At 61.5% G+C, this 42795-nt stretch carries 37 protein-coding genes and 2 pseudogenes; 25 read left to right on the top strand and 14 right to left on the bottom strand.

Annotation, left to right across the window (positions count from 1 at the left end; all coding sequences use genetic code 11):
* A pseudogene (locus A9X01_RS19420) lies at positions 1 to 252 on the top strand (IS481 family transposase); the annotation flags it as partial.
* Positions 253 to 725: 473 nt separating this feature from the next.
* Here the strand turns inward: A9X01_RS19420 and A9X01_RS19410 are convergent.
* A complete protein-coding gene (locus A9X01_RS19410) occupies positions 726 to 1193 on the bottom strand; it encodes a 2,4'-dihydroxyacetophenone dioxygenase family protein (protein WP_065122313.1) in 468 nt (155 codons plus the stop codon).
* 272 nt (positions 1194 to 1465) lie between these two features.
* Here A9X01_RS19410 and A9X01_RS19405 point away from each other — a divergent pair, with 272 nt between their 5' ends.
* Entirely contained in the window at positions 1466 to 1645 is a 180-nt protein-coding gene (locus tag A9X01_RS19405; protein WP_065122304.1) for a hypothetical protein, read from the top strand.
* 33 nt (positions 1646 to 1678) lie between these two features.
* On the opposite strand, the gene A9X01_RS19400 is transcribed toward A9X01_RS19405, so the two are convergent.
* Positions 1679 to 2974 carry a PucR family transcriptional regulator gene (locus A9X01_RS19400; protein WP_065122303.1) on the bottom strand — a complete coding sequence of 432 codons (1296 nt, stop codon included), beginning with the start codon at positions 2972 to 2974 and terminating at the stop codon, positions 1679 to 1681.
* A gap of 102 nt (positions 2975 to 3076) precedes the next feature.
* On the opposite strand from A9X01_RS19400, the gene A9X01_RS19395 reads away from it, so the two are divergent.
* From A9X01_RS19395 to A9X01_RS19385, 3 genes are all read left to right on the top strand, one after another.
* A complete protein-coding gene (locus tag A9X01_RS19395; protein ID WP_253849215.1) occupies positions 3077 to 3916 on the top strand; it encodes an SDR family NAD(P)-dependent oxidoreductase in 840 nt (279 codons plus the stop codon).
* 1 nt (position 3917) lies between these two features.
* On the top strand, positions 3918 to 4703 hold the full coding sequence (locus A9X01_RS19390; RefSeq protein ID WP_065122302.1) for an SDR family NAD(P)-dependent oxidoreductase: 786 nt from the start codon (positions 3918 to 3920) through the stop codon (positions 4701 to 4703).
* Positions 4704 to 5220: 517 nt separating this feature from the next.
* Complete coding sequence (locus tag A9X01_RS19385; protein WP_065122301.1) at positions 5221 to 6567, top strand: WS/DGAT/MGAT family O-acyltransferase; 1347 nt, start codon at positions 5221 to 5223, stop codon at positions 6565 to 6567.
* A 483-nt stretch (positions 6568 to 7050) separates the two neighbouring features.
* Here the strand turns inward: A9X01_RS19385 and A9X01_RS19380 are convergent, their stop codons facing one another.
* A complete protein-coding gene (locus tag A9X01_RS19380) occupies positions 7051 to 7770 on the bottom strand; it encodes a hypothetical protein (RefSeq protein WP_065122300.1) in 720 nt (239 codons plus the stop codon).
* A gap of 92 nt (positions 7771 to 7862) precedes the next feature.
* On the bottom strand, positions 7863 to 8276 hold the full coding sequence (locus tag A9X01_RS19375; RefSeq protein WP_065122299.1) for a limonene-1,2-epoxide hydrolase family protein: 414 nt from the start codon (positions 8274 to 8276) through the stop codon (positions 7863 to 7865).
* A 112-nt stretch (positions 8277 to 8388) separates the two neighbouring features.
* Here A9X01_RS19375 and A9X01_RS19370 point away from each other — a divergent pair, with 112 nt between their 5' ends.
* Positions 8389 to 9015, top strand: a complete 627-nt coding sequence (locus A9X01_RS19370; RefSeq protein ID WP_065122298.1) for a TetR/AcrR family transcriptional regulator — start codon at positions 8389 to 8391, stop codon at positions 9013 to 9015.
* Between the two features lie 42 nt (positions 9016 to 9057).
* Here A9X01_RS19370 and A9X01_RS19365 read toward each other — a convergent pair whose 3' ends face one another.
* From A9X01_RS19365 to A9X01_RS19355, 3 genes are all read right to left on the bottom strand, one after another.
* The gene (locus A9X01_RS19365) at positions 9058 to 10563 is read right to left on the bottom strand and encodes an MFS transporter (RefSeq protein WP_081282479.1); all 1506 of its coding nucleotides are present in this window, start codon (positions 10561 to 10563) and stop codon (positions 9058 to 9060) included.
* 285 nt (positions 10564 to 10848) lie between these two features.
* The gene (locus A9X01_RS19360; protein ID WP_172832566.1) at positions 10849 to 12108 is read right to left on the bottom strand and encodes a TetR/AcrR family transcriptional regulator; all 1260 of its coding nucleotides are present in this window, start codon (positions 12106 to 12108) and stop codon (positions 10849 to 10851) included.
* Entirely contained in the window at positions 12105 to 12653 is a 549-nt protein-coding gene (locus tag A9X01_RS19355) for a nuclear transport factor 2 family protein (protein ID WP_065122296.1), read from the bottom strand. The genes A9X01_RS19360 and A9X01_RS19355 overlap by 4 nt, the downstream gene beginning before the upstream one ends.
* A 341-nt stretch (positions 12654 to 12994) precedes the next feature.
* Here A9X01_RS19355 and A9X01_RS19350 point away from each other — a divergent pair, with 341 nt between their 5' ends.
* From A9X01_RS19350 to A9X01_RS19320, 7 genes are all read left to right on the top strand, one after another.
* The gene (locus A9X01_RS19350) at positions 12995 to 14635 is read left to right on the top strand and encodes a nitric oxide reductase activation protein NorD (RefSeq protein ID WP_081282478.1); all 1641 of its coding nucleotides are present in this window, start codon (positions 12995 to 12997) and stop codon (positions 14633 to 14635) included.
* A gap of 175 nt (positions 14636 to 14810) precedes the next feature.
* On the top strand, positions 14811 to 15659 hold the full coding sequence (locus tag A9X01_RS19345) for a CbbQ/NirQ/NorQ/GpvN family protein (RefSeq protein ID WP_065122295.1): 849 nt from the start codon (positions 14811 to 14813) through the stop codon (positions 15657 to 15659).
* Positions 15660 to 15720: 61 nt separating this feature from the next.
* Complete coding sequence (locus A9X01_RS19340; RefSeq protein WP_065122294.1) at positions 15721 to 16833, top strand: ABC transporter substrate-binding protein; 1113 nt, start codon at positions 15721 to 15723, stop codon at positions 16831 to 16833.
* 3 nt (positions 16834 to 16836) lie between these two features.
* On the top strand, positions 16837 to 17979 hold the full coding sequence (locus tag A9X01_RS19335; protein ID WP_065122293.1) for a spirocyclase AveC family protein: 1143 nt from the start codon (positions 16837 to 16839) through the stop codon (positions 17977 to 17979).
* On the top strand, positions 17972 to 19000 hold the full coding sequence (locus A9X01_RS19330; protein ID WP_065122292.1) for an SDR family oxidoreductase: 1029 nt from the start codon (positions 17972 to 17974) through the stop codon (positions 18998 to 19000). Before A9X01_RS19335 ends, A9X01_RS19330 begins: the two co-directional genes overlap by 8 nt.
* 42 nt (positions 19001 to 19042) lie before the next feature.
* A complete protein-coding gene (locus A9X01_RS19325) occupies positions 19043 to 20257 on the top strand; it encodes a cytochrome P450 (RefSeq protein WP_065122291.1) in 1215 nt (404 codons plus the stop codon).
* A gap of 91 nt (positions 20258 to 20348) precedes the next feature.
* Positions 20349 to 21617, top strand: coding sequence for a cytochrome P450 (locus A9X01_RS19320; protein ID WP_065122310.1), 1269 nt, complete (start codon positions 20349 to 20351; stop codon positions 21615 to 21617).
* A 19-nt stretch (positions 21618 to 21636) separates the two neighbouring features.
* On the opposite strand, the gene A9X01_RS19315 is transcribed toward A9X01_RS19320, so the two are convergent.
* Positions 21637 to 22644 (bottom strand): oxidoreductase, encoded by a 1008-nt coding sequence (locus tag A9X01_RS19315; protein WP_065122290.1) that lies wholly within the window; start codon positions 22642 to 22644, stop codon positions 21637 to 21639.
* A 549-nt stretch (positions 22645 to 23193) separates the two neighbouring features.
* On the opposite strand from A9X01_RS19315, the gene A9X01_RS19310 reads away from it, so the two are divergent.
* Positions 23194 to 23910 (top strand): TetR/AcrR family transcriptional regulator, encoded by a 717-nt coding sequence (locus tag A9X01_RS19310; protein WP_081282477.1) that lies wholly within the window; start codon positions 23194 to 23196, stop codon positions 23908 to 23910.
* Positions 23911 to 23942: 32 nt separating this feature from the next.
* Here A9X01_RS19310 and A9X01_RS19305 read toward each other — a convergent pair whose 3' ends face one another.
* Positions 23943 to 25535 (bottom strand): class I adenylate-forming enzyme family protein, encoded by a 1593-nt coding sequence (locus A9X01_RS19305; RefSeq protein ID WP_081282475.1) that lies wholly within the window; start codon positions 25533 to 25535, stop codon positions 23943 to 23945.
* Between the two features lie 125 nt (positions 25536 to 25660).
* Positions 25661 to 26860: a MaoC family dehydratase gene (locus tag A9X01_RS19300; RefSeq protein ID WP_065122287.1), complete on the bottom strand. Its 1200-nt coding sequence runs from the start codon at positions 26858 to 26860 to the stop codon at positions 25661 to 25663.
* Positions 26861 to 27145: 285 nt separating this feature from the next.
* On the opposite strand from A9X01_RS19300, the gene A9X01_RS19295 reads away from it, so the two are divergent.
* The 7 genes from A9X01_RS19295 to A9X01_RS19265 are packed head-to-tail and all read left to right on the top strand — an operon-like array spanning position 27146 to position 35435.
* Positions 27146 to 28144 carry an acyl-CoA dehydrogenase family protein gene (locus A9X01_RS19295; protein WP_065122286.1) on the top strand — a complete coding sequence of 333 codons (999 nt, stop codon included), beginning with the start codon at positions 27146 to 27148 and terminating at the stop codon, positions 28142 to 28144.
* Positions 28128 to 29300 (top strand): acyl-CoA dehydrogenase family protein, encoded by a 1173-nt coding sequence (locus A9X01_RS19290; protein ID WP_065122285.1) that lies wholly within the window; start codon positions 28128 to 28130, stop codon positions 29298 to 29300. The genes A9X01_RS19295 and A9X01_RS19290 overlap by 17 nt, the downstream gene beginning before the upstream one ends.
* Before the next feature lie 47 nt (positions 29301 to 29347).
* Entirely contained in the window at positions 29348 to 30202 is an 855-nt protein-coding gene (locus A9X01_RS19285) for an enoyl-CoA hydratase/isomerase family protein (protein WP_155772173.1), read from the top strand.
* 45 nt (positions 30203 to 30247) lie between these two features.
* Entirely contained in the window at positions 30248 to 30616 is a 369-nt protein-coding gene (locus A9X01_RS19280; RefSeq protein ID WP_065122283.1) for a nuclear transport factor 2 family protein, read from the top strand.
* Between the two features lie 41 nt (positions 30617 to 30657).
* On the top strand, positions 30658 to 32238 hold the full coding sequence (locus A9X01_RS19275; RefSeq protein ID WP_155772172.1) for an AMP-binding protein: 1581 nt from the start codon (positions 30658 to 30660) through the stop codon (positions 32236 to 32238).
* Positions 32239 to 32257: 19 nt separating this feature from the next.
* Entirely contained in the window at positions 32258 to 33589 is a 1332-nt protein-coding gene (locus A9X01_RS19270; protein WP_172832565.1) for a cytochrome P450, read from the top strand.
* Positions 33579 to 35435 (top strand): flavin-containing monooxygenase, encoded by a 1857-nt coding sequence (locus tag A9X01_RS19265; RefSeq protein ID WP_065122281.1) that lies wholly within the window; start codon positions 33579 to 33581, stop codon positions 35433 to 35435. Before A9X01_RS19270 ends, A9X01_RS19265 begins: the two co-directional genes overlap by 11 nt.
* A gap of 165 nt (positions 35436 to 35600) precedes the next feature.
* On the opposite strand, the gene A9X01_RS19260 is transcribed toward A9X01_RS19265, so the two are convergent.
* A complete protein-coding gene (locus tag A9X01_RS19260) occupies positions 35601 to 36284 on the bottom strand; it encodes a TetR family transcriptional regulator (protein WP_065122280.1) in 684 nt (227 codons plus the stop codon).
* 297 nt (positions 36285 to 36581) lie between these two features.
* On the opposite strand from A9X01_RS19260, the gene A9X01_RS19255 reads away from it, so the two are divergent.
* Positions 36582 to 37781 carry a cytochrome P450 gene (locus A9X01_RS19255; RefSeq protein ID WP_065122279.1) on the top strand — a complete coding sequence of 400 codons (1200 nt, stop codon included), beginning with the start codon at positions 36582 to 36584 and terminating at the stop codon, positions 37779 to 37781.
* Positions 37782 to 37812: 31 nt separating this feature from the next.
* Here A9X01_RS19255 and A9X01_RS19250 read toward each other — a convergent pair whose 3' ends face one another.
* A complete protein-coding gene (locus tag A9X01_RS19250; RefSeq protein WP_065122308.1) occupies positions 37813 to 38199 on the bottom strand; it encodes a nitroreductase family deazaflavin-dependent oxidoreductase in 387 nt (128 codons plus the stop codon).
* A 69-nt stretch (positions 38200 to 38268) separates the two neighbouring features.
* A pseudogene (locus A9X01_RS19245) lies at positions 38269 to 38586 on the bottom strand (NAD-dependent epimerase/dehydratase family protein); the annotation flags it as partial.
* Positions 38587 to 38733: 147 nt separating this feature from the next.
* Between A9X01_RS19245 and A9X01_RS19240 the strand changes: the two are divergent.
* From A9X01_RS19240 to A9X01_RS19225, 3 genes are all read left to right on the top strand, one after another.
* The gene (locus A9X01_RS19240) at positions 38734 to 39930 is read left to right on the top strand and encodes a cytochrome P450 (RefSeq protein WP_065122307.1); all 1197 of its coding nucleotides are present in this window, start codon (positions 38734 to 38736) and stop codon (positions 39928 to 39930) included.
* A 260-nt stretch (positions 39931 to 40190) separates the two neighbouring features.
* Positions 40191 to 41075, top strand: coding sequence for an alpha/beta fold hydrolase (locus A9X01_RS19230; protein WP_065122276.1), 885 nt, complete (start codon positions 40191 to 40193; stop codon positions 41073 to 41075).
* A 148-nt stretch (positions 41076 to 41223) separates the two neighbouring features.
* Entirely contained in the window at positions 41224 to 41964 is a 741-nt protein-coding gene (locus A9X01_RS19225) for a TylF/MycF/NovP-related O-methyltransferase (RefSeq protein WP_081282472.1), read from the top strand.
* Between the two features lie 100 nt (positions 41965 to 42064).
* Here the strand turns inward: A9X01_RS19225 and A9X01_RS30900 are convergent.
* The coding region (locus A9X01_RS30900; protein ID WP_436405286.1) for a hypothetical protein at positions 42065 to 42795 on the bottom strand (731 nt) is incomplete at its 5' end.

The raw sequence follows: 42795 nt of genomic DNA, 5'->3' as shown, positions 1-42795 counted from the left end.
GCGGGTGGGCTGGGTGAAGATCGCACCGGCGATGACTGGGTCAGCCGGCGGGTGACCACCAACGGGGTGGTCAGTGTGGCCTGGCAGCAGGTGTGTGTGGGGGCCCACTACGCCGGATCACGCTGCGATGTCCACGTTGATGGGCAGCTGCTGCGGTTTTTCATCGGCGATGATCTGGTCAAGACCGTCGCGCGCACCCACCGCGGCGAGGTAAGAAACAAACGGGCCTTCCGCACCCGCGACCAGGCCTAACTAGTAACCCAGAGTGTCAAGGATCAACCGAAATAGATCCGTCAACCATCAACCGACGCTGAACAGCCCCACTTTTAGCCCCGGACCTCGCCGCAGCCCAGTTTGTTCAACCTTCCGGTGGCCGGCACCCGGATCGCCGATACGAGCTCGAAACGGTCCGGCAATTGCCGCTTCGCGAACTCCTCAGCGAGGTGTTCGGGCAGACCGTCGTTTGGGGCTTCGGCACGGGAGCGCGGTGCCACCACCGCGAGTGGGTGAACGCCCCGGCCGTGGCCGGACACAACGATCACAGGACCCTGCGGAGCAGCGGACGCGGAAGAACTGGCTTGCAAAGCCCTGCTGAATGCGGGTGGCCCTATCACTCGTCGGGCAGGCAGGCGGCAGACCGGCTCCCGACGAGTTTCCGTCACTCCCGCGGCGTGGATGACTGTGTCCCTTTCGCGGTCGACCCTTGCGAACGTTCGGCGGGGCGTTTAGACGTCCCAACTTGTCAGATCGCGGGCCGGAATGCCTTGGCTGACACAGTAGTTGGTGTAGCGCTCGATGGAGGTCTTGTGGTTTTCCTGCCACAGAATCGTGTTGTTCTCGTCAATGAAGAGCAACTCGCCGACGATGAAGAAGAACACCTCGGTGTCCTCCAGGCTCTCCGGGGTGTGCCTGGAGCCGGCCACCTCATAAACGGTGTCGCCAGCCCGCGAGATCCAGCTGTTTTCCTGATACCGCCACGCTCCGGTGACGGTGTGGCCGACAACGATGCCGGTGTGGTAGTGAGGCGGTAGCTCGAGCCCGCCGGGAAACTTCATGGAGACGATGATCTCACCGCGGACCGGGTCGATTTTCCAGTATTTCAAGAACACCTGATCAGTCAGTGGCGTGAACGGGATCCACGGGTTATCCGTGCCGCTCATGTAGTTGACATCAAGCTGTTGCAGCGTTTGCATCGGGGTCTCCTTGCTTCTGATTACTTCCGGCCGGTCGGCCAACTGCGTGAAACGGTATGGGCGCCCGCAGCGATTTCCTTGGGGCATGGCGCCAAGGTTGGTGGCCGCCTTTGTGCTTGCGTCACAGTGCGCGGGCGTGGCGGTGGGCGAAACGGCCGGGTGCCAAGAACTCGCCGCTTCAGAGCCGCTGGTTATAGGCGGACCCCTCTGCAGTCTCAGAGTTTGGAAAGCGTGCAAGGCGCCGCGCATGGGTGCTCGCCTAGGAGTTGGTTGTGGTGGCCACCAACACCGGTGTGGCGCTAGGCGACACTGACGGTACCCGCGACAAGGGCCCAGCGCTGGAGGGTCAGCAGGCGGCCGACTTCACGATGACGGCGCGGGTGGTCACTGCTCAATGGACAGCACTGTTCACTCTCGGTGAGGGTCAGGACGGAACAGTCAAGCAAGCTTGACGACTATCAGCGCCGTAGAGTCCAGTGTTTAGGTCACGTTTCGGCGGTGCGGTGATCACGGATGAGTCCCGGCAGCATGGGCAGCAGTAGCAGTGCCACCGCAAGGTCAAGGCTTTCGGTATCGATGCTGCGGCCGAGGATCGTTTCGGCTTGATCGACGCGGTAGCTCACGGTGTTGGGGTGCACGGTGAGTCGCTGCGCGGTTCGGGCGCGGCTGCGGTTCTCCTGGAGGTAAACCGACAAGGTCGTGGCGACGCGGTAGGTCCCTTCGTCATCGGCGGCCAGCGGGCCGAGTACCCGCTGGACAAACGATGCAGCGTGTTCGGCGTCGCTACTGGCCAGCGCGGCGACCGCAACGTCCCGATAGCGTGTCAGCGTGCCGGCGCGCGTCCCGGCCAGCGAAGCGGCCCGACGGGCATGTGATGCTTCGATATGACTGCAGCGGAAGCCTTTCAGGCCGCGCCCGGGCTGCCCGATACTGACCCGAACACCATCAGGAAGCGTCGGCCGTCGCGCATCATTGACGCCGCCCGGTGCGGCAAATTCGCTTTGCCGGCTGAACCAGCCGAACAGCACAAGCGAGCCGGCAGGATGAATAAGCGTTGTCTCACTGCCCATCTCGGCAGCAAGGATGGCGAGCGCGTCACTCAACGATGACTGAGCGTCGCGGTCCTCCTGCACCGAATCGACCCACGCGATGGCAGCCACATGGTGGCGATTGACGTCGTAGCGCAGCCGTTTGGACGCCCGCTGTTGATCACGCTCCCGCTGCGTCAGGATGTCATCGATCGCGTCGGTGCGTGCAGCGGCCGTGTTTCGCAGCCAGATTTCACGCTCGGCCTCATAAGCCTCCTCAGCGCGCTTCAGCGCCGCGTCGATGTAACCGAACAGCCAACTAGTTGTGAGGCGAAGCGCCGTTGCCTGTTCCTCCTGACCGGTCGCTTTCGCCGTGATGCGATCCCACATCCACTGCCACACCAGCCCCTGGGCCAATCGGTAAAACCGGCTAAGGGTGGCCAGCGGGATCTGACGCCGCACCCCGGCGCGAGCGATGGCCAGGGTCGGCACCGGTAATTCAATGCCGCGGGGGTCGTCGCCGATGTCGATGAGGTCGGCGAGTTGGCGGATACCTGCCTCGGTGCTGACCACGTTCTCCTTGACCGACTGCGGGTCGGGAAACAACTGTGGCGTCTCCGCTTGCATGCGTGCGACAGTCCGCTCGGCGAGTTCTCCTGCAAACGAACGCAATTCGGCAGCAATCGGTCGCAGCAGCTCTTCCCATACTCGTTGGGCGCCGGGCTCACGCAGTGGTTCGAACCTGAGCTCCATGCCAGCTCAACATACTCCGTTGTGACGGCGTCACAATCGACATCGGCAATGTTGGCCAGACGAAACGAGCCGGCGCAGTCGTAGCGCACCTAGCGTCACCGCGTGCTCAAAACAACCAACCTCACAGACCGCGTCGTGGTGATCACCGGGGCAGGCGGCGGCATCGGGCGGAAGATGGCGCTGTTGTGCGCGCGGCGCGGTGCCCGCTTGGCAATGTGCGACATCAATGAAGCCGCCGTCGTCGATACCGCCGCGGCGGTCCGAGAGGCCGGCGCCGAGGTGCTGGCTTCGCAGGTAGATGTGTCCGACCCCGAGTCCATGACATGGTTCGCCGAAGCCGCTCTCGCCCGGTTCGACCAGGTCGATCTCCTGGTCAACAACGCCGGGGTGGGACTGGTCGGCGGCTTCCTCGACACCAGCCGCAAGGATTGGGAGTGGCTGGTAGGCATCAATCTGATGGGTGTGGTGCACGGCTGCCACGCTTTCCTGCCCAACATGATCCAGTCCGCCCGCGGTGGTCACGTCGTCAATCTTTCTTCGGCGGCCGGGCTGCTAGCCAACCCACAGTTAAGCGCTTACAGCGCAACAAAGTTCGCGGTCTTCGGGTTGTCCGAGGCGCTGCGAATGGAACTGAAGCCGTATGGCATCGGCGTTACGGCGGTGTGCCCGGGCATCATCAACACCGGGATCGCGCAGACCAGCCCCATCCGGGGTAGCGGTGACGTCGCGGCACGCCGCAACCGCCTGGCGTCGACCTACGACAAGCGCGGGTACTCGGCCGAGCGTCGCGCACAACATCCTCCGGGCTGTCGACCGCAACCTCGCCGTTGCACCGATCGCGGCCGAGGCTCACCTGCTGTATGTGCTCTCCCGAATCGCCCCGCCGCTGGCCAGGTGGCTCGCCACCCAGCTAGCGGAACTGAGCAAATGATGGAGACCTGAGATGCGGCTGGAAGGTCGAACTGCGCTGGTAACCGGTGCCACCGGAGGTATCGGTCGCTCGATCGCGCACGAGCTAGCCGGACGGGGCTGTGTCGTGACGGTCACGGGCCGGCGAGAACCCGAGCTTCAACGCCTGGTCAGCGAGCTCGGTCCGGCCGCCCGCGGTGTCACCGCAGAGCTGGCCGACCTCGAGCAGGTGCGGGAACTGATGGCCAAAATCGATCCGGTCGATGTGCTCGTCGCCAACGCCGGCGTCGGAATCCCGGAGGACCTGGGCATGCTGAGCGATGCCGAGATCGAGCACGCGATACGGATCAACCTCTTGGCGCCGGCCGCGCTGGCGCGCGCAGCCATGGCACCGATGAAGGAGCGCGGGAAGGGCCATATCGTCTTCATCTCCTCAGGAGCCGGACTCATCGCCACGCCCGGCAACGGCACGGTTTACACGGCCACCAAATGGGGATTGCGCGGGCTCGGACTCGCCTTGCGGCAGGAGCTGCACGGCTCAGGCGTCGGGGTCTCCACGATCTTCCCCGGTCCGGTCCGCGACGCGGGAATGCTGTCTGACACTGGTGTCGCCTTACCGCGGGGCTTCACAACCAGTTCACCACACGACGTCGCGCGAGCGGTCGTTCACGCGATAGAACGTGACCGGCCGGAGGCCACCGTCGCTTCGGCCGGTGTCCGCGCCCTCATTGGGGTCGGCACGGTTGCGCCGGTACTCATCGGCCATCTCGCGCGCTTGGCAGGGGCGGGGCGGGTTCGGGCCGCAATGCTCGACCGTTAGGTGGCAACTACCAATAACCGGAAATGCGCACCGTCGCGGTGGACGGCGAGCGCGGCGCCAATCTCCCGACTCATGTTGCGGCGGAGGGGCATCGACCAGTTTGCCGTACCCCTCAGGCGAGTTACCACCGACCGCTCCAGCTGTGATTCCGACTCGCACGGGCCTTCCTCCCGTCTCAAGTGATGGTTCGAAGGCTGTTAACCGTGGACCGTCGAACTCGGCCATTTTCGTCGGGACGCACATGCGAACAATGTGTCGCGCAGACCCAACCCGAATGGGGCGTGACCCTCATGGGCTGGCGACGCCAAGGACCGCCATGCGGCGCCCGAGTCATCGCGCTAGCCGTAGCCGATACATCGTCCTTGTGGTGGGCTCACAATTGCGGCCGCTGACCTTGGCATGCCAAAACGAGCCGTTCTAGCCCTTGGACTTTAGCTTCATGAGCAACGGTTGAACGCCACGACACCGCACGGTCCCCAGCCTCATCGGGTCCGGCGGCCGAACGAAGGAAAAACTGATGAAGCTGATGTCGCCGATCGAGTCGATGATGTTCCTCGCTGAGTCTCCAAGACATCCGATGCATGTCGCCGGCTTGCAGTTATTCGAGCCGCCGTCGGGCGCCGGTCCAGAATTCGCCCGTGAGTATTACAAGGGAATTCGCGCATCTGAAGACATCCAACCACTGTTCACCAAGCATCCGGCGATCCTGCCTGGGGGACTGACGGCCGGATGGTCTTCGGCGACAGACGTCGACGTCGACTATCACGTTCGCCGCTCAGCGCTGCCTGGTCCCGGACGCGTCCGGGAACTGCTCGAATTGGTTTCGCGACTGCACTCGAGCATGCTCGACCGGCACCGCCCATTGTGGGAAACCCATGTTATCGAAGGGCTTAAGGACGGACGCTTCGCCGTGTACACCAAGATTCATCACGGCCTCGTCGACGGAATATCTACGATCGATCTCCTTCAGGGTTCGCTCAGTGTAGATCCACTCGACCCACAAATCCGGCCGCCTTGGGCGTTGACCAATGGCGCTGACGACAGCCCACCCACTGCGCGGCTACGCGCGCTCGCCAGCGCAATGAAATCGATTCCGCGACTTGGCCCGTCGATGTTCGGCCTGGCGCGCGCTGCGTTGCTCCAACAGCAGCTGACCCTGCCGTTCGAGGCGCCAAGCACCGTGCTCAATGGCCGCATCAGTGGTGCGCGCCGCTGCGCCGCACAATCGTGGTCGCTCGAGCGCATCAAGAACGTCAAGAACGCCGCCGGTGTCACCGTCAACGACGTCGTCCTGGCGATGTGCGCCGGCGCCCTCCGCGCCTACCTCGCCGACAACAACGCGCTGCCGCAAAAGCCCTTGGTCGCAATGGTTCCGGTCAGTCTGCGCACCGCAGCAGACTCGGCCGGCGGCAACGTGGTTGCGGCAGTCTTGGCCAACTTGGCCACCGACATCCATGACCCGGCTCGACGGCTAGAGACCATCAGCGCGTCGATGCGAAAGAATAAGGAGGTCTTGGCCCAGTTGCCCAGGGCGCAAGCGATGGCGTTAGGGATGTTGTTGCTCTCACCGGTCGTGCTCGGTGGGGCGCTGGGAATGTCCTCGACTCCGCCGCCGTTCAACCTCTGCATCTCCAACGTGCCCGGCGTGCGGCGTCCCCTGTACGCCAACGGTGCCCGCCTGCAGGGAACCTATCCGATGTCTATCGCCGCCAACGGGCAGGCGCTCAACATCACTTTGGTCGGCAGCGGCGACAGCCTCGACTTCGGCCTGGTCGGATGCCGCCGCGCGGTACCCCACCTGCAGCGGCTGCTCAACGATCTCGAAACCTCGCTCAAGGACCTCGAACGCGCCGTCGGGATCTAGCTGAACTACCCACCGAGAACTACCACGACCAACCTCAGCCTGAACCTTGTTGCCACAGCACGTAATCACTCAAGCCGTACGCACTGCGGTGTGACAATGTGTATTACGCCGGTTGATGCTTGACGGTTGTTTCGGTTGACCCTTGACACTCCCTAGACAAGGGAGGTGGGTTTTAGTTGCTCGTGCGGAACACCGCGAGTGATCGCCGCCACGACAACGAAAGTGCGTCGCACCGGTCCGGCGCCGTGGAAGCCGATCACTGAACTATCTGGCCTGACAACCTGTTCCATTGAGTTTGACTTCTTGCACTTACTTGATAGCCGGGCCCGGTTTCCCGGCGCCTTCAGCAGTTGACCAACCCGCGCTCGCGTGGCTCGACCTCAAACACGCCGACATCGTGGGCCACTGCAAGCGGAATCTCCCAGATGCCGGCCAGTGGCTGTGCGCCAACTTTACTGATGGTGAACCAAGAAGCGAGTCGGCTCACTCCGCGAAAGGCTCCTGCTCTATGGGGCGGTTTGAGCGCACAGCCGGCCGCGTGGAGCGCCGCCGCGGAATGCGGTCCGCGATGCCACTCAGCGAGTTGATCAACCTGTTGAGGGTATCGACGGCAGACTCGAGGGTGTCGGCGGTGGGCGTCAACCTCTCCACGGCGGGCTGGAGGCGACTCAGGATTTCAGCGGCTTCGGTGAGTTGTTCAAGCGGTCCGTTCTTCGCCAGCAGCTTGTCGATGATGCCGTCCTCAACAAATATCCGCTCGATGATGCCGTCCTCGGCGAACATCCGCTCCAACGGCCCGTCCTCTGCGAGCAGTCGGTCGACGAGCCCACCAGGTGCCAGGATCCGCTCGAGCGAGGAGCTACTTCCAGCTGTTACCCGATCGAGCAACCCGCCGGGCGCATCCAGCATATCGACGACTCCACCCGGACGCATCAGCTTGTCGGCCGGCCCGCCGCGGACCAGAGCGCGGCCCATCGCCCTGTCGTTCTCGGTTAATTCGGCAACCCGGTTCGCGCCAACGATTGCGCCGCGCAACGGAAATAGATCGGTAAGAGGGTCAACCGTCTTCGGGGCGTCCTCGCCCAATGATTGCTTCACCGCCCCGAGCGCCATGGACGCCGCGGCGAGTCCGGCGTCCGCCACCTTGACGCCGGCCCGGACAGGGGCTTTTGCTACGCCGACAATGAGCTCGGTGATGTTCACGCGGCAAGTGTATGGCTCAGTGTCGCTTCCGTACCGGCGAATCGTTCCGCGCCCAGTCAGATTTCAGTCCACACAGCCGACGAGGTCCCAACTCACGCGGTCGTGGGCACCAGGGCGCTGATGTCCTCACCTTGAAGGAGCTTGATCGTCAGATTCAGATCGAAATAGTCGGTCCAGCGAGTGATCCTCCCCTCGTCGTCGACGACGAAGGTACCCATTACCGGGATGGCCGGCTTGCCTCCGTCCGGAGTCTGGATGTAGTCAAGCCGTTCGGTGAGCACCACGGAACCGTCGCTGGCGAGGTTGACGATTTCGAAGGCGTAGGCATCCGGGAACATCGAGAACTGGGCGGCCATGTTCTCCACGATGGCGTCTGGTCCAGTGAAGGCGGGCATACCCACGTTCTGATAGACGGCCCCTTCGGCGAGGAACGGACGCAACGCTTCGGCGTCTCGCTGCTCCATCAAGGCGCAGAACTTGCGGACTACATCGGCTGGCGAAGACATGAGTGAATCCCTCCACGGCGTAGAGATGACCCCCGGCTTGAGCATCACCTACAGACTGTATGTGACCGTCGAGCCTAGGTGACCTACAGGATGTATGCAATAGGCTGTAGCGGTGCCGAACTGCGAGGAGGAGCTGGACACCAAGGCGCGGCGTGCCCAGCAAGCGGAGGCAACGCGTACCGCGTTGGTGTCCGCCGCCAGGCGTCTCTTTGTGGAGAAGGGCTATCACCGGACGGGCACCGAGGAAGTCGTCGCTGAGGCGCGAGTCGGCACACGGGGTGCGCTGTACCACCACTTCGCTGACAAGCAAGCGTTGTTCGAAGCCGTCTTTATCGCGGTGGAAGAGGACCTCGTCATGGCAGCTGCGCAGAGCCTCGCCGATCCTGCCGATGGCGCCTTAAATCAGTTGCACCAGGGCTTGATTGGCTTTCTCGACGCTTCACTCGCCCCACACGTTCAACAGATTCTTCTGATCGACGGGCCAGCCGTGTTGGGCTGGTCCAGGTGGCGCGAACTGGAAAGCGTCTACGGACTCGGGGCCATTCGCGCGATGCTGGAGCGTGCAATCGAAGAGGGCGACATCGCGCCCGGCCGGCCCGTGGATGTGTTAGCGCACATCCTGCTGGCAGCTGCCAATGAGACCGCACTGTTCATCGCGAATGCACCAGATCAGCAGGCCGCGCGGGATGCCGGAGTGCAGGCGTTGGACCTCCTGCTGGATGGGCTGCGAGCGAGATAGCCGGGCCCGCGTCCGGTGAAAGACGCCCGCCCGCAACCGCTCTCATCGAACGTGTCGAACCCAACGGGTGCGTTTGCTAGTGAATCGCCGGATGATTCGCAGTTGCCGTCCATCGCGTCCGGGTCCCCAGATGGCCACGGCAGCAGCGGAAATCAGCACGACGATACCTAGCATCAGTAGCGACGAATGCATCGCGAGCATGAAGGCGTCTTTCGCGTGCCTGGACAAATCACGTCCTTGCGGTCCCATGCGGTCGGCGATCGTCAGCGCTTGCGCAAGGGAACCGAGAGCCGGTTCTCTGATCGTCGGCGGCAATGCCGCGACGGAGGAGATAAGTGCGTGGTTGTATCCAGCAGCGAGGATCGAACCTGCGAGAGCGATGCCCAGGGCTCCGCCAACCTCCCTCGTTGTGTCGTTGATTGCCGACGCTACGCCTTGCTTACTTAGGGGGACTGCCCCCGTGATAGCGGTGGTCGACGGCGCATTGCAAATGCCCATCCCGGTACTGAGAACCAACATCGGCCAGGCCAGGTCAAAGTACGCCGAGTCGATATCCAGGAGGCGCATGCACAGCAGCCCCGCGGCTAGGATCGCGAGTCCCGCTGCTACGGAGATACGTAACCCCAGGCGGGGTAGGTACCACTGGGTGAGCGCGGCACACACGAGTAACGGGATCGCCAACGGGCATAGCGCGACAGCGGTTTGCAGTGGGCTGTAGCCCATCACAAGTTGCATGTACTGCATGATCAAGAAGAAGAACCCGAAAATGGCAAAGAACAGGGTTGTCATGCCGATGGATCCGGTCAGCATGTCGGGTCTTCTGAATACACGGATGTCCAGCAATGGATGCTCTCGGCCAAGCTCCACAAAACCGAAAATGACGGCGAGCAGTATGCCGCCGGCGAGGCAGCCGCACACCGTAGGATCGCTCCATCCGCGAAGCGGGGCCTCTATAACGCCGAAGACGAAAACTGCTACCGCTGAACCGATCAGCGCGGCACCCAACCAATCGATAGGCGTTGCCTCGGGATCCTTCGACGACGGGATGGTGAGGGCGAAGACAAATAGCAGTACCGCTGCTCCGACAAATGCCCAGAAGATGGTTTGCCATGGGCCGAACTGCGTAAGTATCGCGGTGCCCGTGAAGCCGACTATCGCACTCGACGCGCATACGCCGGCCCAGATGCCAATCGCCTTGTTGCGCTCATCTTCCGGATAAGCCGCGGTCAACAGCGAGAGAGTGGCCGGCAGTATGGCTGCCGCGCCAACTCCTGTCACACCGCGCGCAATGATGAGGGACGTTGGGCTGTCGTAATAGATGGGGGCCAGCGAGGCTGCGGCGAAGATTACGAGACCGATCAGCAGGACGGTGCGCCTGCCGTATCGGTCACCCAATGCGCCGGCAGGCAGCAGCAGACATGCCATCACCAGCGTGTAACCGTCAACTATCCACGTCAATTGCGCTTGCGTCGCAAGGGTTTCCTTCGCGATGGCGCCCAACGCGGCGTTCAGTGCCACCATCGAAGAGATGACAAGGAGCACACCCATCGAGCACACGAGGAGCAGCCAGAGCCTGGAACGTCCGGACAGGAGGGTTGACCCGGCAGGGGCGGCAACGGTTTTGGATTGCTGCTCGTCCACTTCGTCGCTCGTCGCGTCAGTATTCACCGCGGTCTGTGTCCCTATTCCGTTGATACTTCACCCGATTCCGTCGACGGATAACAACACCCCCGCCGTCTAGTCGACATACAAACCGTATGTCACATACAGTTTGTATGCAACCCAGCCAAGATGGTCCGGGCGACCAGAAGCTCGAATTCGCAACGGCGATCATCACTTGTCGCGGTGAGCGATTCCCCGCAAGGTTGTGTCGCGGGCCAGAAGTAGTGAGTTCCGCGTGCCGATGTTCCGAAGGATGTTTTCTGGGATCCACTGCTCGCCGATGATGCAGCGAGCCAGATGTTCGGCGGGCGTGCGCTCAACCCGTATCTCGCCCGCGCGGATCCCCCCGGCGAGGAGCGCTTTCATTTGTCGAATCCGCGTGGTGAAAGACCATGCCGGAGTGGACGTGTCGGGAGGTGTTTGCCGCAGCCACGCCAACTGAATGCGGAACTCATCGGGGAACTGGTCGAGGGCATTGATGTTCAGCCAGCTCAACGCATCCAGCTTTTCAGCGGTCGTCGAATCCGAACGCGCGATGTCCGTCCACGCACCCCCCACCTTGCGTCCGAACTCAAGCATGATTGACACCAACAGCTCGTCCTTGGACCCGATCATTCGGTATACCGTCCCGGTGCACAATCCGGAGGCTGCGGCGATGTCACGAACGGTCGTCATCTCATATCCGCGCCGGCCGAATTCGGCGCGCGCAACCGCCCGCAAGTGAGCGGCCTTGAGATCGGTGTCATCGGCGGAGGACCTCCAACTCTCGATGACATCCTGCGCCACCGCGAACGCTTGTGACTTGTCGAGATCGGTATCGGCAGGGGAGTTGATTGCGAGGCCCTCCAACAGGATCCGGCTTTTCAGTTTGGCCAATTCGTCGACGGAGGCATTGTGTCGGACCGGATTGAGACCGGCGTGCAACATGCTTTGGCAGATGCGATCGGCCAAGGTCGGCAAATCGAAGTCGGGTCGTATATCGCCCCGCCAAACGCCCGCACGGAGCACCTGCAGCATCGCAGCCTGGATCTTGGCCGGCGGACGCTTGGCCAACTGGACCAGCTCAGGGTCGTTGCTCGGTCCCTCGTAGAACGACATCTGCAGTGCGGCAAGATGTTCGACCGCGCACCGTGCAATTTCACACCCGAACGCGGTGATCTGGTCGGATACTGGACGACGATCGGGTTTGTCGACGCGTCCGAGGGCATCGTCACCGATACGGTCCAAATCGGCGTGATAGCGCCGAATGAGTTCGATGAAGATGGCCTCCTTCGAATCGAAATGGTGATACAGACTGCCGGCCAGAATGCCCGCGGCATCAGCGATCTGTTGCAGCGACGTCCTCAAGCCCGTCGCGGCGACGACCGTGCTTGCCGTTCTCAAGATTTCGGTGCGGCGGGTAGCGTCGTCCGATCGTTGGGTGAGCCTCACGTCGGTGCTGAGGGTCGCGATGCGCGGAGCGGTCGGTCGTAGGAGGGATCAGTCCGGTCATGCGTTGCTACCCTGCTGGTTTCGGCCATCATTGCCATCAGTTCCTCGGTGACAAATGACGTCGACTCGGCATTCCACTCGACAACGCACACGCGGTCGACGATGGCCCAGCGCTTGTCTCGTCGTTCCAGGCGGTCCACGTATCGGCCGCCCGAGAGGGTCATATGATTCGCCGGCTCCCGGTCGGTGCCGACGAACAGGTAGTAAGTCTCGGCGTGCGCCTCGTCGCCGATGATCTCCGCGGTGTGGTTGAGCAGGTAGTGCTGATACCTGGTCTGTGTGGAGTGGTAGGCGAACGCCCAATCGATAAAATCGTCCACTTCGCCAATGAAGCCGACATGATCGTCGATGGCTCCGTCGTGGTATGCCGAGCGGAGCATCTCTCGGTCTCGGCGGTCCATTCCCCGCGCGTACCGTGAGATGCACTCTCTGATCTCTGCGTGCGCCTCAAGACGGGCGATGCGCTCCTGTAATTCGGCATTCAATTTGCTACCTCATCGTCGACGATATCGATCTCATCCAGCTGAGACGACGTGCTGTCCGACCATGCGACCTTCGTGGTCGCGCGACGGGCAGAATGTGGCCCGCACGAATGTGGCCACCTGCCCAGTGGATCGCGTACCTCCTGGTCAGTGCTCTCGGGTATGAAATGAATTGAACGCGTTAAGGACTCGCGTCTGAATTGCCGACGCGGCGCCACCGCCTGATTGACTCCTGTCAGACCGGACTCTACGGTGAAACAATTATTAGGTCAACACTGGTCGAATGCGGAGAGGATTGCCCCGTGGGAGCAGTTGCCGACGACGAGCGATTGCAGTCGCTCGGAATGTTGGCGTCAGCACTCGCCGGGCGCCCCCTAGCCGTGGCCGCTGGAGGCGCAGGTGACCCGTCGTGGACCGACGGGCAGACCGTGTTCGTCGATCCTGCGGCGGAGCTGCGGGCCAGTGTCGAAGCGGTGGCCGTTCATGCGTCGATGCTTGCGGCGGACAGCCTGACGCAGGATGTGGTCGAACGGTTGATCCGGCACCCCAAGCTTGCGCGCCGCTACCTTGCCGTCGAAGCGCACCGGGCATTGGTTGCCAACGCTGATCTGCTGCCCGCGATGTTGACGACCCTGGCCGATCGTGAGCTCGCTGCCCTTAGTGGCTCGGCCGCGGACTCGCTCGCCATCGCCGCAGCCAAAGGTGCAGCAAGCGAGCCGCCCCGAAATTTTGGAGTCATTCGCGCCAAAAAGCTCGCCGCGAACATCAAACGTGCCGAGTCGGATTGCGCAGAGCCCGGTCACGTCGCGCGCAAAGAGGCGGAGGGCAACCTGGAGGAACTTGCCGAGGAGGCGGTTGACGACAGTGACGATCCCGACATGTTTACCAGTCCCGTCGGCGGTGGTGGCTTCATCGGCAAGTGGCTCAAGAAGATGCTTTCATCGTCGCGAAAGTCGGGGAATGAGGGGGCCGGCCCACCCGGGGCGGACACCCCGACCCATCGCACGAATTCGGCCAATCGCGGCGCCTACGCGGTGTCATCGACGGCCTCGAAGTTTGCCGAGGCCGCCGCTGACGTGAAACAGGACGGCGTGAAGTATCCGGAATGGGATGCGACCCGCGGTGCGTATCGTCCCGATTGGTGCACCGTCCGCGAGGTCGAGCCGAAAGTCAAGCCGTCTGCGACGCAGGTCATCGAGAGCTCAATCGGGGTGCGGCGGCCCCTCGCGAGGCTTGGCATGAGTTTGCACCGCCGACACCGGCAGTACCAGGGCGACGACATCGACATTGACGCAGCTGTCGAATCGCGCGTCGAGGTCATGGCGGGATCGGCGCCTTCCGATGCGGTGTATCTCGACAGCCTGCGGCGGCGGCGCGATCTGTCCGTCCTGCTTTTGTTGGACATCTCGGGCTCGACCGCGGAGCCTGGGACGCTCGGGCGGACTGTGCATCAACAACAGCGAACGTCCGCGGCCAACCTTGTTGTGGCGCTGCATGACCTGGGCGACCGAGTCTCGTTGTACGGCTACTATTCACAGGGCCGGGCGGCGGTGAGCCTGGTGCCGGTCAAACGGTTCGACGACCACCTCGATGCGGGCATATTCAGGCGCTTGAACAGTCTCGAACCTGGCGCATACTCCCGGCTCGGTGCAGCCATACGGCACGGTTCGACCGTGCTTGAGCAACGCGGCGGAACGTCTCGACGATTGCTTGTCGTGTTGTCCGACGGGCTCGCCTACGATCACGGATACGAACGCGGTTACGGTGCGGCCGACGCGCGCCGCGCGCTCAATGAGGCCCGGCGTCGCGGAATCGGCTGTGTCTGCCTGACTGTGGGGGCGGGGACGGACGTCGGGTCGCTGCGGAGGATTTTCGGCAGCACGGCGCATGCGTCGGTGGGCCGACCCGAGCAACTCGCAGGCGTCATCGGACCGCTATTCAGATCCGCCGTGCGCGCCGCCGAAGTGCAGAGACGAGTGTCATGAGGACCGCCGAGAGTCCCGAGTCAGGTTGTCCACCAACGCTACTCGTCGATCGGAAGCAGCTAGCACCCGTTACCGGAGGTTGAAAACAAACATCTGTTCCGGCTAAGCTGGCCGGAAGGTGGCCGATAGCACTCGGCGCGAATGGCCGCAACGGTGCGGACGAAGGAAGGTTTGGATGAACAACGAGGCCGGGCTCGCGCAGAACGGCGCCAGGCCCCAGACCGATCCGGCGCGCCCATACTACCGGTCGGTGGGTAATGAGGAGGCGATCTTCAAGGCCGCTTACCGGCAAGGGCTTTCGCTGGTACTGAAGGGGCCAACCGGGTGTGGCAAGACCCGGTTCGTGGAGGCGATGGCACACGATCTCGGCCGGCCGTTGATTACGGTCTCCTGCCACGACGACCTGACCACGGCCGACCTGGTGGGTCGCTACTTGCTTCGTGGCGACGAAACAGCTTGGGTTGACGGACCGTTGACGCGCGCGGTCCGCGAGGGGGCGATCTGCTACCTCGACGAGGTTGTGGAGGCCCGCCAAGACACCACCGTCGTGCTGCACCCGCTCGGTGATCACCGGCGTCAGCTGCCGATCGAGCGACTCGGCATCACCCTTGACGCCGCTCCGGGCTTCGGTCTCGTCGTTTCATACAACCCGGGTTATCAGAGTGTGCTGAAGGACCTCAAAGATTCAACCAGGCAGCGCATGGTCGCGATCGAGTTCGGTTATCCCGCCCCGGAGGTCGAGCAAGGGATCGTCGTGCACGAGTCGGGTGTTGATTCGGCCACCGCTGCAGAACTGGTTCGCTTCGGCCAGGCGATCCGCCGCTTGGAGACCGGTGGACTGCGCGAGGTGGCGTCCACCCGCGTGCTTATCGCGGCAGGTCAGCTGATCAGCGAAGGCCTCTCCATCACAGATGCGGCAAGAGCCGCGATTGCGGGCCCGCTCACTGACGATGTGAGCGTTTCCCGTGGTCTCAACGAGATGATCGACATCTACCTGGGCGGGTCCGCGCGCCGGACTGATTGACGTTGATCAGCGCAGGCGTTAGGTTCTGAACAAATATTAGGTCTGTGGCGGCGGAGGTGCTGTGTCCTACGAGAGCAAAACCCATCCGATCAAACTCGGTTACTTGATGGACTTCACGCTCGCCGCGAATTTCCCAAAGGAGTTGCTGGACTCCTTTGTCCAGTCCTTAGACCTCGTCTTCGAGGATGCCCTCGAGAAGGGGATTCTTGATCGCCAGGTAGAGGTGATCTACAAGGAAGTCGAGGGTCTGCCCAAGGGGACAGTCAAGGCGGTGATCGACGCCTACGCTGAACTTGTTGACGAGGGTTGCCTTGTTGTGTTCGGACCCAACATCACTGACAACGTTGTGCCGACGCGTGAGGCGATCGAGGAGCGTTTCAAGGTGCCGGCGATCAGTGTTACTGGGACGGACGACTGGCTGGGGGAGTGGACGTTCTCCTTCCCCCAGGGGTCGATGACCGACGAGCCCATCTTCATAGCCGACCTGATCGCCAAGAGGGGACTGAGCACGGTCGGTGTCTTGGTCGAACAGAACCTGATCGGCGAGAGTTATCTGGGTAATTTCCGGCGCGCCTGCGCACGTCGAGGACTCCGCATCGTCGCTGAGGCGCCGATTGCGCAGACGGCACAAGACATCAATGCCGCGGTCGCCTCCCTCCACGAGGCGCGGTCCGAAGCGATCGTTCACTTTGGCTTCGGCTTCGGCATCGTTTTCATCAATCCAGCGCTTGAAGCTGTTGGTTGGGATCCGCCGCGTTTCACGACCACCGCATTTCAGAACGCGTGGATCAATCCGGTGATGTGGCAAGCGTTCATGGGTTGGATCGGTGTCGACCAGTATGACGAGGCCAACCAACTCGGGCAGGACTTCCTCGACCGCTACGAGGCCAAGCACGGAAACCGTCCAGAGTATTGCGTTTCGGTGGTCAATCACGATATCGCCTCGACGCTGGTGCGGGCATTCGCCGACGCCCACCCGTTGAGCCCGCGCGGAGTCAAAGAGGCGCTTGAGCGGGTGAAGATGATGCCTGCGGCCTCGGGTGCGCCCGGCACCCGAGTGTCATTCGGGAAGTGGACGCGGCGGGCTTGGATGGGCGCGGGGTACCTCGTCGCCCGCACATTGGACGCCGACGGCGTCAACTCGCACCTTGTCGACCGATTCGGTCAGGAGTGACGCATGGGTACCGGAGAATCAACGCCAGTGCTGGATGATGCCAAGAAGCAATCACCCACCGGACGAAGAGGCACTGGCAGCATAGGTTCGTGGCTGGCCGGTATCGGCCTGCTGGCCTTTGTCGGGTTGTTCATCGCGGTTTCACGCACCAAACTCGATCCGCGAGTAGCTAATCCGAACACCGAAGGCAGGCCCCGTCCGGTCGAATACCTCTTCGGATTCAGCTGGATGAATATGATCCAGTTCGGTACGGCAGTCATGCTTGCGATTCTCGTCGTCGTGTTCATCGTGGGTTGGCGGCGCAACCCCGGCAGTCCGGTGATGTTGATGTTCTTGGTCACGACGCTGATTGTGTGGCAGGACCCCATCATGAACTGGGCGCCGTACGCGGTATACAACCCAGATTTGTTGCACTGGCCGGAATCCTGGGTGCTGATCATGATGTCGCCGACGGTTGAACCGTTCATCGTGTTCGGTTACGTGACGTTCTACTTCGGACCGTATTTCGTGGCAGTTTGGATACTGCGGAAGTTGCAGGCCAAGGGCGGTCCCGAAGCATTCGTCAGCAGACATCCGCTCATCAGCCTGGGCGGACTGGTACTGGTCATCGGCTTCGTGTTCGACGCCATTCTTGAGGTCGGATCGATTCGCACCGGTCTCTACATCTATTCGCAGGTGATCCCGTTCGGGTCGATCTATGTGGGGACGCCGTTCCAGTTCCCCCTGATCTGGGAGTCCCTGGGGGTGACATTCGTGATGATCCCGGCGGCCATCCTGGTTTACCGCGATGACACGGGAAAATCCGTGGCAGAAAAGCTGGCGGCAAAGGCGAAACTGTTCCCGTCAAGGCCGGTACTGGGCACCTTCCTGGTGATGTTTGCCATCATCAACGTCGCGTACTTCGCCTACGGCGGCTGGTTCTGGGCAATCAAAGCCAGCGGTCAGGCTACGTCGGTCGCGTGCCCGTGGCCGTATCCCGAAGCCAAGGTTTTCGACCCGCAGGGCTATTACGAGGAGAACGGTGCGAAGGGCCCGTACTCGGTGGGTAAGTGGGCCACTTGGCAGTACGCCCTACCCGATGGTCGCCCTCACGTGGAGTTGGGTTCCAAGAGCAACCGTTGCTCGACCCAGGACTCCCGTGGCTGATCCTCGCACCGTCGTGATCACCGGGGCCTCCCGCGGGCTCGGCTTCGCGTCGGCGGTACGTCTCTACCGCGAGGGCTGGCGAGTGGTCGCCACCATGCGGACACCGGAGCCGGGGATGGCGCTGCTGCGGGATGCGACGGGCGCGACCGAAAGCGACGATCGGCTCATCGGTGTCCAGCTCGACTTGATGGACGCCGCATCGATCTCAGCGACTGCCAAGGTGATTGGGGAACGTGTCGGTGCGCCGGATGCGATCGTGCACAACGCGGGAATATCGGCGGCGGGCATGGTCGAAGAGACCGATACGACGTTGTGGCAGAACATGTTCACCACCCACGTTATTGCACCGGTGGCGTTGACCAAGGCGCTGCTGCCGTCTATGCGGGCGGCGGGTCGGGGGCGCATCGTGCTCGTCAGCAGTGCGGCGGGGGTCCGTGGGCAGCCGGCCACGGGTCCGTACTCGGCGAGCAAGGGTGCGATGGAACGGTGGGGCGAATCACTCGCTTTTGAGGTAGCCCCCTTTGGGATCGGTGTGACAGTGCTGGTCACCGGTACATACGACACCGAGATCATCACCGATGCCGGCACCACCGACGATCGTGACTTTTCCGGTCCCTACGCACGTCTCCATCAGACGATGAACAGCCGCGGCCGATTCGCAATCAAGTTCGCCCGCAAGCCTGAACGCTTCACCGATGGCTTGGTAAAGGCGCTGGATGACCAGGGTGCCTTCCGCCGCCACGGCGTGGGCCCCGACGCGTCAATGCTGTTGGTATCCAGCAGGTTGCTTCCCGCAGCCGGGATGCACCACATGTCTCGAATGGTGCTGGGCATTCCCCGCTTCGGATCGATGCGCGACGGCGCCTACCCACTAACGACTGCACAGCGGGCGATGGTGTCCGCCGCCAAAGTGCTTCCGCAGCCCGTCATGACGCGGTTGGCCTCGCTCGCGATGCGGTTTTCACCGACTCAGTCCGCGCCCGAGGAGAGTGGGAGCAATGCAGGGGAGCGGGAGCAATGACCAGCAAATCCGTGGCTTACCCCGCGACCTGAGAGGAGCATCATGTCAGAGCTGTTTGACGCACTCGAAGACTTCGCCGCCTTTGACGACATGGTATCGGGCGACGTCCGTGACCCCTACCCGGAATTGGCCAGACAGCGTCATGACACTCCAATTCAACGGATCGAAACGTCGATGCTTCCCGGCGAGGAAGGTAAACCCGTCTTCATCGTCTACCGCCACGAGGACATCCAGACGATGCTTCGCGACGACGAAACCTTCTCCTCCCGCGCCGTGATTCAGATCTTCGGCGATGTCCTCGGCCACGGCGTGATGCTGGGTATGGATGAGCCCATTCACGGCCGGCTGCGCTCACTAGTGACCAAAGCGTTCACCCAAAAAGCGTTAGCGCGTTGGGAAGACGAGATCGTCGCCCGCATCGGCAACGAACTGATCGACGGATTCGTCGGCGACGGCGCGACCGACCTGGTGAAAACCTTCACCTTCCCGTATCCGAGCCGCATCATCGCTGCGCTTCTCGGCCTGCCAGAGGAGGACTTTCCGCAATTTCAACGCTGGTCGATCTCGATGTTGAGCTATACCGTCTATCCCGAACGCGGTCTGGCGGCGTCGAAGGCACTCGTCGACTACTTCACCCCAATCCTGGAGGAGCGTCGGGCGGAACCCCGTGAGGACCTGATCAGCAGCTTGGCCGCCGCCGAAATCGACGGACAGAAACTCGCGGACGAAGACATTTATTCTTTCATCCGGCTACTTCTGCCAGCCGGCGTGGAAACCACTTACCGTTCCCTGGGTACCTTGCTGTTCGCGCTTCTCACCCATCCTGACCAACTCGACGCCATCCGCGCCGACCGGTCACTGATACCCCAGGCGATCGAGGAAGCCGTGCGCTGGGATGCCCCCCTGCTCAACATCACTCGCGTCGCCACGCGCGACACCGAATTGGCCGGAGTGCCGATCCCTGAAGGGTCATCAGTCATGCCCATGCTCGGCGCGGCCAACCGCCAAGAAGATCGGTATGTCAACCCCCACGATTTCGACATCTTCCGGCAAGCGAAAGTTCCCATCAGCTGGGGTTACGGAGTCCACGTATGCCTGGGCATGCACCTGGCTCGACTCGAAATGCGCACTGCCATCAATCTATTACTGGACCGACTACCCAACCTCCGTCTCGACCCTGACGGCGACGACCCGCACATCCGCGGCATGGTCTTCCGCTCACCATCGTCGCTGCCGGTGTTGTTCGACCCGGCCTGAGAATCTTCTAACTCCGTGCGGTTCGGGTGAGTGAGGCTCCCTCCGGGTTGATCGCCGGCTGGTGTTCATCGAGAGGAATGAGAACAAGCGCATGACCGACTTCGACACAGTTGACTTCTTCACCGACGAATCCCTGGTGCCCGACCCGTACCACTACTTCGACCACCTTCGGTCGAAATGTCCAGTGACTCCCGCAACTCCGTTCAACGTGATGGCGATTACCGGTTACGAGGAAGCCCTTGCGGTCTACAAGGACTCAGCCTTCTTCTCGTCGTGCAACTCGCTGGCGGGACCGTTCTCCGGTTTCCCCTTCGGTCCCGACGGAGCCGACGACGTCTCCGATCTGATTGAAGAGCATCGCCATATTGCGCCCATGGCAGAACACATCTCGAATCAAGACCCGCCGTTGCACAGTCGGACCAGAAGCTTGATGAACAGGTTGATCACCCCCAAGCGCCTGAAAGAGAACGAAGAGTTCATGTGGCGGTTGGCGGACGAGCAGCTGGACACCTTCCTCGAGCGGGGTAGCTGTGAGTTCCTGTCGGACTACGCAAACCCGTTCTCCCTGCTTGTCATCGCCGACCTGTTGGGCGTCCCGCAAGACGATCATGAGGAATTCAGAGCACAATTCGGGACCCAGGTGGCCGGTGAGCTCGGGGAGGGCACGACAGCGCACAATCCCCTGCAATGGCTCAACGAAAAGTTCTACGCCTACATCGAGGACCGCAGGCGCTCCCCGCGCGGCGACGTGCTGACGGAGTTGGCCCAGGCAAAGTACGAGGATGGGTCGACGCCTGAGATCGAGGACGTCATGAACTTGTCGACGTTCCTCTTCGCCGCGGGAACGGAAACAACGACAAAGCTCATCAGCGCAGCGGTACGCATCATCGGTGAGAACCCGGAATTGCAAGCGGTGCTGCGTCAGGACCGAAGCAAGATTCCGGCCTTCCTCGAGGAGACCTTGCGCACGGAAAGCCCGGTTAAAGCACACTTCCGGATGGCGCGCAAGACCACCACCGTCGGCGGAGTTGAGGTGCCGGCGGGGACAACGGTGATGTTGCTGCCGGGAGCATGTAACCGCGACGAGAGGAAGTTCGGTTCTCCCAACACGTTCGATATTGACCGACCGAATGTGCGAGAGCAGATCGCCTTCATTCGTGGCATTCACTCGTGCCCGGGTGCCCCATTGGCAAGGGCGGAAGGCAAAATCTCGGTGAACAGATTGCTGGACCGCATGGCGGATATCGCGATTTCGGAGTCGCATCACGGCGCGGCGAACGGGCGCCATTACGATTTTGAGCCAACCTTCATCCTGCGGGGTCTACATGAACTGCACATCACTTTTACCCCGGTCGGCTGAAAGCACTGCGCCTGTCGAGCTAGAACCCACCGGCAACGCGTACGACCGCGCGCCCGGAATAGCTTCCGGACCGAACTTGGTCGAGGACGCTTATCACATCTTTGACGTCGACGTCGTGCAACACATCTGAAAGGTGCTGTGGTCGCAGGGTATTACCCAGCTCTTCCCATAATGTGCGCCGCGGTTGGATTGGCAACTGCACCGAGTCGATGCCCAGCAGCGACACAGCGCGCAAGATGAACGGCATCACTGTCGTCCGCAGGCCAGCCCCTCCGGTGAGGCCGCTGGCAGCTACGGCACCTCCGTACCGAACGCTGCTCAGCACATCGGCCAGGGTTGCCCCTCCAACACAGTCAATCGCCCCCGCCCACCGGGCCTTGCCAAGCGGACGCGGTTTGGCGTCGGGGTCTTCGGGCAGCCGACCGATGACCTCGGTTGCGCCCAGCATCTTGAGATGCTCTGCGGCATCGGGCTTGCCGGTCGAGGCGACTACCTCATAACCCGCGGTGGCCAGTAGGTCGATGCTCACCGACCCCACGCCGCCCGTGGCGCCCGTCACCACAATCGGCCCGTCCCCGGGCTCGATGCCGTGCCGCTGCAGTGCCTGCACGCTCATCGCGGCGGTGAACCCCGCGGTACCGATGGCGGCACCCTCATGGGGGCTCAGCGACCCGAGCTTGACGAGCCAATCCGCAGGCAGTCGTGCGTACTCGGCGTAGCCGCCATGTCTGCCGGTGCCGATCTCATAGCCGTGCGCAAGTACCATGTCACCGGCGACGAATTGGTCGGAATCCGACGACACTACCTCGCCGGTGAGGTCGATACCCGGCACTATCGGATAGTCCCGCACCACACCGCCGTTCGGCGTAAGCGCAAGTGCGTCTTTGTAGTTGACGCTCGAATAGTGCACCCGGACCATGACCTCACCGGGCGGAAGTTCGGCTTCCGCCAAGTTCTCGACCACCGCGCTTAGACCGTCATCGTCCTTCCGCGCAACCAGTGCTCTAAAAGTAATTCCGTGACTCATGAACGATGAACCCTCTTTCCTGGCAGTCGATCTCGACAATGGTTCGTGCGGGACAGCTGGCGATGACTTCGTAGACTGCGTTTTCCAGGTCGGTGGGTGCTCCTGACGCCATCTCCAAGACCTGCCGACAGAGGGTCAAGCACATGCCGTGGCCGGTGCAGCGAGCCTCATCGACGGTGACCCTCTCGGCTTGTCCTCGGTGGTCCGGGGCCCCGCTGCTCCGTGGACGAGCGCAGCAACCAGCTTGGCGGGAGCCGTATGGAGCTTAACAGATTTGGCCAATCGGCCTACTCTGCTTCTGATAAAGGCTGTTTTCAGTACAACAGAGTGCAGTACCCTATTTACGAGAGTTATGTTCTCGTGTCAGCCGCTTTAAACGGTGGTGGCGGATGCTTGCGGGCTGACCGAGGCTCTGGACTACGGATAAGTCGTGCGGGATGGATATGGTGGCGATATGTCGTTACGACGCATAGATGCTCGCGTCCGCGCACTACGTTGCGGGAGTTCGCCGGCGCGATCCAGCGGGCAACTCGGATCGGATGGCCGACGATGAAAACGGGCGACGCAGTCGACCGGGCCGGTGGGAATGGCGGAGCCGCGAGCACCTGGCAGGAACGGGCTATCGAGCGCCGCCTGGGTGAGGCACGGGCGCGGGCGGTCGCTCGCACTACCCAATTCATGGCGACGGCTCTGGAACTCGTCCAGGAGGCCGGGGCGGGTAGTTTCACCCTGCAGGCATTGGCCGATCGCGCGAATCTAAGCCTGCGAACCTTCTATCAACACTTCGCCGGCAAGGACGAACTCCTGCTGGCACTCTACGAAGACGTCACCTCGAAGTACACCGAGGCAATCAGGGCCGAGGTCGAGGCCGCAGATGGCCCGATGGGGCAACTGGAGGCATGGTGCAGAGGCGTTCTATCGCGTCCTGGCTCATCGCACGAGGTGGGTGGTCGACTGGTTTTGATTTATAACCTGAGTCTGGAGTTGGACAATCCGGAGGCATTCGCCAAGGTGTGGGAGCCACATCGAAAGCTGCTGACAGAAATCTTGACCGCGTGCTCCGAAGCGGGACTGATTCGAAACGATCTCTCTCTGCCGCAGTTGACCTCGCTCCTGGGGTACACGCTGACGTCTTTCGGTCAGTTCAATGCACTGCATGAAGGACTCGATGGCGCCAGCCTGACCGAGGACGTCGTGTGGTCCTGGTGTCGGCAAGCGCTGATGCCCTCGGCGGCCGTGCGCGGGGATGGCCCGGTCGGTCCGTAATAAGCCGAGGACCTGTATCTTTCAGGTGAGAATCATTGCGCTGCAGCTGATTTAGTCAGTCGCAGGATGGCCAGGTCACGGAGTTCGTCGGCCTTGACTTTGTCGCTGCCGGTGAGCGTGATGTCGGTGTCGCGGAAGAAGAGCACGTGCCGCGGCACTTTGTAGCTGGCCAGCCGTTCACGCAGGAACTCACGGACCGCCTCCGCGTCGAGATTCGCGCCCTCACGCGGCACGACGCAGGCGACGACGATCTCGCCAAGCGTCTGATGTGGCAACCCTACTGTTTTCGTCACCTTGACATCGGGATGCTTTACGAGTGCATCGTCGACTTCAAGCGGTGAGACATTGGCTCCGCCCGTCTTGATGACGTCGGTCAGCCTGCCCTCCCAATACAGTCGGCCGCCCTCATCTAGATGGCCGCTGTCACCGGTATGGAAGAACCCCTCCGCATCCAGTGTCTCGTCTATCGGGATGCCAAGGTAGCCGAGCATGAGTGTGGGGCCCTTGACGCAGATTTCACCCGTTTCACCGCGCGGAAGCAACACTTCGCTGATCGGATCGACAATCTTGACGGTGACGCCGGGCAACGGTATGCCCGAACTGTCGGCGTGCACTTCGCGTGGCGCGCCGAACTCGAAAATCGTTGTTATCGTGAACATTTCGGTGTTGCCATACGCATGGTCAGGGAGCTCCCATGCACAAGAGACCGTCGGATGCCTGGCGATCGGCGTCTTGACGTCAGCGAATTTCATGCTGCTCAGGTCGACGGACAGCCAATTGGGTGCGGTCTCGATTTGTGCCCATTGGTGGGGCCATGCGAATGGATAATTGACACGTTCAGCCGCCATCAGTTCAAGCGCCGCAACGGCATCGAACGTCGGCTGCAGCACCAGGCACCCACCGGCGGCCAGGGTGCCCCCCAATGACATCACAAAGTTGCCAGACCAGAAGAAGCCGTTTGCCGACCAGCAACGAAGGTAGTCGTCCGGCTCAAAGTGGCACACTCGTCGGAACCGCCACATTTGGATCGTGACACCGCGATGCGCACTGAAGATTCCCTTAGGTTTGCTCGTCGTGCCAGACGAGAAGAACAGCACCGCGACATCGCTAGGGCGCGTCGCTTCGGCGGTCGCATTTATCAATTCGTGCGGTTCGTTCTGGCCGTGAGCAACAAAGGTTTCCCACGAATCGATGCCAGGTGCCGGATCGCCGACGGCTGCGAGATAACGCAGGAAGGGAAACTTGTCCGCTTGTAACCTGCCGGGAGCAGTCGTGCCGAGTTCAGGAGCCAAGTCTGACAACGTGGCGACGAAGTCGGTCTTGAGTACCTGTCGCTCGAACAACAGCACCGCAACACAGGACGCATTGAGTAGGTACTCCAGCTCTGCAGCGGTTGAGAACGTGCTGAGGGTGACAGCGACACCCCCTGCGAGAGATATACCGAAGAACGCCGAAAGCCATTCGGGTCGGTTGGTCATCAAGATGCCGACCCGCGTGTCTTTACCAACCCCGAGTGTGCGAAGCGCGCACGCCACCTCGGTGGCTCGCTCCCATAGGTCGGCGTAGGTCCAGCGCGTATAGCCATCGGCGGAGCGGAGCACCAGTGCTTCCCGGTCGCCGTACATGGCCGTTACCTCGCGTAGGAAGCCAGGCAACGTAAGCGTCCCGAGCCCCGGCTCGTCGCGGAGCGACGGGCCTGACACCAGTGAAAGTGACTCACCCGCTTCAGAATCAGGTGTTGCTGTACTCGTCACACCGGGAGCTCGATCTCGGCCACGCACTTGACGAGTTCTTCACCATTCTGGTTGGTCAACCGCAATTGCACCTGGACGACCGGCACGCCCCATGCCGAGTCGGCTTCTTTACCAATGACTTCGGCGTCGAAATACGTCACATCACCCTCGAATGCGGGCCCGCGGAAATCGGCTTTACTGTGGCGAACCATCCCATCGTGGCCGGCCCAGTAGGCAAGGTAATCGGTGCACCACGCGCCCATCGTCGCGCCGTAGCCGTACGCGCGCGCCATGCCCACTTCGCTGGCTCTTTCGGCGTCGATATGACCCCGCGAGGGTCCGAGATAGAGTCCGTCGCGCTTGCGGGGATCAATGAAGGCGTCCTCCTCGTCGAACGCGAAATCCTTGCCGAAGCCAGGATTCTGATAGACCCATGGATCATCGACGTCGGGCGGCGCTACCCACTCGAAGCTGCCCCAGATATTGAAGACGAATGCGCGATACTCAGTGGTGAAGGTGGCTATGCTGTGCGGACCGATGACGCGGCGCGGCAGCGTATCGCCCACCTTCACTTCGTCGAAATGCAGTGACACACCGAGCCGATTGGACTCCAGCCAAGCGCGGCGAAGCGCCTCTATCTCTTCCAGTTCCAGTTGCGACCATCGTTTGATCTCGCCGAGTTGACTCTCGAACATTCCCCGCCTGGCAGCTTCTTCGTAGAGGTAGCGGATCGCGGTCGATCGCTCGCGGGCAACCAGAGCGCCGTTCTGGTTCCGGTGAACGGTGTCGCCGCGCGAAAACATGGTGGGCCCGGCAAATTTGGTTTCGACCACTTTGTAATCGTGAAACCGTCGCTGCTGAAACAGCTTGTCGCCCGGACGTACCGGACAACCGTAAAACCACCACTCCTCGCCGCCGAAAATAAGATGACTATTTGGAATATGCCCGACGCACGCGGGCGCCGCGCCGTGCCCATAGTCCAGCGCGACCGCAATTGACTGCGGGGCGATCAAGCCGCCGAACTTGGATGACCGAGCAAACTCCTCGTTCCAGTGAATCGGATTGGGGTAATCCATCGCCATCACCCATCGACGAATGTCAGACGAGCTGCATGGATCCCAGAGCTGACCGCCGCCGATAGGCTTTCCCACTCGGTGGTCGACGTCGGACAGGTCAAGCTCGGCCTGGGTCGGTTCAAAAGTGGGCTTGCTGACCATATTTGATCTCCTCCTTCGGCGTGGCATGGGTGCGGGAGGGCGCCCCTCGATCAGGTGCCGGTCTGCGTCGGAGTTGGCACACCGCACGAGATATCGCGCGCCGGCACGCGTGGGCGCGTCGTGATGGTGCATTGCGGCGAGTGCTGACTCTTCTCCCTCTCAAAAACAATCGTCAAGCATGGATGCTGCTATCAGCGCATCCAAGTTGTCAATATCTGCCAACGTTGACTTTCGAATAATGAGAACGATATTCTCGTGTGCAGCCGCGACGATGATGGGACGCCAGTGCTTCTAGAGCTCGACGACGACCAGCGCCTCTGGCGGCAAACGGTCGAGGAGGCGGTCGCCAAACAGTGCCCGCCGTCCCTGGTACGGGCAGTCGCGCAGGGCAGCGACGATGACGTCGGCCTGTGGCGGTGGTACCGCGACGAGGGTTGGACAGACCTGCGCGGGGCGGAATCCTTCGTCGAACTGGCACTTGTGCTCGAGGAGCTTGGGCGAGCAACTGACCCGACTCCCTTCTTGGCCACCACAACACAATTCGCGCCTCTGGTGGGCGATCGACTGGATCCGCAGACCGCCGGCGCTGCCGTCTACAGCGGCGTTTCTGCCCGGCGGAAGGGCGCTGGCTGGGTGCTCGACGGCGTTTCCCGTTTCGTGCTCGACGCGGATCGGGCGCAGCACGTTGCGGTCGTCACGGAGGCCGGCGTCTTCGTTGCCGATTGCGGTCGTGTGACGGCCCGGCGCGCGGCGGTGTTCGACCCCGTGCTGCATGTGGTCGACCTGTTGTTCGACGGAGTTGAGGTGAGCGAAGGGGACCGGATAGTCATTGATGCGGAACGCGCCAGGCATATTGCAGTCGCCGGCATGGCGATACATACCGTCGGTGCCTGCCAACGGATTCTTGACATGGTCCTCCAACACGTCAAAGAGCGCCACCAATTCGGCGTGCCGATTGGGTCGTTCCAGGCCATTCAGCACAAGGCCGCCGACATGTATGTGCTCATCGCCCGCGCACGCGCCTTGGCGTACTTCGCTGCGCTGACCATCGCAATCGACGATCCGCGCCGGCGGCTGGTCTCATCAATGGCGAAAGCCGCGGCGGGAGAAGCACAGTCGCACGTAGTCCGGCACGGCATGCAGTCTTTCGGTGCTATGGGTCTCACCTGGGAGAACGACCTGCAGTTCGCCGTCAAACGGGCGAAAGCGGGCGAACTGATGCTCGGAAGCGCGGCGGAGCATCGGGCGATCATCGCAAGGGAATATCGTGCAGCTGACTTTTGACGAAGACGTCGAGGCTTTTCGCGCCGAGTTCTCAGCATTCCTCGACGAGAACCTGCCCAGCGAGTCCGACACGCTGGAGCGCCCTCAATCGGTCTCTCATATGCCTCAGTGGGCGAGGGACTGGCAACGTCTGTTGTTCGACAACGGTTGGTTGCTGCCCGCCCAGCCACCGGAGTTCGGCGGCCGAAATGCCGGTGTGCTGCAGCAATTCGTTCATCTCGACGAGCTGTGCAGGCGCAGGATCTACCACAGCTTCAACCCGCAGGGTGTGAATATCGTTGCGACGTCGCTGATCTCGTTTGGTTCCGAAGAGCAGAAGCAGCGCTGGGCGATCCCGGTACTGCGTGGTGAGATGACCGCGTCGTTAGGTATGAGCGAACCGAACGCGGGCTCTGATCTCGCGTCGCTGCGCACGAGGGCTGTCCGTGACGGCGATGAGTTCATCATCAACGGGCAGAAGGTGTGGACCTCGGGCGCGCACCATGCCGATTACCTGCTGACGTTCGTTCGCACCGACCCCGACGCCCCCAAGCACAAGGGGATCTCCGCATTCATTGTCCCTGCCAACAGCGAAGGCATCGAGTGCCGCCCATTTGCCGACGTCGCCAGTCAGGACAACCTCGACTTCAACGAGGTCTTCTTCGCCGATGTCCGGGTCCCGGCGGAAAACCTTGTGGGCGGGCTGAATCAAGGCTGGCGGGTTATCAACGGGTCGCTCGGGCACGAGCGAACGATGATGTGGCTGCTGTTCGCCGACCGGATCGACAACCTGATCGCGGACTGCCGGCCGCGAACACCGGTCGAGCTGGACAAGTATGCGTCGATGATCATGGACTATCACGCGTTGCGCGCGATGGGGTCCGTAGCACTGGCTCGCGCCGCATGCGGCAAGGAAGACACAGCCTCGGTGTCGGTGCTGAAGTTGTTCGGGTCTGAGGCCGAAAGACGCGCATCGGATGTCGTCTTGGAAACGGCAGGCATCGAGGGTTTGTTGCATCCGGTGACCGGTCGATACGAACACATGAACTATGACGAGTATTTCGCAAGCAGTTTCGAGCGGTACACCCGAGGTATCGCGGCCACGATCGCCGGAGGCACATCTGAAATCCAGCGAAACATCATCGCCCAACAAGTTCTCGGCCTCCCGCGTGCTTAGCACCGCGGGCAAGGCCAGCAAGGGCACGAACCGACAGGAGACGCGTTTTGGCTGAGGCGGATTGGGCCGGCATGACGTGCCTCAAGGTGCAGCGGCACGCGAGCATCGTGACTGTGCGGTTGAACCGACCCGAGAAGATGAACGCCATCAACAGCGCGATGGAAAAGGAGTTCTACGCGGTACTCGCCGATTGTGACCGCATCGACGATGTCAAATGTGTCGTGCTCACAGCGGAAGGCCCGAACTTCTCCTCTGGTCATGACATTCAGCAGGTCGCCGCCGAAACCATCGGCGGACAGCAACCGGCGACGATCGAGGACAAGTATTGGGTCCACACGGGCGATCTGCTTCCGCCGTGGCGCTTCACAAAGGGCCTTGTTGTCGCCGCTAAGGGCTTCGTGGGGCCCCACGCGAACACTTTCCTGTTGGCCGCTGATGTGGTCATCGCGGCTGATAATTCGCGATTCAGCTGGGAGGAATCTCGAGTCGGCGTCGGTGCGCCCTACGGCCCGTATGCGCTCATGCCCTTCCACTTTCCAATCCGCGTCATGAAGCAGCTGTGGATGACCGGGGGCTGGTTGGACGCCGACACCGCGCATCGACTGTTCTACGTGAACAGGGTCGTTCCGGTTGGCGAAGAAGAAGATATGGCGATGCGCTTCGCGGAGCAGATTGCTCGGATGGAAACAGGTGATCTTGTCGCCAATAAGCGCGGCACCCATCGACTCTACGAGGCCGCGGGACTCTCGGCCATGGTCGACGTGGGTCGAGATCCATACGTTCCCAGCGCACAAGCGGCAATCGCGAAGGAGCACCATCTCCGCATGATCCACGAAAAGGGTGTGAGAGCCGCTGTGCGAGAACGTGATACGGGTTGGGATGACGAAGTAAGCAAAGTGTGAACCCCCACACACGACCCTGATCGACAGTTTCAGAAGGGAATCGGAATGCCAGACGCCGATGCAATCGTCGCGACAATCAATGCGCATTGTGAAACGCTCAGCGACCACGACAAGGAAGGCTGGCTGGCGCTCTGGGCTGATGACACCGTTCTGGAAGATCCAGTGGGGGTGGATACATACACCGGTATAGAGACGCTGCGTACCGAGTTCTGGAAGTTGGTTACAGACCTCTCGCCGATGAAGCTGTGGCTCGAGCGCGACGTCATTGTCTGCGGTAATGAGGCCATCGCCATCTTGCAGGGTGTGGTGACACGTGAGGGCGCGATGCAACACGTAGGTCCACTCGTCGATCACTTCACATTTGACGACAGCGGAAAGATCTCGAAGATGCGCGCGTTCTGGAAGTACGCGTGATACCAGACTCAGCGGAAACGCTGCCGGCGATCGTGAAACGGATGGCGGTCGAGGAGCCCGACCGCACCTTCATCCGGACCGTTGACGGCCTGTCCGCGACGTGGAGTCAACTGCAATCGTCGGTAGAAGAATGGGCGGCACGTTTCGTAGCACTCGGTGTTGAGCGCGGCGACGTCGTTGTCACCATCCTCGACGCAGGCCTGGATTCTGTGGCCGTCTGGCTGGGTCTCGCCAGCATAGGCGCGATCGATGCGGCGACCAATCCGGAATTTCGTGGGCGCATGCTCGCATACGCCGTCAACAACTGTGCTCCCCAGTTACTCGTGGTGGCCCCCCAGTATGTGAGCGTCGTCGAGGCCGTCGGCGCAGACTTAAGGACTGTCGAACGTGTGCTTGTGCTTGATGAAGACGGATACGTTTCCCAACAGAATTCGTCTCTGCCAGGCATCACCCGCGCAGCGAGTGTGAGTGTTGACATAACCGCCGGTCGTGATCGAAGCAGCGTGCCGGAATTTCACGACATTGCTTGTATCACTTATACTTCCGGAACCACCGGGCCCTCTAAAGCCGTCAGGTTGCCATGGGGTCAACTGCATTCGATCAATTCGGGGACGTTTCCGATCGAGGACCTCACGTCCGCGGATATTTTCTACTGCACGACCTCGCACGCACATTTCGGCTCGAAGTCGATTCCGTACAACGCGGCAATGGTTGGCGGACAGGTTGTCATGAGATCGCGGTTTGCTTTGGTGAGTTTCTGGGATGACGTCGTGAAATTCAAAGTCACGACCGGCATGCTCGTGGGCTCGATGGCAGACGTACTAATGCGTGATCACAATGCTCCCTCGGGGCCAACGACTCTCAAGAATCTATTCATGGCACCGCTCGGCTCGAACTATCGAGAGTTCAGTGCTAAGTTCGGCGTCCGCGTCTGCACCGTCTACAACAGCACGGAGGGCGGCGTGGCAATAAGGTCGGGCTGGAACCCGACCAACGCTCGGACCGTCGGCCGGCTGCGAGATGGTTATCCGGGCTTCGAAGTGCGTCTCGTGGATGCCAACGACTATGAAGTCGCCGATGGAACCGCGGGGGAGTGTGTGGTGCGTTCTCGAGTGCCGTGGGTGATGAACGCGGGCTACCTGAACGACGACACAGCGACGGCAACCGCGTGGCGCAATGGATGGTTCCATACCGGGGATGCGCTCGTTCGCACGCCAGACGGGGATTACATCTTTATCGACCGCTTCAAGGACGCAATCCGTCGCAGAGGCGAGAACATCTCGTCGTTCGAGGTGGAAGCCGATGTACTGCGTAACCCGGAGATCGTCGAATGTGCCGCAGTTGCGGTGCCGGCTGACAGCGTGGAAGACGAGGTGCTGCTGTTCGCGGTGCGGCGGCCCGGATCCACCATCACTGCGCAGGATCTTCATGAGGATCTGCAGAGCCGGATGACCCGGTTTATGGTCCCTCGCTACATCGAGTTCGTGGATGAACTTCCGAAAACTCAAGCGACCCTGCGTGTTATCAAAGCTGACTTGCGCCAACGGGGAATTGGTCCCGACACGTGGGACGGCAAACACCAGTCGCCTCGCGCTCAAGCGAGTGTCGGTGCCAACACGTGATGGACGGAGGGGAGAGCCTGTGACGACAGAGGAGTCGAACGTGGAAACCGAGTGCCCGGTTACCGTCGAAAGTCTGGATTCTCTCGACGGAGTGTCATTCGTAGATCCGGCTGTTCAAGAGAAGCCGTTCGCCTATTACCGCGCGCTTCGCCAGCAAGACCCGGTTCACTTCGAAGAGGATCTGGGAATGTATCTGGTGTCACGGCACGAGGACCTAACTGAAGTGCTTCGTGATCCTGTCCTGTTCTCACAGGAACTCGGCTATTACCAACAGATGGCACACGGCCACCTCGATGAGGTGAAAGACATACTCAAACGGGATGGCGGCGGATTCTTCCCCGACGTCGCCAACATCGACCCACCACGACACACGCGGGTGCGCCGCCTGTTGTCGCAGGCCTTCAGCAGAAAGCGGATGAAATCGCTTGCGCCGCAGTTTCAAGAGATCGTCGATAAGTTGATCGACGGCTGTATCGAGCGCGGGCAAGGGAAGTTGGATGGCCTACATGAACTCGCGTTGCCAATGGCGATCGCCTTCAGTATGCAGCAGTTACAGGTCACCGATCTCGACATGAGCACCATAAAGCGTTGGGGGAGCGCGTATTTGTCGCAATTCAGCCTCGCGAACACGCGCGAAGACATGATCCGCGCGGCACACGATCTGGTCGAGATGCAAAACTACTTGATCGCGCTCGTCCGCAGACGCATGGCCGAGCCCGAGGACGACATGCTGTCCGACATCATCACGGCCCCAACGCAAGACGAGGAGCCACTGAGTTTCGAAGAGTTGGTCGCCACCGCTCGCGCGCTTCTCATCAACACCCATGATTCGATGTCGACGGCATTCACCAATATCCTTTTCCACGTTTCGACAGACCCTGATATAGCGACTCATTTCTACGCTGCTGCCGACGACGATGCCCAGATGGGCCGGTTCATCGAGGAACTTTTGCGACTGGATCCACCTGTGCGGGCCCTGTCCCGGGTTACCACCGGTTCGGCGACGTTGGGCGGGACCGAACTGCCGAAGGGCGCGCATCTGCTTGTGCTATTTGCGTCTGCGAACGACGACGAGGCAGTTTTTGCGTGCCCACGTGAGTTCGATCCGAGCCGTACCAACATCAGAAAGAGCATGACCTTCGGTGCGGGTGTGCACCTGTGTCTAGGCGTCTCGCTCGCACGAATGCAGTTGCTCGTCGCCGCGCAGCAGACGGCGCGGCGCCTGCGCAACCTCAGTCTGGCGATCCCGGCAGAGGAGATCCGTTACATACCTAATGCGGCGCTGTTAGCGATGGAAAGCCTTCCGTTGACCTTTACGACGGCTCCCGGAGGCAGTAGCGATGACATGTGAACCCACGCAGCTGCCTGATCCGAAGGACGTTGATATCGCGGACCTTCGGGAAAAGTACCGGGAAGAGCGGGATCGCCGCCTCCGCCCCGACGGGCAGGAGCAGTACACGCCGGCCCCTGAGGGAACGCGCGCGCTCGACTTCAGTGATCCACACATGCCTCGAATCTCCCGTGATCCGTTGAGTGACGATGTCGAGGTCGCCATCCTCGGCGGCGGTTGGGCCGGCATATTGGCCGGGTACCACATGCGCATGGCGGGCGTCGACGAAATTCGCATCATCGAGCAGGCAGGCGACTTTGGTGGCGTGTGGTACTGGAACCGATATCCCGGGCTCTCATGCGACAACGACTCCTACTGCTATCTGCCTCTTTTGGAAGAGACGGGGTTCATCCCGACGAAAAAATTCGCGGACGGTCTTGAAATTCGCCAGTACTGCCAAAGTGTCGCAACGAAATTCGATCTCTACCGCGGTGCGCTGTTTCACACTTGTGTCAATGCGTTGAGTTGGGACGAATCAATCAAACGCTGGCACATCGGAACCGACCGCGGCGATGACCTGCGGGCGCGCTTCGTGGTGATGGCGCTTGGGCCGATCAACACGCCGAAGATTCCGCGGGTGGCAGGCCTCGATGACTTCCGGGGCAAGATGTTTCACACCGCCCGTTGGGATTACGAGTACACCGGTGGCAGTCAAGAAGAGCCGGTGCTCGCCAAGCTAGCCGACAAACGCGTCGCGATTGTCGGCACCGGAGCCTCTGCCATCCAGGCGGTGCCGTTCTTGGCTCGGTACGCCGAGCGGTTGTACGTGCTTCAGCGAACGGCATCTACGGTCGATGAGCGCCACAACACGCCGACAGATCCAGCATGGCTGGCTTCGTTGCAGCCTGGTTGGCAGCGCGAACGCCAAGTGAACTTTCATCGGGCGGCGATTGACGGTTTGATGCCCGGTGAACCCGACGGAATCTGTGACATCTGGACGGAGATCAATCGTAATCTCTCGGCAGAATTTGATCTGACAGGATGGCCGCAGTCTCCGGAGGACTTTCTCGCCAGGCGCGAGGTGATGGACTATCGAGTGATGGAGCGGTTACGCCGTCGTGTCGACGCGACGGTGAAAGACAAAGAGACGGCGGCGATTCTGAAGCCCTGGTATCGCCACATGTGCAAGCGTCCCGCCTCCAGCGACGAGTTCTATCCCGTTTTCAACAGACCTAACGTCAAGCTCCTCGACGTCTCGCGGACGCGCGGCATCGAGCGCATTACCAGCCGCGGATTCCTCCACGAGTCCAATGAGTACGACATTGACTGCTTGATCTTTGCGAGCGGCTTCGAGGTGAGCAGCGATCTTCAGCGGAGATGGGGAATCGACAAGGTATCTGGTCGTGGTGGCCGGTCTCTTTACGATCAGTGGGCGCACGAGTTCCGGACTCTGCACGGCGTGATGACACACGGATTCCCCAACCAGTTCTACGTCGGCTTCTTCCAGGGGGGTTTCAACGCGTCGACCACCGAGACCTTCAACAATCAGGGTCGTCATATCGCGTGGATCGTCAGTAGGGCATTGCAGCGCGGCGCGAGTGTCGTAGAACCTAGCCTCGAAGCGCAGGACGCCTATGTGAGACATGTTCGTGAGGTAGCGATAGATACCTCGGCATTCGTTCGAGAATGTACGCCGGGCTACTTCAACAACGACGGGCAGGAGATCACCAACGAACAGGGCGAGCTGCGTCCGAGGACCTATTCCGGCGAGCTGTATGGCTTGGGCTACTACGCATTTGAGAAGCTCCTCGAGGACTGGCGTTCCGACGACAGCCTTTTCCGGTCAGATTTGGTAATCGAAACGTAGCGTTTCCTGCAAGGACGGCCGGCATAGTTCGCCGGCCGCCACCGATGTGGTGTGGCCGGACCCCATGAACTGCTCCATTGTGAACGAGAGCCGTTCATCGGTGGGTACGGGCGGCGGCGTAGCGGGTGGGGGTTAGTTGGCCCCGGGTGGCTGGATGCGCGCTGGTCACGCCAATTTGACTGATCCGCGAACGCTGGAAGCCAGTTGGCTGGCCTGCGTGAGAGCGGTTAGTGCATCGATGTCGCGGGTCAGCTGGTGGTAGAGGACGGCCGGGCCAAGCCATCTGCCCAAGAGACTGCGAAGTGCCACTGGGTTGAGTGGCCGCTCGGGAGGATCGAGCAGAACCGACTGGAGTGTGCGTACAGCGAGTTCGATGAGGTCGTCCATCGCAGCCTGGTCGAAGCCATGGGCGGCCCAGTCGACGTCATATCGTCGGAACATTTCTCGTCCGAGGCCAAATGCCGCACCAGCGGTGAACGAGGCCGACGTGCCACCCGGTAACCGTGCCTCTAGGACGCGCGCCATCAGCGGGTCGTCGGCGAACTCCTCGGCCGCAAATGCTACGCCCTCGACGACGGCAGCCGCCGGATTTGTCCACCCCCGCAGGTGATCGGCTAAACGATCGAGAAAGCCGTTAGCCGAACGCATCTGGCTGCCGACCACTAGCGCTTCAGCGCCAGAAAAGTAACGGTAGATGGTCTGGCGGCTCACTCCCAGAACGCGGGCCAAGTCGCTGACACGGATGGCCGATCCGCCTTGGGCAACCAAGGAGTCAACCGCGTCTAGAATCCTGTTTACGGCTTCCTCATCGGAGGCCGGCGTGCGGCCCGACCACCCATGGCTACGCATGGATAAGGCCCATCATCGTGCTCCGGTTCCGTTCGACGTGACAACGTGAGGCTAAAAGTATTGCGAGTTGAAGCCGAGGTCAACGACAAGCCTTGGCTTCACACATGCCACACCGTGCGAAATCCCAGTAATAGCACGCGACTGCCCACAGTACCCGCCCTTCATCACACCGCCTGAATCCGCAATAGTCAACGATGACGCAACATATCGGTCTGATTTGTCTTGTCAGTCGGCGCTAGGTCTGCTGTGATTACTCAAGGAATCGCGGCAGGTTCCACTGCACCGGCAGGAGGGGCAATGCCCGTAAGTGAGGTCCACGACATTCGGTACGACCCCTACGATGTGGAGCTTCTTGCCGATCCCTATCCAGTGTTCCGGCGGCTGCGCGAGAAGTCGCCGCTGTACTACAACGAGCAATACGATTTTTATGCGCTCAGTCGTTTCCAGGACGTGAGTCGCGCGCTTGTCGACACCGGCACCTTCAGTTCAGCCCGCGGAATGATCCTCGAAGTGATCAAGGCCAACATCGAGATACCCCCCGGCATCATCGTTTTCGAAGACCCGCCGGTTCATGACATCCATCGCAAATTGCTCGCGCGGATGTTCACTCCCCGCAAGATCGCCGAACTCGAGGACAAGATTCGCGGGTTTTGCGCACAATGTCTCGACCCTCTCGTCGGAACCGGACGTTTCGATTTCATCGCCGACCTCGGCGCTCAGATGCCGATGAGAGTCATCGGAATGCTGGTCGGCATTCCCGAACACGACCAAGAACATGTCCGGGAACGCTCGAATGCCGCGTTGCTCACCGAGGCCGGCCAACCCATGGCCCTGGCCTCGGAAGGCGTCCGCTACGACGAGGTGTTCGCCGCTTATCTCGACTGGCGCGCCGAACACCCCTCCGACGACATCACAACTGAACTCCTCAACGTCGAGTTCGACGACGAGGCAGGAGTCCGCCGAAAGTTGACCCGCGACGAAATCCTGCTTTACATCGGTCTCGTCGCCTCCGCAGGCAACGAGACCACCACCCGACTGCTCGGCTGGGCAGGAAAGGTTCTCGCCGACCATCCCGACCAGCGCGGTGAAATCGCGGCCAATCATCGGTTGATTCCACAGACGATCGAGGAACTGCTGCGCTATGAACCCCCCGTACCGCACCTCGCCCGCTACGTCACCCGTGATACTGAGTGGTACGGCCGCACGGTGCCCGAAGGCAGCGTCATGATGCCGCTGATCGCATCAGCTTGCCGTGACCATCGCCAATTCCCGCCTGACGGAGACACGTTCGACATTCATCGCCAGCCGCGTCAACACTTGGCATTCAGCGTGGGAGCTCACTTCTGCCTAGGAGCGGCACTCGCCAGGCTAGAGGCACGAATCGCACTCGAGGAAATCCTCAAGCGCTTCCCCGAATGGGACATCGACACCCAGAACGCACATTTATCGTCAGCGTCGGCTGTCCGGGGCTGGGAATCTATGCCTGCGTTCATCTAGCTCGTGTAGCCCGGTGACGGCGTCAGGCAATCTAACCGATTCTCGTCAGCACCAATGCCGCTTCGTTGTAAGGGAACAGCCGGTAGAACAGCCGCGGGGCCGGTTTGACGAGGGGTGCGGCCTCAGCCTTTTTGACGATCCGTGGGTTGGCCAATGCGACAGTTTTGCCCCGCTTGTGCAGTACCGTCGGTCCGCCGGCCAATACGTTCTTGAGCCAGTCCGTTTGAGGGCCGTAGCCGATCAGGATGACAAAGCCGTCCCGTGTCGGGAATACCAAGAGAGGCGTTCGATAGTGCCTGCCTGACTTGCGCCCGACGTGCTCGAGCGTCCCCAGGCACGGCAGCCACGGTGTGATCGAGCGAGCCACGGGATTGGTGACTCGGCGATTGAAGTTCGCGACGGCACGAGGCACTCGCATGAAGGCCTCCTTTCTCACACCTGCGATTCCGGCCCGCGCATGATGACCGAACTGGGGTTGCCGCGAAATTTACCCCGTCGGAATCTCTTTGGGTCGATCCCATAACGGCTCGCCAAGTTTCGCGCGTATTTTCCCCCATGGGTCGGCGTACTGACCGGGTGCCTTCCGGTACGGCGACCGTCGCGCCATGGCCAGTCGCACGATTGGGGCGATGAGCCGGCCCGGGTAGCGCAACAGCCGGTACTTCTCCGCCAATTCCGCCTGCAGGTCGGGCCACGAATGATGCTGGAACTGCAACGCTTCTTGGGCTCGGGTGGTGTCCATCCAGTCGGTGACGAACCAGTCGTCGTCGCTGTTCGGATCGCCGGGCCGGCCCGGGGGCAGGGAATGGACCGTCAGCAATTGATCGGGACGTGCGCCTTGGCGATCTTCGCCGCAAGTTCTTCTACGTCGGCCGGGTTCCCGAGGATGCTAGTGCACGGCAGTGCAATCTAACATTCTTTGTAATAGTGTTCCACACGGAGGGTGGTGTCGATGACAACGACGGACTTGCGCTGGGACCCGTACGACCGGGCTCTGCATAAGGACCCCTATGCGGTGTGGAAACGGTTGCGTGACGAAGCGCCTGTTTACTACAACCAGGAATACGACTTCTACGCCCTCAGCCGGTTCGACGATGTGATGACGGCATCGCTGGACACCGAATCTTTCTCGTCGAAGCACGGCATCATCCTCGACACGATCAGCGAAGAACCTTTGCCCGCGCCCCAGCCGATGATCATGATGGACCCTCCGGACCACACCTGCCTGCGGAAGATGGTCAACCGCACGTTCTTTCGTAGCCGGATTGCTCAGCTGGAGGACCACATCCGCCAATTGTGCAAGGGCTATCTGGATCGATACGTCGGCACCGGCGGATTCGACTACGTTCAGAATTTCTCCGCCAAGTTGCCGGTGATGGTGATCAGCTCGCTCCTCGGCTTCCCCGAGGAGGACCACGACAACCTGCGTGAGTGGTCGGACGCGCAACTGCATCGCGAGGAAGGGAGCACGGAACTCAGCGCCGCGGGCATGGAGGCCTCGGTGAAGCTCTATGGCTATTACCAACAGCAGATCGAACTGCGCCGCCAACACAGTACGACGGACATTGTCAGTGATCTGATGAATTCCGACGTCGTCTTGCCCGACGCGCAACCACGCCGGCTGGATGACGGCGAACTGTTGATGTTCATCGCAATGATCAACGTCGCGGGCAACGAGACGGTCGCCAGACTTCTCGGCTGGGCGGCACTGACCCTAGCGCGCAATCCGGAGCAGCGAGCGAAGTTGGTGGCGGATCCCGGATTGATCGGCGGCGCGGTGGAGGAATTGTTGCGATACGACGCGCCGTCCCCGGTCCAGGGGCGTTTCGCCCTGCGCGACACCACCTACCACGACACGGTGATTCCGGCCGGAGCGAAGGTGATCCTGCTGACCGGCTCGGCGGGGCGCGACGAGCGTCAGTACGAGCGCCCGGACGTCTTCGACGTGACGCGAACCGGGATCCGCCACGTCAGCTTCGGACACGGCTCGCACTTCTGTCTGGGTGCGGCGCTGGCCCGACTGGAGGCCCGGGTGGCGCTGGAGGAGACGTTAAAGCGCTTCCCTCAATGGCGCATCGACGAGGCCAACATCGAGTACGTCCACACCAGCTCAGTGCGCGGTCCGGCCAGCGTCCCCATCGCGCTGTGAAGAGTGTCAAACCATATGCCCGAGAACGCGTTCGCACTTCGAAACGTCGTTCGGGGAAGCGTGCTTAGTTCCAACAATCGCGACGAGGCGCCTGCGCACTGGCGCACTGACCGGGAGGCATCGCCGAACTTCTTCGCGAACGGGATGCAGTACCAGTTTCTCGAGGTCAATTCCTTTGTCACCGAACGTGCATGCTGATTGATGAGCTGCTCCGGGAAGAACAGCTATAACAACCAATTATGTTGTCGGAGAAGGTAGTTATGCCAGTCATGCAACAAGGTGAATTTGAGATCGCTTATGAGATCGTCGGCGAAGGTGAGCCATACATACTTACCGGTGGCGGCCGCTTCAGCAAGGATGCTGGGGGAGTTCGCGAGATGGCCGAAGCGCTCGCTGATCGGGGTAAGCAAGTAGTGATTTATGATCGACTCAACTGTGGCGCCTCAGCGGTGTGTTTCGAAGGCAGCTCGGAGTCGGTGATGCAGGCGGACTCGCTCGCTCGGCTCATCATAGATTTGGGCCTCGGACCGACGGTGTTGGTCGGCGGCTCCGGAGGGGCGCGGATCTCATTACTCGCGGCGGCGCGACACCCCGAAATCGCTCGTGCCGTTGTGATGTGGTGGGTCAGCGGCGGAGCGTTCGGCAGTATGTCGCTGGCCGAGGTGTATAACTTCCCCTCGATCCGGGCAGCGTGGAACGGAACCATGGCCGATGTAGCCGCACTTCCCACGTGGGCCGAAGTCATCGAACGCAACCCGCGTAACCGCGGCCGATTCCTTGCGCAGGATAAGCACCAATTCATAGAAACGATGGAACGCTGGGCGCACGCTTACTGCGCGTGCGGCAACCCGCTGGTGGCGGGGCTTTCGGATGAGGAAGCCGCAGCGATCACTGTTCCCATACTCGTATTCCGCAGCGGTGCAAGCGATTACTATCACACCCGCGCGACGTCGGAACGCCTAGCCGCGAACCTGCAGAATGCACATCTTGTCGATCCCGTTTGGGGCGACCGGGAATTCCTCGAACGGCTCGAGGCCAGCCGCGACCGCGGAGAGTCGGTCTGGGCGAACTGGAAGCAGCTCGTACCCCAAATCGTCGCTTGGGCAGACGAAGTGCTGGCTGACAAATTCGGGCAGTTTGGATGACTGGGAAGCGGCTCGTCGCCACGACCGACTCTGGGTGCACGACCCGATGTCCCGGAGATGGCATCGGCTGAAATCGGCTAACCAGATCTGAAACTATGCCGTATAGTTCGTCGATACCATTTTGGGTTGACGCGAAAAGAGACCGTCGATGACGTCGGATCACACCCATACCACCGGGTACGACTGGGATCGGATAGTGAAAATGCCAGTCGCCAGCGAAGAATGGCATAGCGGACGGCAGGTCCTTAATTTCTACCCGATGGATAAGGATTATCGGGATTCACCGACGGCGCGGGCGTTCGTGACAACTCACTTCAGAGATGCGGAGGCTCTGAACACAGACGCGGCACTGCTGAAGTACGGGTCCGATCATGTCACGCTGCGCGGAGCTTTCCTGGAGATGGGTGTGTGTACGGGTAAAACAATCAACTTTATTGCCGCGCTGAATCCGGAGCAGCGTATCTGGGGTTTTGATTCGTTCGAGGGGCTGCCGGACGACTGGACTCGCACTGACCTCACCTTTCCCCGCGGATCTTTTCGGGTGGTCGCCGAGGGATGGATGCCGCCGGTTCTTCACAACGTCTCCCTGATAAAAGGCCTGTTTAGCGATACGCTTCCGCACTTCAAAGACCAGGTTTTAAAATCTGACCCTATTGCCTTCCTGCATGTCGATTGTGACATATATTCTTCAACAAAAGAAATTTTCGATCAGCTTGCTGACAATATTGTATCGGGCACAGTGATCGTGTTTGACGAGTTTTATAATTACCCCGAAGCTGAGTCACATGAGTTTAAGGCTTTTCAGGAGTTCTTGGGCGCGACCGGAAAGAAACCCGTCTATCTCGCATATAATCAGTACTTCGAACAAGCCGTGGTCCGCATAGCCTGATGACTTCGGCTGAACCCTAAGCTGTCGGTGGCTGACTGCGCATCAGCGTGTGATTGGGATGGGCCAGGTGGCCAAGAAGTCGGGACCGCCGGGTCACTCGCTATAAGGATTTACCGTCGAGCCCGATGCCCCCGCCAAACCATGTGGTGCCGGTACCGCCTTCACCACCAATGCCGCCGCGGCCTACGGTGCCGCCCCTGCCGCCGTCGCCTCCCATGTTGTTATCAAAAACATTCCCTGGAGCCCCGGCGGCCCCGCCGGCGGCACCGTCGGTGCCGGCCCCACCGTTGAGGACGCCCGCCCCAAGGAAACCACCGTTGATCGCCATGGCGCCACCGCCGCCCCCGCCGCCCGTGCCAGCTCCGCCGATGCCGGGGTTGCCACCCAAGCCGACATCGGGTGCGACGCAGGAGGCCCAACCGCCCAGACCGCCCGTTCCAGCCGCACCTGTCGCAGAGGCGGCTCCGCCACCGCCACCGCCGCCGCCACCATAGGCGAGGCCTTGATCCGTGACACCACCGCCACCGCCGCCGCCGCCGGCACCGCCTAATCCGCCTATGCCGTTAGATGCGGTGGCACCGGCGCCGCCGCCCCCGCCATGGCCGCCTCCTCCCGCCAACCAGATGCTCAACCCGTCAAGTTCGAGGGCGCCGCCGCCGGTGCCGCCAACGCCGCCGGTGCCGCCGGTACCGCCCCTGCCACCACCACCGGTGCCGCCGGCGCGGGAGGTGCAGGTGGCGCCTCCGGGATGCTGTTTGGGCCCCCGGGCAATGGCGGACTGGGCGGTACCGGAGGTACCGGCGGCACGGGCGGTACGGGCGGCGCCGGCCA

Origin of the sequence: Mycobacterium asiaticum (genome assembly GCF_001668675.1) — a bacterium.
Taxonomy (GTDB): Bacteria; Actinomycetota; Actinomycetes; order Mycobacteriales; family Mycobacteriaceae; genus Mycobacterium; species Mycobacterium asiaticum_D.
The sequence above is the reverse complement of the archived record's forward strand: the minus strand, read 5'-3'. Positions and strand labels throughout refer to the sequence as shown.

Excerpts from the sequence above, each read along its gene's own strand:
- A9X01_RS19410 (WP_065122313.1), bottom strand. The coding sequence starts at position 1,193 with ATGCAAACGCTGCAACAGCTTGATGTCAACTACATGAGCGGCACGGAT.
- A9X01_RS19400 (WP_065122303.1), bottom strand. The coding sequence starts at position 2,974 with ATGGAGCTCAGGTTCGAACCACTGCGTGAGCCCGGCGCCCAACGAGTA.
- A9X01_RS19390 (WP_065122302.1), top strand. The coding sequence starts at position 3,918 with ATGCGGCTGGAAGGTCGAACTGCGCTGGTAACCGGTGCCACCGGAGGT.
- A9X01_RS19385 (WP_065122301.1), top strand. The coding sequence starts at position 5,221 with ATGAAGCTGATGTCGCCGATCGAGTCGATGATGTTCCTCGCTGAGTCT.
- A9X01_RS19375 (WP_065122299.1), bottom strand. The coding sequence starts at position 8,276 with ATGTCTTCGCCAGCCGATGTAGTCCGCAAGTTCTGCGCCTTGATGGAG.
- A9X01_RS19365 (WP_081282479.1), bottom strand. The coding sequence starts at position 10,563 with ATGGGTGTGCTCCTTGTCATCTCTTCGATGGTGGCACTGAACGCCGCG.
- A9X01_RS19350 (WP_081282478.1), top strand. The coding sequence starts at position 12,995 with ATGTTGGCGTCAGCACTCGCCGGGCGCCCCCTAGCCGTGGCCGCTGGA.
- A9X01_RS19345 (WP_065122295.1), top strand. The coding sequence starts at position 14,811 with ATGAACAACGAGGCCGGGCTCGCGCAGAACGGCGCCAGGCCCCAGACC.
- A9X01_RS19335 (WP_065122293.1), top strand. The coding sequence starts at position 16,837 with ATGGGTACCGGAGAATCAACGCCAGTGCTGGATGATGCCAAGAAGCAA.
- A9X01_RS19325 (WP_065122291.1), top strand. The coding sequence starts at position 19,043 with ATGTCAGAGCTGTTTGACGCACTCGAAGACTTCGCCGCCTTTGACGAC.
- A9X01_RS19320 (WP_065122310.1), top strand. The coding sequence starts at position 20,349 with ATGACCGACTTCGACACAGTTGACTTCTTCACCGACGAATCCCTGGTG.
- A9X01_RS19315 (WP_065122290.1), bottom strand. The coding sequence starts at position 22,644 with ATGAGTCACGGAATTACTTTTAGAGCACTGGTTGCGCGGAAGGACGAT.
- A9X01_RS19310 (WP_081282477.1), top strand. The coding sequence starts at position 23,194 with ATGAAAACGGGCGACGCAGTCGACCGGGCCGGTGGGAATGGCGGAGCC.
- A9X01_RS19305 (WP_081282475.1), bottom strand. The coding sequence starts at position 25,535 with ATGTACGGCGACCGGGAAGCACTGGTGCTCCGCTCCGCCGATGGCTAT.
- A9X01_RS19300 (WP_065122287.1), bottom strand. The coding sequence starts at position 26,860 with ATGGTCAGCAAGCCCACTTTTGAACCGACCCAGGCCGAGCTTGACCTG.
- A9X01_RS19280 (WP_065122283.1), top strand. The coding sequence starts at position 30,248 with ATGCCAGACGCCGATGCAATCGTCGCGACAATCAATGCGCATTGTGAA.
- A9X01_RS19275 (WP_155772172.1), top strand. The coding sequence starts at position 30,658 with ATGGCGGTCGAGGAGCCCGACCGCACCTTCATCCGGACCGTTGACGGC.
- A9X01_RS19265 (WP_065122281.1), top strand. The coding sequence starts at position 33,579 with ATGACATGTGAACCCACGCAGCTGCCTGATCCGAAGGACGTTGATATC.
- A9X01_RS19260 (WP_065122280.1), bottom strand. The coding sequence starts at position 36,284 with ATGCGTAGCCATGGGTGGTCGGGCCGCACGCCGGCCTCCGATGAGGAA.
- A9X01_RS19255 (WP_065122279.1), top strand. The coding sequence starts at position 36,582 with ATGCCCGTAAGTGAGGTCCACGACATTCGGTACGACCCCTACGATGTG.
- A9X01_RS19250 (WP_065122308.1), bottom strand. The coding sequence starts at position 38,199 with ATGCGAGTGCCTCGTGCCGTCGCGAACTTCAATCGCCGAGTCACCAAT.
- A9X01_RS19240 (WP_065122307.1), top strand. The coding sequence starts at position 38,734 with ATGACAACGACGGACTTGCGCTGGGACCCGTACGACCGGGCTCTGCAT.
- A9X01_RS19230 (WP_065122276.1), top strand. The coding sequence starts at position 40,191 with ATGCCAGTCATGCAACAAGGTGAATTTGAGATCGCTTATGAGATCGTC.
- A9X01_RS19225 (WP_081282472.1), top strand. The coding sequence starts at position 41,224 with ATGACGTCGGATCACACCCATACCACCGGGTACGACTGGGATCGGATA.